The organism is Bifidobacterium sp. ESL0732 (genome assembly GCF_029395535.1).
GTDB lineage: Bacteria > Actinomycetota > Actinomycetes > Actinomycetales > Bifidobacteriaceae > Bifidobacterium.
This window is the reverse complement of the sequence record NZ_CP113920.1, coordinates 2,306,860-2,364,530: the sequence shown is the minus strand read 5'-3', so window position 1 is coordinate 2,364,530 and position 57,671 is coordinate 2,306,860. Positions and strand designations below refer to the sequence as shown.

Genomic DNA, 57,671 nt, shown 5'->3' with positions numbered 1-57,671 from the left:
AATTTCGAAGCAATGGCCTGCATGGGATCGCCTGTGGAATTGGACCCGTCTATGGGGATGGAGGAATCGAAGCCGAACTTCTTGGCTGTGTCAGAGATGGCCTGGGCGCCGACCGCGCCGCCAAGCTGGGCGAATGCGGTATTGGAAGAATATGCGAAGGCGTCTTCCAGCGACAGCTTGCCTTCTGCGCCGCCGTTTCCCGAAATCGTGGCGTTGGTCAGCTGTGTATTGGTATTGGGCAATGTATAGCTTGCGCCCGCCGGAATCTCGGAATTCGTTTGGTATTTGCCGCTTTCCAACGCTGCGGTGGCAACGACCGTCTTGAAGCTGGATCCCGGTGGGTAGAGTTCGGAAATCGCGCGGTTGAGCATCGGATTCGAATCGTCGCTGGTGAGACGCGCATAATCCTGGTTGACTTTCGTCGTGTCGTGGCTGGCGAGCACATTCGGGTCGTAACTCGGCGTTGAAACCATCGCCAGAATGCGGTTGGTCTTGGGGTCAAGTGCTACCGCGGACCCGCTTTTGCCGTCCAGTTGCTCATAGGCGGTGGTCTGGAGTTTGGGATCGATGGAGGTCTCGATGGAGGCGCCCTTGTTGGCCGAGCCGGTGAAGAGCGACTTGAATTGCTGCCAGAAAAGCTGGTTGGATTCGCCGGTCAGGAGCCTGTTGCGGGAATCCTCGATGCCGCGGTCGGCACGCTGGCTGATGGAGAAATAGCCGGTCACGGGCGCGTAGAGTGGACCGTTGGAATACGAGCGTTGGTAGTCGAACGGATCGTTGACCGGGTCGGATTTGGCCATGACGGTGCCATCAGAAGCGAGTATCGATCCTCGGGGAGCATTGAATTCGTGGTAGAGTCCGCGCTGGTTACGCGGATCGTTGTTGAGCTTGTTGGCGCGGACGGCCGTGATCATGGTGCTCGAAAGCCCCAAAATCGTGAAGAGGACGACGACGGCGGTGAAAAGCTGGCGAAGGTATTTGTTCATCGTTTGCCTCCTGCCTGGGGATCCGATGCGGCGGAACGCGGTGAGGATGACGGGGACATTGCCACGGGGAAGCTCGAAGTCGAGGGTTCGTCTTCGTCCGAACGCGAGCGTGAATGTGAATGTCTGGCTTCGTTGCGTTTTTTCTGTGCGCTGCGCTCGTTGAGCGCCTCCATCGCCTCGTACTGCATGGTGTTGGAAAGTTCGCTCTCGGGTTCCGGCTTGTTGGCCTCGTTGGAAATCACGATGAGAAGAGCCGCAAGAATATAGTTCGCAACCAGTGACGAACCGCCGGCAGCCATATATGGCAGCGTCAGACCCGTCATCGGAATGACCAGCGTGAGGCCGCCGACCACGGTGAATACCTGGAAAGCCATGGTGAAAACGAGTCCGGAAGCGAGAAGCTTGCCGAAACCGTCCTTGATTTTCATGGCCGTGAGCAGGCCGGAGGTGATGATGATCAGATAGAGCATCAGAATCGCCATCAAACCGGTCAGGCCAAGTTCCTCACCGAGAGAAGAATAAATGAAATCGGAATTGCCGAGCGGGGTGAGTCCGGGGTGCCCTTGTCCGATACCAGTGCCGAGGAGACCTCCAGAGGCAAGGCCGAAGATGCCCGTGACCAACTGGTAGGAGCTGCCGTACTTGCGGTTGTAAACCGCGGTGTCGAAGGGATGCAACCAGCCGTCGACACGATAGCCGACGTGTGCGAAGAACTTGACCGAAAACACAGCCGCGACGACGAACGCGATGCCGCCGATGATAAGCCAGCTGCCGCGTCCGGTTGCCACGTAAAGCATCGAGACGAACATGGCGAAGAACATCAGCGAGGTACCGAGATCGTGCTGGACCACCAACACCCCGATGGAGGCGAACCACACCAGAATCAGCGGGCCCATGTCACGCATGCGGGGAAGCTGCAGGCCGACCACTTTCTTACCGCCGACGGCCAACTGGTCGCGATGGTTGAAAAGATAGGCTGCGAAGAAGAAAGCGAGGAAAAGCTTCGCGAACTCGCCAGGTTGCAAGGTGTGCGAGCCGAAGCCGATCCAGATGCGAGCGCCGCCGATTTCCTTGCCGAGACCCGGAATCATAGGGGAGAGCAACAATACCAGGCCAACGATCATGCTCACATATGAAAAGCGACGTAATACGCGGTAATCGCGCAGCGCGATAATGAAAATGCATGTCAGCACCAGTGCGACGCACACCCAGATCAGCTGGCGGTAGGCCACGGTGGTGTTTTTCGTGTAATCGATGCGGGCGATCATCATCGTGCCGATAGCCGTCAGTAGCAGCACGCACGGCAGGATTTGCTGGCTTGCGTAGGGCTGGAATTTCAGCAGCAGCGCCCAAAGTACGATGAACAGCACCGTGACTGCTACAAGGGCAGTGACCAGGTTGGCAGGGAAACCGTTATAGACGCGTGCGAAGAGCTGGAAAAAGGCGATGCCGCTGATCGCGATGGCGAACAGCAGCAGGCCGATTTGACGGAAGCGGGTGGCGATCATGCGCTCGCCGCCTCTGCGCTGGCGGTTGTAGGTATCGCCGCTAACGAAGCGCCATCTACGGTTGTGGAGACATCTACCGGTTGCACGGCTTCGGTGTCGGCATCATCCGGCTTGTCGCTATTGGGGCGAACCATGACTGGGGCTACGGGTTCCCATGGCAACGGTGGGTTCTTTTTCTTCGAGGTCTGGAGAGTTTTGGCCTCTTTCCTGATCATGGTGACGTGGCTTTTCGCCTCTTCAAGCGAGTCAACGGCGATGCCTTCATTCAACGCGTCGTTCCATGATTGAGGCAGGTTCGCCAGTTCGATATCGGTGGATTCGACTTTGTGCGAAAGGGGCAGGCTGAACAGATTGGTGTTGACGCCTTGGTAAATGGCGACTGTGTCGTCGCTTGTTCCTACGTAATACTTACTCTGGCTCCAGCGGTATGCGCCGAATCCTACGCCGAGCAAAGCACACAGTGCGATCACGAACGCGAGAATGATTGCCGTACGGGCCCTATTGTGCTTGCGGCGTTCTTCCTTGCGGCGGCGCTGGTGTTCGCGACGGATGGCACGGGCGACCTCTGGGTCGTTGGGATCGGCGGAAACGCGACCGTCCTTTTTCTTGACCACGGGGATTTCGCCGGTGTCCATATTGGCTTTGTCGTCGTTCTCGTCACGCACTGCCGAGGGCTGGGCGACGTGGATGATATTGCCGGTATCGCCATCGTCTTCGGTGTCTGCTTGCGCGGCGTTGTCGGGATGCCCGATCCTGTGATGATGATTTTTCTGGCCGCCTGTGGCGGAAGCTTCGTCGCCATTAGCCTCGTTTGTATCGGGAGAAACAGGATTTTCGGCATCGGGAGGATACTGGCCTCCGTCGTTTTCGTCGTCGTCCTCGCCATACCCTCCGTGAGTGAGGGCCGCGGCACGTTGCGCGGGGGATTGCTTGCCCAATCGCAACATAGGCGAAGACGCGACCGGCTCCTTGATGATGTCGGCGATGGCTTCGAGATTCGAGCTCGCAGCGCCACCAATCAGTGGGGTCTGGTGGGGCAAGTCGAAGGAATCGGCATCGAGCGCAAGCGTAGCGTCGGCGATGACTGCCGTCACGTTGTCGGTGCTGCCGGCTTTCAGCGCCATGGCGACCAACTGCTGGGCGCATTCCTCTTCATCGGAAACTGTGACCAGCATTTGCTCAAGTGTGTCATCTTCCAGTACGCCGGAAAGACCGTCGGAGCACAGCAGCCAGCGGTCGCCTGGCAAGGCTCGAAATACCGCGATATCAGGGTGTGGATCGATGTCGAAATCGCCGAGCACGCGCATCACCACATTGCGTTGTGGGTGGTTGCGGGCTTCGGCCTCTGTAATACGTCCGGTGTCAATCAAATGTTGAACGTAGCTATGGTCTTGCGTCATGCGGCGGATTTTGCCGTCGCGCAGGAGGTAGGCGCGCGAATCGCCGATGTGGGTGATGACCCAGTGGCCAGAAACGAGGGCGACCGCGGTGACCGTGGTACCCATACCGGCCAACCCGCGCTCGCGCTTGGCTTTACCGACGATGGCGTCGTGCGCGGCCATCACGCTGGTTTCCATCATCGAGGCGATGGAGGCCACGTCGCTTTTAGCGTTGCTTTGCTCGATATGGGCCAAGGAACGAATGGCGATGGTGGAGGCGGTGTCGCCGCCTGCGTGCCCGCCCATGCCGTCGCAGATGGCGATAAGGCGTTCGCCGGCGAACGACGAATCCTGGTTGTTGCTACGTACGGTGCCCACGTCGGAAACCGTGGTGGAATAAAGGAAAAGCTGATGGCTGTTGGATGCGCCAGCATGGCCGTGGGCGGCCCGTGCGACTGGGGCCATCTTGCCTGTATTACCTTCGGTGTCGATGGCGATGCGTTGTGTATTCGGTACGGCTTCGGCATTACCGGTGCTTTTGGCGGCACCGTCGCTTTCGTTGGTTCCCTTGGGCTCGTCGCTTTCGCCCGCGAGGGTCACGGGAATCGAAGGCGGCATTGTGGGATCAGAATTATCCTTATTGATTGAAGAATCCTCGGCTGAAGGATGTTCTATTGAGTGTTGCTGTACCGAGGAATTAGAAGGCTTTGAGGTATCTGGCATAAGGCGGTCACCTCAATTCGAACGTTGTGGCGCCGATGCGCACGGGAACGCGCGCCGGCAGGATCACTGGCGAAGTGATGCGGCGGTGATTGACGATGGTGCCGTTCGTGCTGCCGAGGTCTTCAATGGCCCACGAGCCGGAGGCAGGGTCAGCGTATACGCGGGCGTGCTGGGAGGAAACGAACTCATCATCCAAGACTACGGTGTTGGAGCTGGAACGGCCAAGGGTGATGGTGCCGTTGCTCAACGGAACGGACGAACCGGCAAGCGGCCCGTCGATAATGGTCAGAAGCGTGGGCTTGGCATTGACGCCAGACCTGCCTGCATTGCCCATCTGCATGCCAGGGTTTCCGCGGTGCGACGTGGCCACAGGGGCATTGGCCATAGCCGGCATGGGGTTGGATTCGGCTGCCTTGCGCGCGCGGCGGGCACTTTTGCGGTGCGACCACGATTTGTGCGGACTCAGCGTCTCGACGTCGCGTTTCAGCGAACGGACTGCAAGCCATACGAAAACCCAAAGCAGGGCGAGGAAGCCATACTTGAGAATCGCAAAGGTAAGTTCTGTGATCATAGAGGATGTACCTGGGGTCTGGCCGTTATTCCTGATCCTGCTGAGAAGCCCAATAGAGGATACGGGTGTGGCCGATGGTGATGGTGTTGCCGTCGAGCAAGGTTGCGGCCGGCACCTGGTGCCCTTCCACGTAGGTTCCGTTGGTGGAACCCAAATCGCGGGCGATGGTGCCGTTCGGGGTGATGTCGATCTCGAGGTGGTTGCGCGAGATTCCCGGATCGTCGATGACGATGTCGCAGCCCGAGCCGCGGCCGACGATGGTCTTCTCTTTGGTCAGCAGGTATTGGTTGCCGTTGATCTCGAGCATCGGGCTGTCTTGCGACTGGTTCTCGGTGGTCACCGGAACGGCGTTGCCCTGCACGGACTCCGAAGTGAGCTTGAAGTTGCCCTTGCTCAGATCGAGGTCTTCTTCAAAAATAACGACGACAGGGCCGACAAAAGCGTAGTGCTGGCTTTTGGCGTATTGCGTGAGATTGTCGGCAAGCTCGTTGGCAAGCGTCTCGCTGCCCCACTGTTCGATGCGGTCGAAATCGGGTGTGCTCAGCTTGAAGCGGTATTCGTTCGGGGCGACGGTGCGGTCGCGCCCGACTGGCATGGCCTCGGCGTCGATCTCGCGTTCGAGAGCGCTGGAGAGGTCAACCGGCTGAAGGTCTTTCGAGCCGAACTTCGAGAAGACACCGTTCACGGCTCCCTCAACGCTTTTCTCAAAACGATCAAAAACGCTCATCGTAGCCCCTTTCTTATCAGCCACTATCTTACGCGAGGCCGCAAACGAGTTGTTATTTTCGTCTTAATCCGTGCAATTTCTTCATTGTGGAGCGGCGAAAACGTAAGAAGCAAAGTGTGCATGTTTCTTACGTCAGCGTCAGAATAGTGCGTTTTGAAAGTGGCAAAGTGCACTTTTGTGACGGTGCCGTCAGAATAGTACGCTTTGGGTGAGTTAGCTTGCATGTTTTTGACGCTGCTGTCAAAAACATGCACCTTAGTCGATGATTTGCTGCAGATCGTGCAGGGAAAGCAACCGGCCCCATTTAGTGTTGAATGATTGGTTGCCCCCGTAGACCACGATGCGGTGATCCTTGTCGACGCCGAGGTCGTCCGCGAGCTTGGTGATGTTGGCGAACGCGTGTGAATCATAAGTGGCGGAGGCTTTGATTTCTATGGCGTATTCGACTTTTCCGCCCTTTTCGATGATGAGGTCTATTTCGGTGCGCGAATAGTCCCGCCAGTAATAGAGCATCGGCGTGCGGCCGATTGCGTAGTAGCGTTTGAGAATTTCGCTGACCACGGCGTTTTCGAAGAGGACTCCCCGCCGTTGGCTCAGCAGCAATGCACTAGGGCTGTCGATATTGAGTAGATAAGCGGCCAACCCGCTGTCGTAGAAGTAGAGTTTAGGCGTCTTGACGAGCCGCTTGCCGTGATTTTTATAATACGGATACAGGCGGAAGGCGATGAAGCTCGATTCCAGAATCGAAAGCCAGTCCTGCGTGGTTTTGTAGTCAATCCCTGAGTCCGTGGCAAGCGAATTGACGCTCAGCATCTTACCGGCTCGTGAGGCGCACTGTGTCAGGAACCTGCGGAACGCGGAGAGTTTGCGTACCCCGAGTTCGTCGCGCACGTCGCGTTCGACATAGGTGTCGATATAGCTGGGGAAGTAGTCGGGCGGTTCGATATTTTTATCGTAAAGGCGTGGGTATCCGCCCTGCCATGTCCATGCGTCCATGGTTTGGGGGGTGTCCCCGGCGGCAGCGAGTTCGGCGTAGGAGAGAGGGAGCAGGTAAAGCACTGCGACGCGGCCGGCCAGCGATTGCGAGATGCTGTTGAGCAGGAGAAAATTCTGCGATCCGGAGAGAATAAATTGTCCGGGGCGCTGCCGTCTGTCGTCCACGATGCCCTGCAGGTATGAGAACAGTTCCGGGGTGCGCTGGGCTTCGTCGAAAATGACGTGGTCGTCGTAAACGTCCAGGAACCCGCGCATGTCTTGCTTGGCCAGACGGTTGACGTCCGGGTCCTCCATGGAGACGTAACGGAAGTCGGGGAACAGCTCACGCAGCAGTGTTGTTTTTCCGCTTTGCCTCGTTCCGGTCAGTGAGATAATTGGGAATTTGGTGGCCATGTCTCGGATTTTGTCGCCGATTGTCCGTGGTATCATCGTTTGCCTCGTATTCTGGGGTTTTCCGTATGTTACTCCATAGATTTTGATATCTCTACTCCAAAATTTTAACAGTACCTACTACCGAACTTTAGCAAAATCTACTCGATAAATTTAGGGATATCTACTCCAGAACTTTCGCATGTCTTACTCCCGAGATTTGGCAGACGCTACTCCAGAAATTTCACGATGTTGGTTATCAAAGAGTTGCTTAAAGGCATCAACATTCTGGTAACGCTGATTTGGCTCTATATTGATGTGTCCAAGAATTCACTGCTATTGACTTTGTGCGTTTTTAGGATTCTTGCCGGTCTTGAACGTGAGCAACGTTTGCCCGTCCTGCGCCAGTCCGGCAAAGCGGAGCGCAGAACGGGCTTGAGCTGATGACTTATTTCTTTACTATTGCCCAATAGAGCGGCAGACTGCTGAAATCAGGCTGGAGATTGGATATGCTCTTCGTCGTCACCGCGGTTGCATTGCCGTACCAGAGCGGGATTGTGGGAAGGTCCTGGAAGAGGATCTCCTCACCCTGCTGGTAGAAGCTGTTGGCTTTCTCAAGTGAGGAAGAGGCCGCGGCCTGATCCATGAGCTTGTCAAAGTCGGGATTCTTGTAGTTGCCGGTGTTTGAGCCTTTGCCGTCCGCCGAACTTGAGGCGTAGAGCGTGACCAGGAAGTTCTGTGCCGATGGCCAATCGGCTCCCCAGCTGGTGTAGAAGGCGAAGGTCGGCGTCTTGGAATCCAACGTGTCATAGAACTCGGCGGCCGTCGGGAAGGCCTTGCCTTCCGCATTGATGCCCAAAGCGTTCTTGAGCTGGTTGCAGACGGCATCGATCCAAGGCTTATGGTCCGAATCCGAATTGTATGCGATTTCGAACGTGCCCGAGTAGGGAGAAATGGTGTCCGCTTCCTTCCAAAGCTGCTTAGCCTTTGCGGTGTTTTGGCGCAGGACTTCGTTGCCTTTGAGGGTCTTGGAATAGCCCGAGACGGGCGGCGCGAGAAAATCGGTGGCGGGGGTGCGTGTGCCCTGGAATATTTTAGTGGTGATGAGTTTGCGGTTGATGGCAAGGGACATGGCTTGACGGCGAAGACGACCTTCTTTGTCCATCTTGAAATGCTCCAGCTCACTGGGAATGGTGAACCCTCCGAACGATGCGCCCGGGACGTTGATATGGTTCATCGAAGCGTCAGACTGGAAGCTTTTCAACGCAGAGGATGGCAGCTTGTCGAGCACATCGAGATTTCCTGCTTGAACGTCTGAATAGGCGGCATCTGCTTTCGTGTAAATCTGGAATTTGATGCCGTTGTTTTTAGGCTTTCGTGGCCCCTGATAATCGGGGTTTTTCGACAATGTAATGCTTTTATTGTGAGCCCAGGACGTGAGCTTGTATGGCCCGTTGGTAACCGGAGCGTTGCCGAATGCCTTCATATCCTTGAAAGCGCTTTCTGGTAGCGGAGCGAAGGCGATGTAACCGAGCTGGGTCGGGAAGACTGCATCCGGCTCGTTCATATCGACGGTGAAAGTGTGCGGATCAACCACCTTGAGCCCGGAAAGCTGGGCGTCGGACGGTGTGTTTTTGTCTTGCACGTCGTCGTAACCCTTGATTGCTGAGAAACACCATGCATTCTTCATGCCGTTTGAGCCCACGGCCGCATAACTCCAAGCCTTCGTGAAGGATTGGGCGGTGACGGGTGTGCCGTTGCTGAATTTCCAGCCGTCCTTGATAGTAATCGTGAATTGCGTCGAATCGGCGTTTGGCTTGATGCTGCTGGCCATTTCGTTTTTGATTGCCCCGGATTTGTTGTATGTCACCAATCCCGAATAAATCTCGTCGGCGACGCGGATTCCGCCGGACTCGCCGGATGCGCCGGGTGAGAGCGGATTCTGCGGTTCGTTGTCATAGGCGGTGACGATTGCATTGTTTGAAGGACCGTTTGAGTCCGACCCGGCGCTCTTACTCTGCGACCCGCATCCGGCCAGTGTAAAAGCCGCCGCGCACAACGTGGCGATGGCGGGTACCAGTGTTCGTTTTTGCATGATTCCTTCTTTGGTTTCTCTTGGGTATCGCTTCGCTAAAAGCGATGGGTTTGTGATTAACGGCTTTGTGGGTGGTCAGTTAGCTGAAACGACCGTTGCCACGGTGTGATGTAGATCGGGTTCACGTTTCTCCTTTGAAAACGAAAGTCTCATCGTACGGTTTTATCTCGGTATTCCGTGGGAGTCTTGCCTGTCTCTTTGTGGAACAAGCGCGAGAAATACATGGGATTGCCGTAACCGACAAGCAGGGCTATCTCCTTAATGGAGAAGTCGGTGCCCTCCAGCAGAGCCTTCGCCTGTTTGATACGTAGCGAAGTAATGTATTGCAAAGGTGAAACGCCGATATAGTCCTTGAAATTCTGGATGAACCATGTCTCGCTGACGTTGTTCTCCTTTGCGTAACGTTTGATACTGATGGATTCGGGATAATGCTCATTGAAATAGAGAATCGCTTTGGCGATATATTGCGGCATCGCCTTGTTGGTTTCGCTGCATTGCTCGGTGAGGTACCGGTGAACTTGGGCCAGCAATAGTTCGAAAGTCAGCGTCGTGATTTTGGCGAAACCGGGGCGTTGCAATTGCAATTCCTTGATCATTTTCTCGAAAAGGACGAGATATTCTGGGTCGACACCGACCTGTGTGAATCTCCTTTCGTCCTTGAGCAATCCCGCTTCTTCGATCATCGAACGGGCTTGGGTGCCCGAAAAATGAACCCAGCAGACCGCCGCATGTTCCTCCGCCGTGTAATAGTATTCCTGTGTTTCCAACGGTTCGTAGACGACCATCGTTCCGGCGTGGGCCGCGTATTCGTGGCCATTCTTCTTGAAGTGGGCGCAACCGTCGTTGACGTATAGCAGCTGGAAATCTTTCCGTCCCCGCCAGATTGAATTGAGACGGGGTTTCGTAATAAGCCGGTAGGATCCGCAGCTGCCGATGGTCAGGGGATTGACGGTATCGATGATCTGGTTATGTTCGAATTTGAGGTACGCATTATTGGCATAAATGGGTGGCATCTTGCTCCGGCACCTCCTTTGGCGAACATATTTGCTCTATAAAAATCGTATCAGCGTGGAAACGAAGGATAACACTAAATTACATTTTGTCTATAAATCACGAAATTTTGAACATGGCGAACTATTGCCGCGCCTGTCATGATTGGTGTTGCTTGATCGAGCACTGGAAGAGTTACATCGGCAAAGGAGCGAAGATGGTTCAACCATCATCGGACGAGGTGCAACCGGAAACGGAAGCCTCGGAGCAAAATACCCAAATAATCGAGAAAATCCACGGCGATCACAAGTTTCTCGGACACCCGCGCGGAACCGGATCGGCCTGCGCGTTACAATTCGGAACGTCGGTCGGCAATACGGCCATCAGTTCCATCCTGATTTATTACATGTACGCGAAAACGCCTACCGGCTTGGGAATGTCGCAGACGGACGCAGCACAGATCATGTCGCTCTACGGAACGACTTTGGTGCTGTGCGGCGTGGTGGGCGGGTTTGTGGCCGACCGCATTCTGGGGCCCCGCACGTCGGTGCGGCTCGCACGCCTGCTTCAGGTGATCGCCTACAGCCTCCTGGCATTCCCGTTCTTGGGAATCCCGGGTTGCATGGCCAGCCTGGTGCTGCTGAGCATCGCCCCGATGTTTGTCGGGCGCAGCCTGGATGCCCTTATCGGCATGCAATATGCCGAAGGCGACAACCGCCGCAGCGCGGCCTACACGATGACCTATGTTTTCACCAACATCGCCGGCATTTTCACCCCGACCATCGTCGGTACGATGGCCCAGAAAATCGGCTACTGGTCCGCGTTCGCTTTCGGTGCCCTAATCGCCCTTTTGGCGTGGATTTTCTACGTGGTCACCGAAAAGAAGTTCTTTGGCCCTCTCGGCGTGAAGCCGGCCGACCCGATGAAGCCGGCCGTGCGCAAGAAGGCTCTCGGCATCATGTTGCTCATCCTCGTTGCCGCCGTGGCAATTATGGCGGCGCTGTTCATCACCAAGACGGTCACGATTTCCGGCTTCAGCAATGCGGTGAGTACCGTGGCGATTTTCATTCCGATTGTGTACTTCATTTATATCGTTAGAAGTCACAAGGTGACCAAGGACGAGAGCAGGCATGTGATGTATATCCTGCCGTTGGCCCTGTGCAACATCGTCGCAGGCTGGGTATGGAACCAGAGCATCACCATCATCTCGATCTACACTGAGCAATCCGTCAACCGCAACATCTTCGGCTTCGAGATTACGCCGGCGGCGTTCTACACCTGGGGAAGCATCTGCGCGGTGCTGTTCGGCACGCTGTTCGCCTCGTTGTGGACGAAGCTGGGCACCCACCAGCCGAGTACCGCAGCGAAAATGGGCATTGGCGCTGTGGCATGGGGCCTTGGCCCACTGCTGATGATTCTGCCGTTCCTGCTCTACCCGGCCGGCACCAAGGTGAGCCCCTTCTGGGTTATCGCCTTCTGGATTCTGGTCATGATTGGCGAGGCCAACACCCAGCCTGCTGGCTATACCGCAGCGGCCGACGTTGCGCCCAAGGCCTTCCAGGCGCAGATGATGACGGTCTGGAATCTTTCTGCCGGTATCGGCGCCGCACTTAACACCATTTCGATCAATTTCTATCACAAAGGCGGAGAGGCGCAATACTTCCTGCTCATCGGCGGAGTCACGCTGGTCATCGGCCTGATTACTGTGATATTCTCCAAGAAGTTCGCCAAGGGTATGGGCGTGCTCGATGCCAAGTGATTTTGAAGCGCGACGGAGTGCTGCACAAATGAAAAGGCAGGATGAAAAGTGCAAAGTATGAAAATGACGACTGGAGCAACCGGAACGACTGGGACGAGTGCGGTTTTTGACCGTTTCTATTACGGCGGCGATTGGAACCCCGAGCAATGGGATGAAGACACATGGCACAAGGACATCGCGATGCTGGAGGATGCCGGCATCAACGAGGCGACGATCAACGTCTTCTCGTGGGCGCAGCTTCAACCCGACGAGAACACGTACGATTTCTCGACGCTTGACAAGATCGTCCAGCTGCTGGTCAACCACCATTTCGGCATTGTGATGGCCACCTCCACGGCTGCCATCCCGTCTTGGATGGCCAAACGGCACCCCGACGTGATGCGTACCGATTTCGAAGGCCGTCACCACGTCTTCGGCGACCGGCACAACCCATGCCCCAATTCACCGACGTTCAAGGAATACGCGCCGAAGCTGGCCGGCAAACTGGCCGAACGGTACGCCGATACTCCGGGGCTTGTGGCTTGGCACGTCTCCAACGAATACGGCGAATACTGCTACTGCGATACCTGCGCGAAGCTATGGCGGCAATGGCTCAAAGCCAAATACGGAACCACCGAAAATCTCAACAAGGCATGGAACGGCCATTTCTGGCAGCACATGTTCTACGACTGGGACGATATCGTAGTGCCCAACGCCTTGGGACCAGAAATCGCGCCCGGTATCACCGCTTTGTCGAAGATGTCGATGGACTACCGGCGCTTCATGAGCCAGTCGATCACCAGATGCTTCACCGACGAGAAGCAGGCAATCCGGCAATTTGACAAGACCACCCCGATAACCACCAATATGATGGGCCTGTTTATGGATATCGACTATTTCGAGATGGGCAAGCAGGTCGATGTCGTCAGCTGGGACAACTACCCGCGTTACGACGCGAAGCCATCCCGCGCGGCGATGTGCAACGATCTGTACCGTGGGGTCGGCGGCGGCAAGCCGTTTATGCTCATGGAGCAGACGCCGAGCCAGCAGAACTGGCAGCCTTACAACGTGCAGAAGCGGCCTGGGCAGATGCGTTCCATGAGCTATCAGTCCATCGCCCACGGTGCCGACACCATCCAGTTCTTCCAACTACGACAGAGCGTCAGTGGTTGCGAGCGATTCCATGGTGCGGTGATCAGCCATGCCGATAGGGAGGATACCCGCGTTTTTCGCGAAGTCAGTGAGCTGGGCAAGGAACTAGGCGAGCACGGCAAGGAGTTTCTTGGCGGGCACACTAAGGCTCAAGTAGCCATCATGTTCGACTGGAATAGCTATTGGTCTATGTATTACTCCTCTGGGCCATCCCGACTTTTGGAATATACCGATCAGGTGCATCGCTATTATGCCGCGCTCTGGAGGCGCAACATCCAGGTCGACATCATTCCCTCCGATACGTCGGCGGATCAGCTTGCCAAGTATCGCGCGGTGCTGGCACCTGCCATGGTGGTCACGCCGAAGAGCGTCTCTCAAGCCGTAACCGATTACGTCCGGCAGGGCGGACGTTTCGTGGCGACCAGCATGTCCGGTGTGGCGGACGAAAACGATAAGGTCATTCTTGGTGGCTATCCGGGCGCATTCCGCGATTTGGTCGGCGCCTGGGGAGAAGAAATCGACGCGCTGACACCTGGCCATGATGTCGAAGTCGTTTTGCAGGGCAATAGCCTTGGGCAGGCCGGTTCAAGCGTGGGCAAAGACGGCAAGTCTGAACTCGACGCTGCAGGGAATGCGGTAGGTTCCGATGCCGGACGTGTGAGCGCTTCGATCATCGCCGAAATCGTGCATCCCGTGACGGCTTCAGTGCTTGCTTCATATGGAAGTGAGTATTACAAAGGTGAGGCCGCGGTCACGGTCAATTCGTTCGGTGAAGGCAATGCCTATTACGTCGGCACCGTACTTGACGACGAAGGTTTTGACTGGTTTGTCGGCCTGCTTGCCGACGATGCCGGAATCCGCGCCATCGACTCGCCGAAGGATGTTGAAATTTGCCAACGCTTCTACGGCGGTGACGATAGTGGGGCTTCCGACTCGCAAAATGCAACCGGTTACGCGCTGACGTTCGTCATCAACGACGGTCCGGATTCCTCGCAACTTATCTTGCCTGGGGATTTGTGCGGAACCAATGTGCTGACGGGCGAAGAGATCAAAGGCCAGATGGCGATTGGTCCCTACGGTGTTTATGTCATTCGTCGTCAATTGCAGCAGTAATAAGCTGGTATTCCACAGTTAGAATAATTCGGTCACGATACGCCTCGCGGTTTTTGTACTCAAAAAGCTGCGGGGCGTTTTCGGCCCTCAGACTTTCCTAAAGTCCGAAAGCATCCGCTGCTTTTCAACGATACTCTTCGTCATTTTTTGATTTTGTACGCAGTTTTCGGCTGCGTGCCGATGCGTTTCGGGATATATCTTGTGGATGGGCCCTTGCCTATGCGTTTTAGGGTTCCATTCTCGACAAGCGAGCGAAGCAGGCGAGAGGCTGTTGGCTTGGAAAGCCCTGTCAATTCAGCTGTTTCGGTTCTATTGATAGAAGCGTGAGTTTGCAGGTAAGTGAATATGAGGTTGCTTTGTTCGGAAGAGTCATCTTCAGGTATGGTTACTTTTCCGGCGGTTTCTCGGTCCAAATGTTCGCCGGTTTCGGCCTCATCTCCCTCATATCGCTGAGAAGGCAGAATCAGTTTGAAACTGTGGCTGGCTATGGAGATGATTGGCTGACGTTCAAATCCTTCGTACATTTCGAAGATTTTCGGTATTCCCATTCCATATGCTTCGACAAAATGGAGCCGATAGAAAATATTCGCTAATTTTGGATTTCTTTTTGAGGAAAGTCCGTTAATAATGTCGTCCTTTCCCACGCCTTTGCGTAGGCCTCCAAAATTAATAAATTCAATGCGGTCATCGTAAACGCTGATAAGTGCGGAATCGTGATATGTGTAATCGCGATGGATTAATAGGTTTAACACGGCCTCGCGTAAGGTAGCTGGTGGATAATCATAGAAATCTTCGCGGTATATCGGCCCGATTGTTGAGCTGACACGGTTGTAAGGGCCCAGGAATTGGAGTATCTGTTCAAGCTGGGTAAATAGTGATCCGGTGAATTCGTAACGATTGCTTATTGTCGTTTTACGGGTTCCTTTGAATTTGGCCGCTTTTACGGAAGCTATGCATTCGTCGGAAAGCAGCCAGGCAAGATTGGTATATTGGTTGTCGGCATTGATGAGGCCAAGCGTTCGATAGCTATTATCGCTAAGAGGAACGTCGTGCCTTTTGAACATATTCTGCAATGCGTTAAAGGAAAGGTGCTGTTCCAGGCTGACTGCATCTTCGAATGAATTACCTGCGGTTTCCCGGATCATGTCGAGTATTGCTGTCTCGCTCGCGGGAATCGACGCAGCGCCCGAACGAACGTAGACGCCTGCCGGTCTGAGGCCTTTGTCGGCAAGATAATATGGGCGATCGGTGCCGCGGCTGACCTGGACTTTGACGATTTGTTGTTCGTCGAAGGTTTCGGTAGTGACTGATATGAAACTGATGATATCGGGACGTATGGCGTTGGCTGCGGTCTGGGTGGCCTGCCTCATCGCTTCGTCGGGATTGGAGAGACCGGTTACGTGCCCGTTGTCTTCTATGCCGATGTAGATGGTTCCGCCATCGGTGTTTGCGAAAGCTGCCAAGGTCTTTTTCGCGCTGTCTGACCATTCGCGTTTGAATTCCACGTTGAGGCCTTCGCGCAATGGTTCGTTTGCTTGTTTAGCCATAATTAAAATCTTATCATATCTTATCGTATCTTATCAAAATAATGCGATAAAATATAATTTATTGATAAGATAGAGTATATTTTAGAAAAGGTTAAGGCTTGAATTTCGTTGGTATATCAACGATTTAAGCTATTTTATATGTTATACTTCTTATCTTATCAAACGATACGATAAGAAGTATAAGATACTTTGGCGGTTTACGAAGGCGGTGGAAAATCCGTTTGCTGTCCCCGCCATGTTTTTTTATTCCTGCAAATAGTAGACGGAGCTGTCGGTGGGGGATGGGTTCATGTGGTAACCAAGCGGGTAGAGGTACGGCCGGGTTGTCGAAGCAGGTTTGCTTCTGGTGAGGGCGTCCTGTGTATTATAAGCGTCCCACAATGGCGAATGACCGTCGTCTTGCCTGGTATACCAAGTAGAGGTATCGGCGTTTTTGAAGACATAGATCATGTCGGTTGGCCAGATGATATCGCTTAAAGGTATATGGTCCTTGCAGACCGCGCCGGTTGCTGTGCCGCACGAGTACTCGCTATCGGAACCGAGCAAGTTCAAGTATTGCGAGGCCGGATCGACGTTATGGGCTGTGTCGGCCCACATCTCACCTTTTGCTCCAAGGTGTAGCTGACTGGATGCATGCTGTTTTCCGCCGGTCAGCATTCCGGTTTTGCTCAGGTCGATGCAGTCGTTGCCAATAGTGCAATATTTGCCGGCTATCAGTGAGAAATCGCCCTTTTCGGCGGCTGTGGTGATCTGGTCCGGAGTCGCGTTTTTCGTGGTGGGCTTCGGATCGGCCTTGCTGCCGTCCTTCGAGATGGTGAACTCAGGCAGGGAGGCCCAATCCAGCTGGGGGGCGTCGATCAAATAGTAAGCGGTTTCGTCGCTGGGTGCGGGCTTGGTGGGGACGGGTTTGCTGCCTTTGCTGTGCTCGTCGCCGTTTTCCGGGACGAACGGGTTCAGGGTTTTGAGGCTCGGCACGTCGACCTTGGTGGTCTTGTAAAGGGTCTTGTCGCGGCGGATGAAGAACGGGCGCGAGGTGTCGACGGCCTTCTGCGTCTTGGCTTTGTCGACGTAGGCCTTGTCGAAGTAACCGGAATCGACCACGCCCTTGACGTCTGAGCCGACGGGGAAGTAGACGTAGTGGGTACGCATTTCGTAGGATGCGCCGGACAGCTTCGGGTTATCGTCGGAGTAACTTCGGTCGGCCAACTGCCCGTTGACGCAAACGTCTATAGGATCCCAACGGCCGATTGCGCTGTCGCCGCAGGTTATCTGGCTGATGCTCGAGTCCATCAGCTCGAAAGCGCCGTAGTTTTGGTAATACAGTTCGTTGCGCGTGCCGTAATCGTCTTTGTGCGCTCGCGATGCGCAGCCGGGATCGCCGCCGGTGTGGCAGAAGAGCAGTTCGTGGCCGAGCCCGGTGGCGTCGCTGGAACCGTTGTCTGTGTCCTCGGAGCTTTTCACCTGGCTCGCGGTCGAGAACCAAGGGGCATAATCTTCGGAGCTGGAGGAGGATGGCGGTTCGACCTTCTCGTCCAGATTGATGCACTTGCCGGACTTGGTGCAATACGTTCCGCCTACGGGGGCGGCCGGCGCATAGACGGAATAATTGTCGTTGTCGCCTTGCACCGCCTTGTCCATGCCGCTGGCATCGATGCCGTAGAAGAGGATGAGGTTGCCGCCGGTAGCCTGGCTGCCGGGCTTGGGCTGGGAATCCACGATTTTGCCGAGCATCTTCTTGGAAGAGAAGCGCGGCGCCATCCAGACATGGAAACCTTTGTCCGTGTACTGCTGTTCCGCGTCGTCCTTATTCGTGCCGATGACGTCATAGCCGATGCCGTCTACGCCCGTTTCGGCCACGGCCACGTCGATGCCCTGCTTTGTGTCGGTGACAGCGCTGCCCTCGGCCGGTGAAGTGGCGACGACGGTGCCTTCCTTAATCTTGCCGTTGGCCGAGACGGCGACTTTGTGATAATGCACGGGAACGCTCATGGATTTGAGACTGTCAGTGACGTTCTGCGCAGGCTTGCCACTCGTACCAACGGGGACGCCGGGGCCGCTCGAGGCGACGATGGTGACGGGCTGGCTGCTGGTGCTGTAACGTTTGCTTGACTCGATACCGCTGTATTTGAGGAAGCTGCCTCGGGGTTTCGCCGAGAACGTTTGCTTGGTGACGGTTTTGAAACCGCGCTTGTGCAATGATTTCTCAATGTCGGTGGCACTGAATTCGTCCGTTTTATCGGATTTGACTACCCCGAGATCGGAGGGCGTGGGCACGGTTTTGCCGCCCCAGAGTTGGGCTTTGTAGGTACAGAAGCCGACGATCGAGGCGACGAGTGCAATGACGACGATGGCGGCGATCACGATAATCAGGGTTTTCTTCGTACGGGTCTGGGTTGCTGTGGATGCCGCTGTTGCTGTAGTTCCGGCGGCAGGATTTGAAGGAATGAAAGCTGGTGCCGAAGTGGTTGGCGCAGTGTTTTGTGTCGAGCTGCCTGATGCCGAGCTGTTTGGCATTGGTATCGAGGAATTAACACTCGGAGATTGCTTCGGTGCAGCCGCGGGTGCTGGTGCCCCGCAGCTCGTGCAAAATTGTGCGTCGTCGTCCATCCGTTTGCCGCAGTTGTTGCAGAATCTCATGCTTGCTCCATATATGATTTGATCTATTTTTATGATACGACCAAATTGTCTTGCGAAACTCGGGGGAGCCACGACTTGCGAGTTTCGCGCCGGTGGTTGGTCATTCTTTGAGGTAGTAGACGCCGTCTGGGTGAGGCGGAGCCATCATCGTGCTGCTGTGACTGTTCATGATGGTGATGTATGGCCTGTCGGTAGGAGCTTGGGTCGGGTCGTCGGCGCCTTCGACGTATAGGAACCCGGGATTCTTGATTGATTGATCATTTTCTTTGTACCAGGCCGAGGTGTCCGCGCCTTTGAAAACGTAGAGGAGCTTGGTCGGGGTCGTCTTCATTTGGTTGATCAGCACGTTCGGGCATTGGTCCAGCCCGACGCCGCCATCGCAAGTGTATTCGCTGTCCGGCCCTGTCAGGAAGAAGAAAGGTTTATTCGGCGAGTAAGTGGTATCTGGGGATCCGTTACTGCCATTACTCAGCGAAAGATGGCTGCCTTCGTGCGCGATCATGTCATACTGTTTGTTGACTCCGGTCAGAACGCCTTCCTTGCTCAATTGCATGCATTCTCCGCTGTTCAGGCAATAGCTGCCGGCGATTGGCGTGAAATCGCCTTTCGCCAGTGCGGTCAAAATCTGATCAGGTGTGGCGTCTTTGGCGGCAGGTTGCGCGGTCTTGCCCTTATCGTCGCTCTTCGCCGCGTCTTTGTCGCCGCCGATGACATACTCCGGCAACGAACTCCAGTCAAGCTGCGGGTCCTCGACCAGATAGTACGCGGTCTCGTCGCTGGGTGCGGGCTTGAGCGGTTCCATTGGTTGCTTGCCGACTGAGCCGAATGGTTCAAAGGGGTTACGGGTCTGTAATGAGGTAAAGTCCAAACTGGTCTTGTCGTATAACGTCTTATCGCGCCTGATAAAGAACGGGCGTGAAGTGTCGACGGCCTTCTGCTTTGCGGATTTGGAGACCTCGTCTTTGTCGAAGTATCCTGAATCGGTGACTTTCTGGACATTGGCTCCTACGGGGAAATATGCATATAACGGTCCCATTTCATAGCGGGCACCCGAGAGATTATTGCTGGAAACGCCTGGCTCGCCGGCCTGATCCAAATAGACGTGCTTCCCCCCGATGCAGAAGCCAGTGCCGTCCAGCATCAGATCATTGCCGCAAGTGAACCCGAATGCGGAATCATAAGGTGTTAATTCGAATGCGCCGGAATCCTTCGTATATAACGCGTATGGGTCGGTTTGGGGACTACAAAACGCCTGCTGCATGGACCCGCAGAACACCAATTGATGATGAAAGTCGTATGTTCCGTTCGAAGAACGCGGTGTTTCCGGGGCTTCTGAGCTGAAAAGCCGCGGCTGCTCGTTGCCTCTGGTATCCGGGCTATTCGTTAAATCGATGCATTTGCCGGATTTATTGCAATATTTGCCTTCCACTGGTGCGGCGGCGCCCACCAAATCGTCGCCGGAAAATGACTGCGCCGATTTGTCTTGTGCAAATACATTTTTGCTGCTCACCGCGTCCTTGAAGCCGCTGGCGTCGATGCCGTAGTAGAGGGTGAGGTTGCCGCCGTTGGCTTCGGTGCCGGGTTTCGGGTTGGAGTCGACGATCTTGCCGACGCGAGCCTTCGAGGAGAAGCGGGGTTTGAGTGTGACGTTGAAGCCGGCGCTCGCATACTGCTGCTGGGCCTGGTTCTTGTCTTGGCCCACGATGTCGTAGCCCACGCCGTTGCCTTGTGCGGCCACGCCGATGTTGATGCCGGTTTTAGTGTCGGTGACGGGCTGGCCGTCGGCGGGATAGGAGGCGACGACGGTGTCTGCCGGCGTCTTCTTGTCGGTGACGATCACTTTGTAATAATGGACCGAGACGTTCATGCCGTCAATGGTTTTCTGGATCTTGCGCACGGGCTGACCGCTGGTGCCCTTCGGCACGCCGGGGCCGAGCGAGGCGGCGAGGGTGATCTGGTTGCTGGCGCTGTAGCGCTTGTTCGCCTGGATGTTTCTGTATCCGAGGAAGCTGCCTTTTGGCTTGGCTGAGAAGGTCTGCTTGGTAACGGTTTTGAACCCGCGTTTGTGCAGTGATTTTTCGACGTCGGCGGCGGTGAATTCGTGGGTTTTGCCGGATTTGGCGATACCGAGGTCGGCCGGGGCCGGCACGGTTTTGCCGCCCCAGAGCTGGGCCTTATAGGTGCCGAAACCTGCGCCTACCGCTACGAGTGCGACAGCGACAATGGCCGCGATGATAATAATGAGGTGCTTCTTGCTGGTTGTCTTGACTGCTGTGGTCGCCGATACCGGAGCCATTGTTGCTGTTGCAGCTTCGGCTGTAGCCGGGTTTGGAAAGGTGCCTTGTGGGCTGCTTTGAGGCAGAGGTACGGATGGTGCAGGTGCCTGATTCTGTTGATCTGCAGGAAGGCTGTTGTTACTTGCTGGAGGTGTACTGCCATCGGCAGCCGGTGCGGGTACGTTGCCGCCTGCGCTCGCGGATGGCGCGGGTGCTCCGCATTTGGTGCAGAATTTCTGATCGTCATCAAGTTTGTGTCCGCATTTGTTGCAAAACTTCATCGTTTTCTCTTTTTCGTCTTCTCACAAAATCACTCTTTATATATATGGTACGTCACCCTGTACCAAACTGTCTGATTGCGACTCAGCAACTTTCACAAACCCATAGTTACCAACTAAATACCGTACGAATTTGAAGCAGTTACTTCTGGGGTTATATGGCTGATAGTGGCCGCAGTTTCCGGACTCATCAATAAAAATACTGAGCGCTGCCATGCGTACTCCGCAGAAAAAATGGCGGGGATCCCAGCCAATTTGTTAGACCTGTAAGCCCGATCTCAGATTAACAGATTCCGTACAAAGCAGCTAACGAGTATGTGTAAAAGGCTTATCTTATTTCTGCTTTATTAATTCGGGCCAGTGGCTGTGCTGACTTTTTAGTGTTGAAAGGGACTGTCCAGATTGCGGGAAGGCGGCTTGGTTTTCACACTCCTGCGGTTTTGTGCGATTCATATCAAGGGGTATTTAATTTTCTGTGAGATAATAAATCATAGTTTTAAAGGTTAATACAGTGTCTAGCTAGGAGAGGCTATGAGCGAGAGATACCAATACATTGAGGAAGAAACTGGTTTATTGCCTGATCTGGCTCAGTTGAAAAAGCAGATGCAGGATGAAGCTGCAGGCTTCCGATTCGGTCATTACCGGTTAAACGATACCGTTCTTGATGATTTAGAACGCCTAAATAAGGACAAGGTTGTTTTTAAATGCCAAGAATTTATTGTTTTCAGAGGGAAAGGTAATAATAGTAGCCAAACAGAGTCGATTACTAGCGCCGACTTTCTTCAAGCGACATACGCAGTTCGTTATTATCAAGCTTTTGCGCGCTATGAAGCTTTACTCTCTGTAAATAATGTAAAACATGCGGTTATTGCTTCAACAGGTAAAGCCGATGTCGAAAAAGCAACACAATATCTACGTGATTCACCTGCTTATTCGCTGGGCGGGTTATCGAGTAGTGTCGAAGCGCCGATTGCTGAAGAGGTGAAAACAGAACTTCGTAATGATGGTGCTGCGGATAATACATTAGATGAGAACGTCGAATTATTTCTTTCTTTTCTTGTCGATAACGATGGTAGGGCAGTAGGGCGAAAGCAAGATGCTGCAGATTCGCGAGTATTGCCAAGTCTGAATCTTGTCGCAGTGTCGTCAGGCACGGTAATGCGTGTTGTCGATGATATGTCGAAGGATAACAAGTTATATCTTGATGCGAAAGAAAATCTAAGGGAACAAGCGCCACTGTTTGAGGCGAACCGCGAGACAATGTCAGATACGAACCGTGATCATGGGACTAACAGGATTATTTCAGGCGCTCCTGGGACAGGTAAAAGCTGGAGGCTGCAACAAGATATTGGTCAAGGCAACAGGGAGAATGAAATCCGCGTGGTATTCCACCCTGAGTATTCGTATTATGATTTTGTCGGTTCGTACAAGCCTGTGCCAATCTATAGGCCTGATACCGGCGATGGCCAAAACGAAGAAAAATTGGTTACGGTATCCGGCGAGGTTGCCGACGTTCCAGGGTCTCCGACGATTGATTATCAATTCGTTCCGGGCCCGTTCACCAATGCCTTGGTCAAGGCGTCATCCGATTCGGACCAGTATTATCTGGTGATTGAAGAGATCAACCGAGCTGATGCCGCAGCGGTATTCGGCGACATTTTCCAGCTTCTTGATCGCGATGAGAAGGGTGTAAGCGTTTACGGAATCGAACCTTCCAAGGAGCTGGGAGAGTATCTGCGTGCGAACCATGTTCTTTCTGAGGGTGAGGAACTGAGAATCCCAAAGAATCTTTCAATCTGGGCCACTATGAACAGTGCCGATCAGGGGGTGACACTGTTGGATTCGGCGTTCAAGCGCCGGTGGAATCTCGAATATCTGCCGGTTAATTTGAGCGAGAACACGAAACTGAAGAGCACAGAAATTATGTATGCCGGCGCCAAGCGTTCGCTGTTCGATCTTCTGACGGCCATTAACGAGCATCTTCGTGCTTTGCGGGTACCGGAAGACCGGCTGATTGGCCAGTACTTTATCAATAAGGATTCCCTGACTGAATCTAGCGATGCCGACAAGGCTTTCAAAAAGGTTTTGATGTACTTGTGGGACGACGTGGTGCGCAACAAGCGCGATCAGTTCTTTGATACCGATGCTGTTCCCACGCTTGCCATGGTGCTTGATCAATACGGCAAAAAGGAAGTCCTGAAAGAACTCAATTTGCCTGACAGGAATGGCGTCAACGCCACAAGTAGTACTACTAATAGTGCAGACAATACCACCGGCGGCAATGCTGCCCTTGACGATGCCAACAGTGACGGTGTTGCTGGTAACAATGCCAGTAATGCGGATGATAGCAGCAACGCAACCAGTGGGAATCTCGACGATCTCGGTGCAGGACAACGGCAAGACGAATCGCAGGCCGATGCTGGGAGCGGGGATAATCCAGTAAGTTCGGAAGGTGCAGTTTCGAATGTTTTTGTTGACAATGACTCTGACGATGGCGAAGACCAATGAGGCCAATGCTTTTCTTTGTTTGTTGGAAAGGCGTGTTGATTGCTGGTGTTTCGTGTGACGGCAGTTCCGTCGATGTCGATCGGTGAGAGGTGTGGAGTCATGAAGGCAAATTTTTGGGTGCTTGAAGACGGCATGCACTATAAAAAAGTCTCTGAAAAGGATCCAGCGAAAGAAGCTGAAGAGGAGGCCAAAAAATTCGGAATCATTCAGACACTGCTGAGTGTCTCCGATAGTGATTATTCCAGAATCGTGAATGTAAATGGCAGCAAGGGTGAGGCGTCTCTAGACTACTGTGGCATCATTGTTCTGGAACACGATTTTATCGTGGTGTTGCCCAAGCGCAGCCTGCAGGGCTGCAATTCGGATTCCGATTGCGAAAAGGCGGCGATCAAATCGTTGCCACTGTTGGTGCAGGTGCTGTTGCGTTTTTACCGCGAGGATTCCAATAGGGCGAAGTATGCGGTCGATGATTTCTTATTCGCGGAAGATGATGAAAGTAATCCTAATGGGCTGGGCGCGGCTATCCATTTGCTGGAGGATTTTGAGCGGGACGGATTACTGCGGCGGCGCAAAAAGGTAAGAAAACGGAACAGCAATGGAAGGATCGATTGGCCCCGAACGATCCAGCGCACCCCAGCGATATTCGCGCAGTCGGGTCCCTTTTATCCGTCGCCCATATTGGTGGCGTCTTCGAGCGACGCCTTTGACCCGCTGATCATGATTCATCGAGCCTGCATTGAAGATTGCTACCGGCGCTGGGGCTGGCTTTTCCATCCCTCGCAGGTTTCTCCCAAGGCCTTGGGTGAAATATTCAGCAAGGACGCCGATTGGCTCCCATTCGACCAGGACGAGGCGCTGAGGATATTGAAACGCGAGCTTTCCTCGTCTTTTTCCGATCGCGAGATGAGCGTTATCCGCTATATGCAGGCGTACATTCAGGCGAAGATCAATCCGAAGAATCAGAATATGTTCGGAGTGACCAAATACCATCGCGTTTGGGAGCGTATCTGTAAGCATGTCTTCAAGGATGACAGCAGGTTTTATGAACCGGATTTTCTCCCGCAACCGAAGTGGGAGATGCGGGCGAAACAGAAAGAGCTTGCGGAAGCGGAAGATGAAGATGAGAGCAGTTTTGACGAGGAATACAAGAAGCAGATTCCGGATGTATTGCTGAAAAGGAACGAAACCTTCTTCATTCTGGACGCGAAGTATTATGATTTCGAATACTCGCTGCCTGGCGGCCCGGACATCATCAAACAGTATTACTATGAGGACACCATCAGGGCGCATCTACTTCAGAAAGGTGTTGGCGCTCAAGGGATCAAAGAAACATGCAACGCCTTCATCATGCCAGACTATTCGGGCAGTGGTATCAGGTTTCGCGGCACGGCTAAGATCGGTCTCTTGGATTGGCGGCCTTTGCCGGTCTTCACTATCGATGCCAAGAAGGCTATGGAATCATACGCAAGCCATAAGTATGTGCCAAGCGACGATTGGCTTGATGTGATTCGGGAAAAGCTTCACACTCCTCTGACGGCCGATCGCTAAAGTGCAGGTCTAAAGGGCTTAAGAACGGCTTCCATGGGAAAGCCAGCGAAAGCGACCGCTGAAGCGCGGGGTCGCTGAAGGCTAGGTGTTGAGATTTCTGAGAGCTAGGTGAGAGAACTGCTGAGAGTCAATCGTCGAAGCACAGGGACTAGGCGAGAAAGACCTTTGCCATCTGCTGGGCCACCGCCCTGATCACAGGTACCGCGACACTATTGCCGAATTGCTTGTAGGCCTGCGTGTCGGAGACAGGAATAATGAAATTACCGGGGAAACCTTGCAATCTTGCGCATTCTTTGGGAGTGAGTTTGCGCGGATTCTTCTTGTCGCCTTGGGAGACAAGAATCTCGGAACCGTCTTTGTAATATCTTGCGGAAAGTGTGCCCGTATATTCGCTGTCGGCGGTTACCAGAGAATAGCCGAATCCTTTGCCGGCTTTGCGGTTTGCGGCTTTTCGGCGCTGGTGACCTGTCCAGAGTTTGTCGCTGATCGTATATTTTTCATCGACTTTGTCTTCTAGAATGTCCCCGACTCTGGTCGGTGTGCAGGGAGGCTCTGGGAAAGTGAAACCCGTATCTTCACTAAAGCGCTTGCGGTCGAAGCCGACGATATAAATGCGTTCACGATTCTGGGGTACTCCGAAATCGGCGGCGCGCAGTACCTTATAGTCCACGGAATAATCGAGTTTATCGAGGTGTTCGAGGATGACCTTGAATGTGTTGCCGTGGTCGTGACCCTTAAGCTGTTTGACGTTTTCGAGTAAGAATGCCTTCGGTCTTTTGTCCTCGAGAATGCGTTCGATTTCGAAGAACAACGTTCCACGTGTGTCGCTGAAACCTTTGTGAAGGCCGGCTTGAGAGAACGGCTGGCAGGGAAAGCCGGCCAGTAGGACATCAAAATCTGGTATATCGGAGCTTTTGATTGCCGTGATGTCGCCTTTGGGAGTTTCGCCGTAATTGATACGATAGGTCTTTTGCGAAAAACTGTTCCATTCGCTCGAAAAGACGCATCTGCCGCCCAATTGCGAAAAGGGGATGCGGATGCCGCCAATGCCGGCGAACAAGTCGATGAAAGTGAACTTTGCTGATTCCGCAGAGATGTTGGGGAACGGGATATTCTGCGCAAAATTCATGATGGCATTTGCTTCGATTTGTGAAGGCTTGCTTTCACCGTTTTCCCAACGGCGCAGGGTGCGGTCACCGTTGCGGCCAAGGCCTAGGGCATCGGCGAAATCCTTTTGGGTAAGACCCAATTTTTCCCGTTTTCCCTTCAACTGTTTTGGGTTCATGGCCCCTTCTTTATGTGTTGTTCGTAGGACAATATGTCCTTATATTAACACATAAAAGTAAAAATAGCTTAACGGAGTTTCGAGTCCGTTGTGTTTAGCGGGCTAAGTTAGTTGAAGTTGCTGGACTTGTTGGAATCACTGAAGTTGTGGAAGGTTTCCAAGTTATTTTGGGTGGCTCCGTACTGGTATGGGTGCAGTTTCTATACTGGAAACATGACTTTAGATAAGACCGAAAATGATGCAGATTTGGATTCGCAGGCGAAGATGATTGCGGAGTTTCCGGTGCGGAAGGCGCGTTCGCTGCGGTTTACGGGCGGGGTGCCGCGGGCTGCGTCGGTGATTGGTGACGGGTCGAAGGCGCTGTTTCTGCGTTCGGACGGGGCTGAGGACCTGGTCACCTCACTGTGGATCAGCGTGATTGGCGGTGACGGCTCGCATCGTGAGGTGCTGCTGGCCGATCCGCGCGAACTGCTGGCCGACGCCGACAACGAGGATGTGCCGGCCGAGGAGAAAGCGCGGCGTGAACGTGCGCGCGAAGGTGGGCAGGGCATCGTCTCGTATTCCGTTGATAGTGTGGGGCGTCGCGTTGCTTTCACCATCAATGGGCAGCTGTTCGTCAGCGAGATCGACGAGGACGGCGATGGCGCTTGCACGCGGCAAATTGCGATTGGCGGCGGGGATGCCGATGATGGTGTCGATGGGCGCTCCAATGGGCAGGAGAATGTTGCGGATTACAGCGATTTTGGTATCTGCGGCGGCGATAACGATGGTGCGGCTGTGGACGATTCGAAGGATTCGTCGAATAGTAGCAAGTGGCTGCCGGTGCTAAACCCGCGAATTTCGCCGGACGGAAGGCATATCGCCTACACGACTGGCACGCGGCTGGTGATGGTGGATATCGCCGATTGGGGCGATGCCGGGATTGATAGTGTCGACAGTGCTGACGGTAATGGGAATGGTGCTGCTCGTCATGTTTATACTTCGCATCCGCACACCTGCGCGGCCGAGGTGCAAGAGGCCCGCGCTGCCGGCGATGTCAACGAAACCAACGCTTCCGGCGACAGATTCAGCACGGTGTGGAGTGTCGGCAACGACCCGAGCGGAACGCTGAAAATCGGGTTGGCCGAATTCGTGGCCGGCGAGGAAATGGACCGTTACGACGGCTTCTGGTGGGCACCTGATTCTCGTGGCCTGCTCTTCGAAATGTATGACAGTTCTCCGGAACCGATGTGGTATATCAGTGACCCGGCCCATCCCGACAAGCCTGCGGCCGGCCGGCGTTACGCGCGTGCGCTCACCAAGAACGCCATCACGCGGCTGATGCTGGCTCACCTCGAGTTCGATGATGAGCGTGATGGACGTTACGCGGGCAGTGACGTGCAGAATGTTTCGTGGGACCGCGAGGGTTACGAATACGTGGCGGCGGTGAGTTGGAAGGCGGGTCACGAGCCGTTAGTGCTGGTGCAGAACCGTCGACAGACGCGCGACCAGGTGCTGGAAGTTCAGCCGGACGGACGCACCCGCGTTCTGGAAGAGCATGCCAACGACCAGTGGATCGATCTCGTGCTCGGAACTCCGGCCTTCACGCCCAATGGCCGCTTGGTCTGTGCGCTGAACGACATGGACGCCGATACCAACCGGCTGACCGTCGACGGCAAGCCGTTCACGCCCGTCGACTGGCAGGTGCGCGAAGTGCTGGACGTCAGCGACGAGAACGTGCTCGCGGTGGTGCAGCGCACGCCGCACGAGGTTGAAGACGCGGTAAATACGAGTGCGTCTGCTTCATTGAGCAAGGCTGGGAGCGGATCGCTGGAAGCTGGTAGTGGCGCTGATTCCAGCGTCTCTACGAACGTATCCGCGTCCAACGGAACGGATTCGGGCATCGACAGCGACGCCATGGAGATCGCTTCGGAACGCGGCTCGCTTCCTGCTGTCCCCGCGGCTTGGCAGGGCGACGAGGCGCTGCACGACGCCCGCAGCTATGATGTGGTCACCATCGATTTTGACGGCACCATCACGCCCATCACTGCTGCGCCGGGTGTGTGGACGGCCAGTCGTTCCGGCGATGGCATCGTCGTGTCCGGTCACGATATGGTGCGCCCCGGTTCGGTGATGGTGCATGCGTTGCAAGTTTCGGTTGCAGCGGCTCCTACGGCTGAGAATGGCGAAGCCAATATGGTTCATGCTGACGGTTCTACGGTCGCTGACGGGTTGGGGAGCAAGCTCGCTAGAAATGAATCTGTCAATCAAACCAAGAAAATTGGTACTGACAACGTACTGACAAACGACTCCGGATACATGGCGGAAGCCCCGATTGCTAGCCACGCCGAAACCCCCGGTTTCACGCCGAACACCGAGTTTGTGCGCATCGGCGGGCATAGTATGTTCACCGCCATCACCCGTCCGAGTGCCTCCAGCAAATTCGCCGCCGCCGCCAAGTTGCCGGTGCTGATGAAACCATACGGCGGCCCCGGATTCCAGCAGGTCACCTTCTCGCAGGCCAACTATTGGGAGGCCCAGTGGTGGGCCGATCAGGGCTTCATCGTGGTCACCGCCGACAACCGCGGCACCACCGGCCGCGGCCCGAAGTGGGATCGCGAGATGTTCGAGGACATGAAGTACGTGTCGCTCGACGACCAGGTGGAAGCCGTGCATGCGCTGCCGCAGGTCGCGCCCGAAGCCGATCTCGACCGCGTGACGATGATCGGCTGGTCGTTCGGCGGATTCCTCTCGGCACTCGCCGTGCTCGATGCTCCCGACGTCTTCCGTGCGGCCTGCGCCGGTGCGCCGCCGACGGAATGGACGCTGTACGATACGCATTACACCGAACGTTACCTCGGCCTCGATCCGGCGGTCTACGAGCGTAACTCCATCGTCGCCGACGCCCCCAAGCTGCGTCGTCCGCTGATGCTCATCCACGGTTTCGCCGACGACAACGTCAGCATCGCCAACTCGCTGCGGCTCTCGAAGGCGCTGATGGAGGCCGGCCGCCCCCACACTTACCTGCCGCTTACCGGCATCACCCACATGACCAACGACCCCAAAGTCGCCGAAAACCTGCTCACCCTCCAGCGCGACTTCCTCTACGATGCGCTGGGAATTAAAGGCTGAGCGAGGTTTTGACGAGACAGCATCGTTTCGCTGCTTTCGCCTCGCGTTTGAATTGATATATGATTGAGCGCGAAATCTACGTGAAACGTGCCAGCGGGTGCGGATAGACTTGGCCGTATGCATATGCCGTTGATTGACGAGAACCGTTACGCCGACGTGATGCGCGATACCGTACTCCCGGCGCTCGCGCAATGTCGTGAGGAAGGGTGGATGTCGCCTGCCGGGGTATCTGACATCGATTCGGATAACTTCACGGCACAAAGTGGTGCGTCTCAAAGCATTTCGGGCGATATCGGTAATTCCGATACTGCCGATGGTGGTAACGAGGCCGATGCCAATTCTCAAACCGCAAATTCGGCTTCCTCTAATACTGCGAATACTGCAAACGACGCTAACGGCACCACCCATATCGGCATGGGTGACGCGGGAATTGGCATTAGCGGAGCCGGCATTGATACCGGGCCTGACGAGGAAGAAGAGCAACGAATCATGCACAGCAAGCTCTTCGGCATTTCATCGCTGACCGCGCCGCCGACGCCCGGCAAATTGCACTACGTTTGCTTTGACGCGCACAAGTTCGACGCCCTCAATATCGACGGTGCCAGCGCCAAGTTCCGTGGGGCCATCGTCTTTTCGTTCGGCTTCACGGAATTCGCGGCCAAGCACGCCGAGATGGCGTGGTATTTCCTGCTTGCCGGCTATTCCGTCTGCATTCTGGAACATCGCGGTCATGGCTATTCGGTGCGCGACGTCTCAAACCCCTCATTGGTCTGGATCGACGATTGGCGCCGATATGTAGCGGATTTGGCCAAGTTCTCGCAGACCGTCGGACGGCAGTACGCAGGCGACCAGCCGATGCACCTCTATTCGCATTCGATGGGCGGCGGCATAGGGGCGGCGACGCTCGAAAGTTTCCCCATGCTCTTTAATCGTGCCGTGCTTTCCTCGCCGATGATCGAACCGGTGACGGGCCTGCCCAATTCGATTGCCGGCCCCGCCACCGCGTTCGCCAGCGCTGTGGGTCTTTCGCGGCATCGCGCACCTGGGCAGACGGAATTCTCGCCGACCATGAAACTCAAGGGTTATGAAGGCGCCGAGCAATCGCGTGTGCAATGGTATTTTGATTGGCGCAAGAATGACCGGCATTACCAGACCAACGCGGCCACCTTCGGTTGGGTCAATCAGGCGCTGAAGATGTCGCACGCGATTCTTTCGCGTGAGGCTTGTTCGCGCATCGAGACGCCGATTCTTCTTTTCCAGGCTGGACGCGATACGTGGGTGCATAACGCGGCGCAAAACCGCTTTGTTCAGCGTGTTCGCGTGGAAAGCGGCGACGTCGTATTGGAGCGCGTGGAGCCCGCCGTCCACGAGATTTTCAGTATGCCCAACGCCATCCTCGGCCCCTACGTTGACCGTATCATCGACTTCTATGGCGAATCCGTGGAGGATATGGTTGCCGAGGAGGAGTAGCTCAGAACCGAACGACCGCTGCTGGCGGACGGCGGATGCCCCCGCTTGTGCTTGTCCGCCACGTCCCTTGTCTGCTAGCTCGCTGCTGCCTCTATGCCCGTTCGGTTTGTGTCATAAATAAGCTGTTTGCTGGTATCCAGTGGGTTATTAGTGGCGGGTTTGTGCTTATCCCCTCCATAAAAGAGCCGCTGGCTGTCGATTAGCGGCTTATTAATGGTGATTCTTTATTTTCGCGCCGTTTTTGGGCCGTTGAGCTGCTCTTAGTGGCTTGTCTGTGGCGGATTTAGTTTGTTTGTTGTATGGAATGTGCTCGTGTGTCACGGATTTTTGAGTTTACGATAGGAATGTTAATCGTTATGCGAATGGAGAATGATTATGAAGTACGATTTCACGTCGATTATGGACAGGCACGGCAAGGATGCCGTCGCGGTTGATGGGTTAGGCAAGGAGCCTGGGTTCGCGCCCGCAGCGCCGAAAGATGGATTCGACATCATTCCGATGTGGATCGCCGATATGAATTTTGCCACCGTTCCTACGATTCAGGATGCGATTATCGAGCGTGCCAAGCACCCCGCGTTCGGCTACTTCCGTCCGACTGACGAGTACTTTAATTCGATTATCGACTGGCAGAGGACGCGCAACGGTGTTACCGGACTGAAGCCGGAAGATATCGGTTACGAAAACGGCGTTTTGGGCGGGGTCGTCTCCACCGTAACCGCTTTCGCCGCGCCCGGTGATTCCGTTCTGCTGCATAGCCCGACCTACGTCGGCTTCACCAACGCCATCGAATCCAACGGCTATCACATTGTCCATTCGCCGCTCAAGCGCGACGAAAACGGCATCTGGCGTATGGACTTCGACGACATGGACAAGAAGCTCAAGGAAAACAACATCCACGTCGCCGTCTTCTGCAGCCCGCACAATCCTTGCGGTCGCGTTTGGGAACGCTGGGAGATCGAAAAGGCGATGGAGGTCTATCGCGAAAACGATTGCGTGGTCATTTCCGATGAGATTTGGTCCGATATCATCCTCGGCGACCACAAGCACATTCCGACCCAATCGGTGAGCGAGGACGCGCGCAACCGCGTCGCCGCGATGTATGCACCGAGCAAGACTTTCAATCTGGCCGGTCTCGTGGGTTCGTACCACATTATCTACAACAAGTATCTGCGTGACCGTGTTACATCGAAGGGTATGAAACCCGAGTACAACGCCATGAATGTGCTCTCGATGCACGCGCTGATCGGCGCCTACAAGCCCGAAGGCCAAGAGTGGGTCGACGAGCTGAGGCAAGTGCTCACCGGCAATATCGATTACGTATGCGATTACTTCACCGAGCATTTCCCGGAGGTCACGTTCGGTCACCCCGAGGGCACCTACATGCTCTTCCTCGACTGCTCCGCTTGGTGCAAGGACCACAACGTCACGCTCGACGAGCTCTTAAAGCGTGCATGGAACGTCGGCGTCGCCGTGCAGGACGGCCGCCAGTTCAAGGCCCCGTGCGCCATCCGCATGAACGTCGCCCTCCCGCTTTCCCGCGTCAAGGAAGCGATGGAGCGGCTGTCGAAGTACGTTTTCGTGGACTGAATGCTTAGGGGCTGAATGGTTTTTGAGCGCCTACTAGTGTTCTAAACTGTTCATCCTTGGCCTATTTTGATATCGATAATCCGCCAATTTCAGACCGATTTTGGCGGACTATTTGTGCACTCTGCTCTGATGAGGCAAAGTTTGAGCCGCCTTGTGTTATCGCAAAAGACTTATCACAGTTGGTGAATGGGTGATGATTGAAAACGATAGCTGCAGAGTTCTTTTAATCCTTGCTGGCAGAAGGGTTTGTGGGATTTTAAGTCATTGATGATTTTGCTGTATCTCAACTGTTTTGGCAACTTCATCACAGAAAGTGAGAGGGCTGAATTTTCGATTACGATAGCATGGAACGTATGGAATTGCTGAAACATATCCTTATCGTGCTCGATATCGTGATGAGTCTGGCCATCCTTTCGGTGCACGCTTACTGGGCTTGCGGCGGGACGAAACTGACCGAATACGTGCTGCCTGCATACAAGCACAACTACAAGCCGCATCTGATGCACGTCAAGGCAGGGGATCAGCCGCCGGCTTGGGCCGCGTGGGGTGTGGTCTTCTGCTTCGTGGTGCAGATAACGCTGCTTATTTGGGACTGGGTGAGCCCGAACATCGTCGTGCGCGTGCTGCTTGGCGTGGCAACGCTCGTGTTCTTTGTCCGTTTCATCGGCGAAACCAATGTGGTCGGCATCTTCAAGCGCGAACGTGACACGGTTTTCGCTTACTGGGATACGCGGCTATATACCCCGGTTTGCTTCGTTTTCGCGCTGAGCCTCGGCGCTTTGGTCTTCATCGGCTAGGAGACTGCGTCTTTAGAGTATAAAAGTTAGCTATGTCGTTTGTCATACAGATATAAAAACGCGTTGAAAGCGACGTTTTGAGAATCTCAATCGTCGCTTTCAACGTGCTAACGAGTTTGGTCAGCCTTAAATAGCTGATTCCCTGTTATCGAAACTGGTTACTTTGTGGCTGTGGCTTCTTCGGCTTCCTTCTTGTGGATTTGGAAGGCGAGTTCGGCGACGTGGACTCCGTGGGTCAGGAATTCCTGGACGCGGCAGGGGCAGTCGTTTTCGCGGCCGACGCGAGCAATGTAGCCGTTAATGTAGTCGACCTCGGTCTTGCGGCCCTTCGACATGTCTTGGTACATAGACGGGTAATGCAACGGGTTGGCGACGCGGCTGACGTAATCGATCTCTTCGATGGCTTCGGCGCCTGTCTGGATGGGCTGGAATCCGGAACGTTCGAGCGCGTCGTAGGCCTCGTTGATCAGCTGCGTGGCCATTTCCTTGTAGCCGGGATACGAAACGAACTGGCCCATGGTGATCTGGTACATCGTGCACAGCGAGTTGATGACCGAATTGAAGATGACCTTGGCCATGCAGGTACCGCGGAAGTTCTGGGTGATCTGCGGGTTGAAACCGGTCTTGTCGAGGTCGGCAACGAATTCCTTTTCCACCGGGGTGACCTCTTCGGTCATCGCGCAGATGTGCATCGTGCCGGCGCCCGGCTTGCCGATGAAATCGACGTCGCCTGGGCCGTTGAAGGCGCTCGCGACCATTGCAGTGCCCCCGTAGATGCGCTCTTTGGGGAAGTATTTGCGGATTTTTTCGAAGTGGCCCCAGCCGTTCATCGCGCTGAAGACGACTTGGTGGTCCTTGAAAAGGCCGGCGTCGGCGCAACGGGTGAGGTAGTTTTGCAAATCCATCTGCTTGACCATGATGATCCAGAGGTCGGGATTGCCGCCCTTGGCTGCGTACTCCTCGGGCGAATAGATATTGGCTTTGACGAGGTGACGGTTTTCGTGGTCGCGCGAGACGTAGACGCCGCCTTGTTCCTTGACCTTCTTGAGATTCGGCTCCCAGATCTCGACGTAATCCACCGGCTGATGCGCCAGCTCTTGCAGCAGCACGCCATACCTGAATCCCATGGCTCCAGCACCGATGATGCCGTATTTCATCATTTTGTCCCTTCTCGTTTACCCCTTGTGGGTTTCGCGGCGTGCGCCGCAAAATCTTGTGGACAACATCATGCGGCAATGCCGTTTATTGGCAGTATGCGTGACGGGAGAAAGGTTTATCGGCTTCGTTTCGTATCGTGGACGATTTTTGAGGCGGTTTTGAGACGATAGGTATATAAAGCGGTCGAAGCATTTTGATGGGAAGATTACTGGATTATTCGCTGTGTTATATGTACAGGACGTTCAATAGACATCAGCGGTAAGTATTATTAAGACGTGAATGGCTGCAATGTGGGGCATGACAACGCTCATAAAGCATGTTTTGGCGGTCAATGAAGGTAAGGATAAAGGAGAACGGGATGAAGATCACGGTGTATTGCGGCGCGGCTAGTGGCAACGATCCGAAGTATGCGGCTGCGGCTGCGCGGCTCGGCAAGTGGATCGCCGGGCTAAACGACGGCGAGCTGGTCTACGGCGGTGGCGGCGTCGGGCTGATGGGCACGGTCGCGCAGGCGGTGCTCGACGGTGGCGGCAAGGTCCACGGCATCATGCCGCAGATGCTCATCGACCGCAACGCCGGCGCCACGGGTCTGACGACGATGGAGGTCGTCGACGACATGGACGTGCGCAAGCGCCGCATGATGGAGCTGGGCGATGTGTTGATCGCTTTTCCGGGCGGCCCCGGCACGCTCGAGGAGATTGCGGAGGCGTTTTCGTCGTCGCGAATTGGTCTGAATAACAAGCCCTGCGTGCTCTTTGACCTCGACGGCTACTGGCAGCCGCTTGCGCAGATGTTCGACAGCATGGTCTCGGCCGGTTTCCTCACCGCGGCTGACCGCGCGAAGCTGCTGGTCACCGATTCGGTCGACGAGATCACCCGTTTCGCCGCCACCTACCAGCCCCCGCAAATCCGCACGTTCCCCGAGCGGAAGTGAATTTTACTTCCAGCTCAGCTCTGTCGTAGGTGGCACAGATATAGTGTTTGGCAAATCGCAGAGTTCATCTGGAAGATTTGCAAACCGTCGAAGTGTACGTTGTCTGGAAAAATAGCTTGGGAGGTCCATGTCTCACGCTTTAAGAGGTGTTCAAAGGGCATGACGCCGAACGCTGATTCATTTGCGCAGGAACGCACATAGGTGTATACATGTTTACATGACTTCGAACGTATTGAGTGTGAGGCTCCCTGCGGCCCTCAAGCAGCGCATTGACCGGCTTTCGTCATCGACGGGCCGGCCCGCGAGCTACTACGTGCGCGAATCGGTGGAGGACAACATCGACCGGCTTGAGTACGAGTACGCCATCGCCGACGAGGCGGAGCGTGCGCGCAACGGAGCACTGCCGACCTACGGCCTTGACGAGACGCTGGGCTACCTAGGGCTGGAACGTAAGGACATCGGCGCGTGAACCCGTGGGAGCTGAGGGCTACCAGAAGATTTCTCAAATCGCTGAAGAAACTCGACAAAACGGTCGCCGCGCAGGTGCTGCGCGATTTGAACAGGCTCGCGTCCCTGGACGATCCCACCAAGCCGTGCAAAGCGCTTTCCGGCCCGTTGAAGGGGCTGTGGCGCTACAGGGTTGGCGATTGGCGCGTGATTCTCGACATCAGGCGCGGCGAGCTGGTCATCCTCGCGCTGGACGTGCAGCACCGCAGCCAGGTCTACAAGGAATGGAACCGTCAATAGCAAGGTAGTCTAAGCTGTGGTTTACGACGGCAGGATACCCAGTGGGAGAGTGCGAGCTCTGTGTGCGGCCTTTGAATATATGTCGTATGGTGCTGAACTGCTTTTGGCCACGTAAGCATGACGGGGCATCATCGGTAAGGCGATGTTGGCGAAATTAATTATTTCAGCCTATAACCCAAATGTGGTTTTCATGGCAATGCAAGAAACGTGCATTCCCGATGAGGGAGGCCATTAAGTCGCCGCAGCAAACGAAAATCAGCGCGGCGCCTGTGCTGATTTCCGCAGGATCACGTTTCCGCGTAATTCGAGTTTGAGAGGTTCCGCTGTCTTGCTTTTCGCCCCACCGGTAATGAGTTCATGCAATGATGTGATGGCTCGCTTACCGGCGTCGGCGAAGCGCATGTGATAGGTGGTCAGCTGAGGAACAATGACTTGGGCAAGAGGATGATCGTCGAATCCTACGACACTGACGTCTTCCGGAATCTTCTTGCCGGCGTCCTGCAATCCTCCGATGACGCCGATGGCGATTTCATCATTGCCGACGAAAATGGCCGTTGCGTCGTCGATTGCGGCTAACTGCTTGCCAATGTGATACCCCGTGGTGGGGCTCCATGTAGCCTTAATCGGCGCTGGAGCAATGAGATGGTGCTCTTGCATGGCCAAAAGCCACCCGGCCTGACGGCTTCGTCCACCCTGATTCGTAGGAACCGAGACGTGATAGACGGTACGATGTCCGAGTTTAAGAAGATAGGTGGTAAGCGAATATCCGCCATAAAATGCGGCTAGCGAAATCTGATTGAGAGTCGTATCCGTTAAGTCGGGTGTAATGGCAATTGATGGAATATTGCTTGGCAGATATGGCAAAGCGGCAGTACCGATTTGGTCGAAGGCTATCAGTATCAAGCCTTCGGGGCTGATTAACTCGATTTGGTGCATGGTATCCAGCATCGTTGCCGGATGGTCCGATTCCAGCAAAGTGATATTGAGGGCATAGCCCAAGAGCTTCGCCTGTTCCATGATGCTGCCGAGAACGCTGGAGAACCCTAGAAGTGTCGTGTTGTCGGTCAATACGCAGATGCAGTGATTCGAGCCTGTTGAAAATGCGCGCGCAATGAGATTGGGCTGATAATTCAACTGATTAATTGCGGTTTCGAGCCTTGAGCGGGTATGCTCGCTAACTTTTTCTGGGCTATTGAAATAACGTGAGACCGTCGCCGTTGAAACGCCGGCAAGTCGAGCCACGTCCTTCATCGAAGGTAACCCATTGAAGCCTTGAGGCATATATATAATCCTTCTCCTGGAATGCATCTTCCCTGAGAAGGATTATATATGCACTCCTCCACCCGTGCGGCGGAGTCCGTTACTTAGTAGCGCACGGCAAATAGTGCGGCGAACGGACCCGTGGCCTGTGTGGGCGTGATAGTGAGACGTTGTTGCTTTGCATCCCAAGTACTGGTCGCCTTGCCGCCGAAGATTTCCTCAACGGAGCTGAAGTTCGCGTTTGCTCCCTGCAGTTGCAAGGAGAAGGCTTGGGAATCGTGGTTCTTGTTCCATACCGCGAGCAGTCCTGATCCATCAGCGGCTTTGAGTCCGAATGTGACGATGTTGTCTCGCCACTGCGGCACATCGGTCGGCCAGAACGGAACTGACGTACTGATGGTCTTGCGAATGCTCTTGTAGACATCGAGTCCCTTGGACACCAGAGCGAACTGATCTACAGGCATTTTCGTCAGATAGCCGGAGAGATACAACCGCCCGACCATGCCGCACAGCATCGTATATTCAGTTTCTGCGAGCGTCATCGTCTCATTCGGGTATGCCCAATTGCCGCATTGCTCGGGAAGCATCATGAGCGGGGCGGCGGCAGCGATATTCGCATATTGCAGATAATCCTGCTGGTCGCTCGTCGATTGCAACTGGCTGTGCGAAAGTGTGGCCCAATCGGATCGCATTGCTCCGGACGAGCAGGTTTCGATGGTCAGTTCCGGGTAACGGTCAAGCAGGGAATCAACCCATTTCAGATACGCTTTCGACGTCTCTAGTTGGCCCTCGCCTCTGCTCGGCGCGTCATAGCTGGTGCCGGCACCGGTATTCACGTTATAGTCGAATTTGAAGAACCTGATGCCGAGTGTCCCCACCAGACGGTCGACCACTGCATTCAGATGATCCACGGCGGCATCGTTGCGCAGGTCGAGCATGTACCTCATATGGGTTTTCAACCGTTGCCCGTTTCTTTGCAGGAATGCGGCTTCCGGCAGCTTTTGCGCCATGGGGCTATTGACTCCGATGGCTTCCGGTTCAAGCCAGATGCCAGGTTTCATGCCCTTATCTCGAATGTGGTCCAGCAACTCGACCAGGCCGTTCGGGAAGCGGGTTTTCGATTCGTTCCACTCGCCGACCGACGGCCACCAGTCACCGCTGTCGTCGTACCAGCCGCAATCGATGCAATAATATTCGGCTCCCGCCTTTGCGGCGGAGTCGATCAGCGGAATCTCGCGTTCGGTTGTCGGGTCTCCCATGAGGGTGTTCATGTAATCGTTGAAAATCACCGGCAGATGCTCGTGGTCGGGGTGCTTGCGTACGGAGAAGCGACGGAATTGCGTCATTTCGTCGACAGCACCGTCAAAGCCCTGCGCCGAAACCGCTATCGTGCCAGTCACCGTGCTCCAGCTGTCGCCGGGGTTGAGGTCAACGCTCCAGTGGTGCTCGATATCGGTGGGGCCGTAAAGGTCGAGATACACTCCGTCGACGCGCTCGCCAACCTGGTAGAGCCAGGGGCCGTTGTTTTCGATTTGCCAGAACACGGCGTCGTTTGTTTCGCGATCAACGAGGCCGCCGGCAGGTTCGATGCTTCCTGTGGACCTACTGGTGCTCGAAGATCTCGTCATGGTCGCGCCGGCAGGTGTGATTGTGGCTGAGAGTGTGCCCTGCGTCAGCGATGACGAATCGACGTTCAGCAGCTTGACCAGCTCGTAGTCGCGGATGTTTTCGTGCCGCCACCGATTTTCTGCCGTCCAGTCGGAAACCGCTGTGTATAGTTCCCACGAATCGGGATTGTTCTTTCCGAGATTCACGTAGGCGGACCACGTGCTTACCGCCGTCAGCGTGTGGGCTTCATCGCCGGCGTTCTTCACGGTCACCGACGCCTGGATCGCCGCAGCTTGGCTGGGAGCCGTGAACGTGGCTGTTACTTCAAGTCCGTAATGTTCGCTGCGCATGTGCACATTGAGCGTTGACTTGTCGTGGTCGGTTACGATTTCGTGACTGGCATATCGCAGATCGTTGCCCACGTAGGTTTCGGAGTAACGCGATCCGAAATTCTCCTGCATCAGCCCATCCATTTCGAGCTGAACAATCGATTGAGGATTCTGGAATGTTGTGATGTCTGAATATGTTCCGTCTGCATGACGCAGATATTCGATATACGGCGGGATATCGGGGGCGTGCGCGATGGACAACGTCACCTTGTCGTTGCCGAATTTGATATGTTCCAATGACGTCAAGATAGACTCCTTCGTTGGTATCTATTTATTAGTATGTAATCAGTTACATTTCTAGAATAGTACATTTATTTCGATAGAAACACAAAATATCGGCGATTTGACATATTCTTTGCTTACTGCTTTACTGTGAATGTAATCAGTTACATATTGTAATTTGTTGCTTACTCAAAGGAGATTCGCATGGATACAACTTCGGAACTGGTTCAGTCTGAGGAGAAAGAAAGTGTTTACAATCCGCAAAGTCCAGGCTTATGGACGTATATCGCGTTCGTCCTTGCCAATTTGGGACTGTGCATTGTCTATGGAGGGGTGCTCCAGGTGTTGCTTGCCACCCAGGCCAATAACATCGCCGGCGCAAACAACCGCGTGGGCCAGCTTGCCATCGTGACAAGCGTTGGCGCGCTGTCGTCGATGATTGCCCAGCCTGTTGCCGGATGGATCGCCGACAAGACGAATCCCAAGTTCGGCAAGCGTAAGTTGTGGATATTGCTTGGCGGCATTCTATCATTCGTGTTCCTGCTACCTGTGGCATGGAGTTCGTCAATCTGGATGTTGACACTGACGTGGGCTGTCTGCATGTGGCCGCTCAATACGATTCAGGTGAATTTGAGCGCATTCATTCCGGAACGCACCCCGCTGAATCGTCGTGGACTCATGTCCGGCATCATGGGGGTTGCTCGCTATGGAGGCATGACGGTAGGCGTTATCATCGTCGGCAAGGTGAATTCCGTAACGATTTCCTATATTGTCATCGGCGTCATTTGCGCATTGGCGGCTGTTCTTTATGCTTTCACTACAAAGGACTTGACCGCCGAACAGCGCCAGGAATGGTCGAGCGCTTCGGATGCGCAACAGCCCAAGGCTGCCGAAAAGAGCAGCGGGAAATCCCGTGACGTGCTCTTCACGTCCGCAGCCCATGATTTCTGGCTGGCTTTCGCTTCTCGATTCTGCGTTATCGGCTCGTACTTCCTCGTCACCGGATACATGCTGTATATGCTTCAGGACTACATCCATTACGGCAATGGCACGCTAAAGGCCGCGACGGCGGGCATGGCGGTGGTGACCACGGTTATCACGATCGGCAACTTGGTGTGCTCTGTATTGGGCGGTCTCATGTCAGACAGCCTCGGCAAGCTGAAGATGTTCGTCATTGCTGCTGCCTTGTTGTTCGTGATCCCGGCTCTTGTAATGTTCTTTGTCCATTCCTGGCCGGCGCTGCTTGTTTCGTGCGCCTTTATCGGGATTGGATTTGGTACGTACAACGCCGTTGATCAGGCTTTGGTGGCTCGCGTGCTTCCTTCCAAGGACACGGCGGCCAGGGATTTGGGCATCATCAATTTCGCCGACGCCGGCCCGCAGACGGTTGCACCGACAATCGCGGCCGCAATCGTATCGCTAACTCATAATTACGGGGTCATTTTCCTAGCAATGGGCGTTTTCTGCGCGATTGGAGCTATCATCGCCACTCGGATTCGTTCCGTATCCTGACTTCGGGCGATAGCGCCTACAAGACCTGCATTGCAATGAATCTTTCGTGCGTGTATGCGTCGCAGATATATGAGGCGGCGGATTTGATACGTCGCCTCATCTCGCGATGATTCCGTCAAAGTTTTGGACTTGATGGCCTAGATGCGTTGCCGGATTGACAGCGAGACAGTGCGGGTTATTGTGCGACAACCATATTCACGCCGACCACCAGTAGTTTCTGCTGATGGCCGGCTTTTCCGTTGGTCGGGATTAGCGACAATGATATTGGAGACGTGAACGTAATTTAATAAACTGGTTTGTCATATGCAGATACTTTCGGTTTATTAATTAGGCTTTAATTTTAGCATAATTATGCTAAAATTTTGATGAGGAGGTGCCCTATGGCGACACAACAGATTCGGCCGGTTTCAGACCTGCGTAATCATTTCGCAGATATTTCCCGTAGCGTTCACCAGAGCGAAGAGCCCGTGTTTCTGACCAAAAACGGATTCGGGGACATGGTAGTCATGAGCATGGAGGCGTATGAGAACCGGCAATATGACAGCCAAGTCTATTCGGCGCTGCTGGAAGCCGAGCGCGAAGAAGGGATGACCGATCAACGTTTTTCGCCGAAGGAGGCGTTGCGAGCCATGCGATCTGCGATTGACCGTGCGTCTGAAGGTGATGAAACTGCTGCGAAGGTTTGACAATGAAGGCTAAGAATCGGAGTGGATCCTATAAAGTCGAAATTCTTCCATCGGCATTGCGTGACGTTGAGCAAATCGTCACTTATATCGCCAAAAGCCTTGAAAATCGTTCTGCTGCATTGCGTTACGCCGATAATTTCTATACGACCTTTGAGGACTTGGCGCAGTTGCCATATTCAAGGCCGTTATATGGAGCTCCGGGAACATTGATACACGAATATCGGCGTGAGTCTGTCGGTAACTATGAGATTTTCTACTGGATCGAGGAAGCTCCCAGGCAAGTGACGGTTGCACGGGTAATTTATGCGCGTAGGGACATATCAAAGCAACTGAAGTAAAGAATAGATAAACTCCGGTCGGCAATTTGTGGGTAAACCGCTTGTTTCCGAAAATCAAAAATCCTCGGAAACATTGATAATCTAACGCTTCCGAGGTTCTTTTATTCGTGCGAGTAGGGGGAGTTGAACCCCCACGAGCATACGCTCACTGCCACCTGAAGACAGCGCGTCTACCATTCCGCCATACTCGCAGACAAATAATAAGGTTACTGCTCAGCCCCGACGAGCGCAAGAGGTTTGTTGCGTTGCGTGTTGTGAACGTGGCTAGAGGGGGAGGCGGACTAATTGCCGCCGCCGTCGTGTTCGGCTCGTTGCCTCCACTGTTGTAGATGCGAGGAAAATCAAGAAAATGGCGTAAAAAGGCTGATTTTCATCGCATGTTCGATTGAGCATGCGAGTAAACTCAGTAAATTCGGCTCATTAGGCTGATTTTCATCGCAGCAGCTGAAGGGTGTGGTGTACAGGTGACGTGAGCGGCTGCGTTCAAAAGCAGCTAAAACGTCACTTTGCCCAGGTGAAATTGCTGCTGCCGGCGCCGATTTCGAAGTTGCGTTTGGCACAGCCCAAGCCGACGTGTGCGAAGAGGCCGGGGGTGACACGGGCGCTGACGGTAGGTAAGAGGTTTCCGCTGGATGCCATCGAGTTGACTGCTGCAGCCGAGTGGGAATCGTTCGCCGCATTTTGATCAGGTATGCCTTTGGCTTGTGCGGCTGGATCTGAAGTGCTCAGACTTTTGCTGTTTACCGTAGAATCAGCCTCCTCAAGCGTGAAATGGAACGGCTGCTGGCTCAACGAGGTCGGCGCGAGGGAGGCCGCAGCGACACCGCGCTGGAACCATTCGGGTGCGTCGGCAAGAGTCGGCACCTCGCCGTTTCCGCCGAGACTGGCAGGCAGCGAGCACAGCGAATCCAGCGGTTTGCTGTGGTGTTTGGCACCTGGCCGTGCGGGGTGGCCGAAGGCGAGAACCCACACCACACGCTCGCCGGGTTCAAGCTCCCACCAGCCGGTTGCAGCGTCGTCGAGCACGGCCCAGGAAGTCGCAAGCCCGAGCTGGACGAGTTTTAGTGCGAGTTGCTCGCCGTAATAACCCACCTTTTCTTCGATTTCGGCCTCTTCAGGCGGAATCGGGTCGTTGGGTTGTGTAGCTGAATTGTCGGCCTGACCTGCATGATTGACTGAACTGTTCACATGCAAATCCGCAGACATCGCGGTATGAGATTGTGCAACATTTGAAGTCGGATTGGTTTTAGCCGCCGGAGCCTTCTTTGCCGGGTGCAGATCGTAGGGGACGTCGATTTTCGTGACCAAAGCAATCGCGTTGTGAACGCCGCTAAAGCGACCGTAATGGGTTTTGTAACCGCAGAAGGCATCTTCAAGACCGGATGCCATCTGGAAATGCAGGCCGGACGAGGCGTTGCAGCGCTCGACTTCGGCGGCGACGTCATCGAGCAGGGCCTTGCTTACCGGCTCGTCACTATACATACGTACGGAATGCCGCTCCGTCATCGCCTCGTTCAGATCCATTTTGCCCCTCTGCCTGTCGTCGGTGAACGTTTCCATCATACCGATTGGCCGGTGATTGCGCGGTTGCGCGCGTTCTGTTCGTCTCGAAAAGTGATGAAGAGCACACTTGTGTTGAATCGTGAGCAACGATACCGTCAGGCCGCAGCGTCTAGCGGCTGGTTTCTTGCATAACGTTATGAAAATGCTAGAAATCGGTCGCTCAGTTGTTCTAAATGACCGCTTTCTTGCATTTATTTCTAGTTATGCGAGAAAACGGCCGTTTAGCGCTCGTCAGTGACCGTTTTCTAGCATCAGCGTGAAATTATGCGAGAAAACGGTCGCTGATCAGGGCAGAAGAAATGGCATAGAGTGGTCGGTAGTTGTCGCCTCTTGAATCTGCGGACATAACCGGACGCTGATGAGCATCGCGGCAATGGCGCTCAGCCCTTGGAACCGTGGGCGTAGTAGCGGGCCAGCGTCGCGTCGCGGAACTCGTCGAAGTAGCCGCCGTCGATGGAGTCGCGGATGTCGTCGAGAAGGCGGATGAAGAAGCGCTCGTTGTGGATGGTGGCGAGCGTTGCTCCGTTGATCTCGTGGGCGCGCAGCAGGTGGTCGACGTAGGCACGTGAATAGTGCGTGCACGTATAGCAGTCGCAGCCCTCCTCAAGCGGGCCGAAGTCGCGCTTGTTGGCGGCGCGCTTGATGTTGTACCGGCCGTCGCGCGTGTAAATCGCGCCGTTGCGGGCGCAGCGTGCGGGGGCCACGCAGTCGAAGGTGTCGCCGCCGTTCTCCACGCACGCGAAGATGTCGTCGACTGCGGCAATCCCTAGAACGTGGCGAGGCCGAGATTCAGGCATCTCGTCGCAGATCCACGCGCAGGTGTCGCCGATGACGCGTTTCTCGATGGCCCCGCCGATACCTACGCCGTCGAAGTCGAGCGAGGCGATCTCGGATGCCGCGCGCCGTCGCAGATCCTCATAATTCGCGCCCTGTACTACGCCATAGAGTGCCTGATAAGGCTTACCGACACGAGCCTCCGTGAGCCGCTGATGTTCGGCGACGCAACGGCGAGCCCAACGGAAGGTGCGTTCGACGGAGCGCTCCTGGTAGCCGCGCGTGTTCATCAGCGTCGTGAGCTCATCGAAGGCGAACATGATGTCAGCACCGATCTTGTGCTGGATTCCCATCGAGATCTCGGCGCTGAACCGATGGCGAGACCCATCGAGCGGCGACTTGAACGTGACGCCGTCCTCGTCGACGAAGGCCTTGCGCTCGCGGCCAGGCGCGATGACGTCGTCCGATTTCATGCCGGTAACGTCCATCGCGAGCGTTTTCTTGAACCCGGCGCCCAGTGAAAGCACCTGGAAGCCGCCGGAATCGGTGAAGGTCGGCCCGTCCCAGTTTTCGAAGCGCGCCAGCCCGCCGGCTTCGTCAAGCACATCTTCACCAGGGCGCTCAAAAAGATGAAACGCGTTGGAAAGCAGGCATTGTGCGCCGAGTGACTTCATGGTTTCCGGTAGTACGCCTTTCATGGTGGCCTGCGTGGCGACCGGCACGAATGATGGGGTACGGATATCGCCGTGCGGTGTATGAATGACTCCGGTTCGTCCGTAACGAGCCCCACCGCGGCCCAAGCCGCGCGCTGAATCCGAAAGACGCGTATGCTGCTCGAAATAGAACTTGCTGCGGTCGCCGGGCTTGCCGGGCTCGGCTCCGAGCGGGTGTTCCAAAAGGCCAGAAGCGCTCACCGCAAGCTGCGAAACCGTTGTCGCAGAGCGGGTCTGTGCGTAAGCCGTGGCTTCCGAAGCGACATCCTTGCGTCCGGGGACATGGTTCTGTGCGTTTTTGCCGTCAGTCCGGTCTGATGCTCCAGCCGTGCCGTCTGCCGTGCTCGTTGCCATGTCTGTTGATTGATTCGCTGATTTATCCATAGCCGTTTCCATTATCGCCATTCCGTAGTGTCCGCTTCCTCGTGCCGCCCGCGCGGTGATATGCGACGAAAGCTTGTCATGTCTCCGATTTTAAAGGGAACCCTAGCTTTATGGGAAAGCCAAAGCCGGGGAGGAAAGGAGAAGGGGGAAAGGGAAAAGGAAAGCCTTGGGAAACGAGAAGCTCCGGGAAACGAGAAGCTCCAAGAAACGAGACGCAAGAGTAAGGCAAGCAAGAGGGAATTGAACAGAAATATCAAGAAGATAGTGGGAAACGGCGACTGGCCTATTGAGGCGGTGGTCAGAAAAGGCGGTCGCTGGCTTGTATGACATCCTACTTCCGACAATGCGATTTGTTGACGTTTTTATAAGAACGTTTGTATAATCTTTTTCATTTAGACTATTTAATACTATTTGTTGAAATAAAGCATTTTACTTTAGAACTCCGTTTCCGCTAGTTTCCATAGTTTGCGGGAGATTCGTGTATTGCGGTTATGGCGATAAGAAAAGTTCTGAATAATAATGTCAAAAGATAAAACTGCGGGCAAAAAGTGGCATGTTTCATACGTTATTAAGCCAGTAGAGGAATTTGAAAACTTTTTTAACCCGTTTCGAGAGTTTATTTCCTTTCGTGAAATCGCTGATTTTCCCGTCGAAAAAGGTCGATTTTGTGTGACATTTAGCGAAAATTATCATTTCCGAAAGTTTGTATTGGGCTGTCATGTCGGGCATTTTCGTTGCAATTACACGAGAAAAAGCCTCAAAATGTATCTCAATTTTCCGCTAGACTAATAAGTATTGTGTTTTACAACACATAAATGGCGATTCGCTGTTGGGTTTGAAAGCGACTGTCGTTTCGCGCACGTTCGAAAGAAGGTGTGCGAGTCGTATGTGACTGGAATCACTCATGTACGGTAGATAAGCGGCTGGAGACGAGACCGCAACGCCGACGAGAGAGGTTTGACGCCGGAGCTGGTGGTCGTCCCTGGTTGGGACACGTTCCCTGCTGGATTCGTGTGGTTGCGCAATCCGCAGGTGAAAGGAGAGAATAGATTATGGAAGTACGAACTTCTTTACGCAAGGCACTGGGGGTTGCTATATCGGCAGCCACTCTGCTTGCGCTGATGCCGCTTGGTGCGTCGATGGCCAATGCGGCGACCGTTTCGGACGGTACTGATTTGCAGCTGTCGACTGCCGACAAGGCTACGTTGACGGTCAAAGCGGAAAAGAACAGCTACATCAAGGGTCACAAGTTCGCAGCTTTGCGAATTGGTACTTATGATTATGCTGCCAAGACAACAGCTACCACCGGTGATGATGCCCACAAGCTGACCGGTCTGAGCGTAGGAACCGTAAAGGACGACACTATCAAGCAGGCCGTCACAGATGCCTATACCAGCTTGAAGGATGGCGCGGGACAGAATTATAAGTTGGAAGCTGCGTATACCGACAACCCGGTAGGTCAAGTCGCTGCCTCGTTACTTGGCTTCAAAACCACTGATTCGTTGACCAACAACAAGGATGAGTCTTCTTCCAAGGCGCCTTATACTGGCCAGCTGCGTGACTTGGTGACAGCGTTGCAAAAGAACAGCGCTATTGATGCCAAATTCGCTGCTGCTCCGACGGCCACCGCAGCAGAAAATGAAACTGCGACCACTGCTACATTCGAAGGCCTCCCTCAGGGTCTGTACCTGATTAAGGATATAGCTGATGCGTCCCAGATTCCTGCGGGTTCGCAGCTGTCGATTCCTATGATGGTGGGCACCGGTGTCTATGAAGCCGGCAGCGACGACAATCCTTATGTCAAGTTTGTCGCTGATGAAAGCGGTACGCAACTGGGCACAGTCAATGTCAAGGATGATGAGCTTACGTTTACCAAGACGCTCGATCCCAATAGCACTTCTCTGGGTAAGAACGATTGGGGCAAGTTCCATCTGACGACGAAGGTTCCGTTGACCACTGGATTCGCTCACTATGAGTTCAAGATGGTTGATACCCCGAGCAAGGGCTTCACTCTTCCGAATCCGCTCGATGATCAGACGCACGGTGTTAAGGTTTACGTAAAGGCGAAGGCTTCCGACGCCAACACCGATGCCAACAAGATTTCGGCTGATCTTTACACACTGGGGACTCAGACCAACTCCTCAAATGGTCTGAAGGAACTTGTGATTGACTTCAGCAATACGCTTGCCAACCATACCGATACCTTCAAGTATGGCTATACCATCGATGTCGCTTATGACATGATGATGAACGGTTTGGAAAGTCAACCGTCCAACGGTGCTTCGTTAAGCCATTCCACTGATCCCAAGTGCGATCCGTCTGTGCCGAATACTACTTGCCCGGTAGACGTTATCAATGTTCCTGTAGTGAAGGTACACACCTTTGCCATCAAGCTGAAGAACGTCCTGCGTAGCAACGATGCGGCTCTGACTGGCTCTCAGTTCACGATTACCAAGGATGGTGCGACCGATCCAATCGAGTTTGTCAAGCATTCTCCCACCGACCCTAACAATGGTGTATATACCACGACAGATCCGACTGGAACTGCGCAGAAGACCTCTACGCTCGACGTTTCGAGTCTTGCTGATGACACCAAGGGCACGATTACGCTCAACGATATGCCAACGGGTACTTATGTGATTCAGCAGACTCATGCCGCAACTAGCCCCACTCTTCGTGGAGTGATGCTTCCTAAGTTCAAGATTACCGTGACGAAGGGTGACGGGAGTTTGACCGATGAGAACGTCACTTCCTCGGTATCCGTTATTCAGGATGCTTGGGGATTGGTCAATTCGACCGCACCCGCTGGACTTGTTACAGTTACCAACGTGCCGTCTGTCGTCCAGCTGCCTCTCACTGGTGGTGCAGGCATCATCCTCGCTGTGATTGTGATTCTCGCAATCGCCGCGCTGTTCGGTGGCACTGTAGTGCTCAAGCGTCGTCACGAAGCGACTCGTCGCCGCGTCTGATGATGTAAAGGTTGGGCTTGTCGGGAAAGAACGAAAGGGCTGATTGATCGGTCTTTCCCGCTGGGTCCAGCTTCCCGAGGTTTCCGTTGCGGCATTTGTCAATGCAACGGAAACCTCAAGCAGTCTTGAAAAGTATGTTCCAGATGTGTGAAACATAAAGGAATCAGGGCTTTGCCTTCTGATGTTGTGTGGTGCAGCATTGCAGAGTGCACTAGGAGAGTAGGGGCATGAAAAAGACGGATAAGTTGGGCGTTGTCAATCTTGACGCTAGCTTTGAGTCTTTCTTTCGTTACGATCCTTCTGCCCGCAAGCACGACTGGTATAGTGTGGCAATTCATGTCATGCATGATTTGCTGGCTATCCTGTTGGTGATAGCGATACTGTGGATTCCTGCGCTGCAGAGTTACAACGCTCGGCAGGAAGAAGCCGCTACTGATGCGGTGGAGGCTTCGGTTGGCGCATGGCCGGTGGCAAGGATTCGCTCCGAGATCAATGCAGCTCGACAGTACAATGTGGCGATTGCACAATCAGGTCAAGGCGATCTGGGCGAATTCAGTGACCCGTTCGGATCGAGTAGTGGTAGCTCGGATGCTGCGAAAAGCGACACAAATGCTGATGCAGCCGATAACCAGGAAGAATTGATTCCGCCGATACTACGCAATTCAACCTATCAACGGTTGCTGAACGTCAGTGATGGCATCATGGGAGATATCAAGATTCCGAAGATTTCAGTGAATCTGCCTATTTACCACGGTACGTCTAAGGATGCTCTGGCCAAAGGAATTGGTCATTTGCGCGGCACAAGCCTTCCAGTCGGAGGACCGTCGACGAATGTGGTACTCTCTGGGCATCGTGGGCTTCCCTCGGCATTGCTGTTTACGAGGCTTGATCGCATGCGCAAAGGGGATGTCTTCTTTCTGAATGTGTTACGTCAGAAGATGGCATACAGGATTATCGGTATCCATGTTATCGATCCGTCCGACACCCATTTGTACACGGTGGTTCCGGGCAAGGAACTGGTGACGTTGATGACCTGCACGCCCTACGGCATCAATACCAGCCGTCTGATATTGACTGCGGAACGTACGACGCTGACTCCGAGTGAAATGCGACAGCACGATCCGCTGTTTCCCTCGATATTGACGTTGGTTGCAGTGCTGTTACTTGGGTTGGGAGCCCTGCAAGTCAGGTATTACCACCATCGTATCTATCCGTGGCCGTTGCATACGGATGGAATATTCCGTCGACGCGGTGGCGCTCGGCACGGGAATTGAAGTTTTGTAAAGTTTGTAGCAAGTAAATGATTGAGGATGAGGACATGAACAAGTCAAACCAATCAGAACCGTCTCGGCATAACGTCCGTCGGTTATCTGCGGTGGTGGGGATCTTGGTGTCTGCAGCTCTGATGGCCGGTCCTCTGATGTCTTTTGCCGATGACTCGGCAAGCCAAAACTCTCAGACGCAAGACTCACAGACAACTGCCCAGACCGGTGAGCAGTCGGCAGATGGCCAAGCGAACTCCAACGGCGGAGTCACTGCGGCCAAGCCGGGTATCAACAACACACAGGCGCCTAAATCGCAGGCGAAGGTTGACCAATCAGCAGGTGACGACAAGGCCAAGACGAATGTTTCCCAGGGAGCCGAGGACGGAAATTCAACCAAGGAAGGCGCACAGGCCGGAAGTGCAACCCCGAACGCTCAGGACCAGGGGACTGATGTAAAGCCTCAGCTTGCCGCCATGCTCGCCTATAACAAGCGTGCCAACACTGGCGATGATCAGTTGCGCATGGATTTTGTTCTTCGTGTGAAGCATGATTCTGTCAATCCATATGCGCAAGGTGTGGGGCAATGGAGTTTCGACGGCAAGAAGACCAATCTTCAGCTCTTTTATTCCGATGGCAACTCGAGTGCGAGGAAGCAAAACAAGCTTCGCAGGATGATATATCTGCAGACGATAACTAACAACCCTGAGGAAGCTGACAAGGCAAAGCTTGCTGCCGCTCAGTGGAGTCGCAACAAAGCTGATTTCTTTACCATTCACAGCATCAAACAAGGCGAAGATGGCTATGATTATCTTTCGATTTCCGCACAAGGCAGGGTGTGGTACCCGAAAGACAACACTTCCAAGGTTCTTGGCGGTGGCAAATATGACCGTCAGGTATATGCAGTGGTCGGAAAGAATATCAATGTAAATTCTTGCGGCACTTCAAACGGTGACTGCGAGGTAGACGGTCAACAGATTACCGGTGACGAGCAACATGCAACCAATCTTACAGACAAGTATCCGATCTATCTTTATAACACCGATTGCAAGGGCGATGATTGTGCTGGACCGTTGGCTTACGCCGGTAATGGCGGCGACACTAGCCTATTCAGTGGCGGCCAGGCCAACTGGGGTCTACACGTTGACAACGGAATTTCAGAAGCAGACCAGAGCAAGGCCGACAAGACGATTACCGATCCTGGTGTAGCTCCTGCAAAGTCGTTCTTCACCTTCTGGACCAATCCTGGCGGTGATACGGGAAGTCAGCATCAGAATGTAACCACTTGTGGCAACACCACGAGTTTCTATTACGAATGGTTTGGTCTCAAGGGCGGCAATTGGGTTCCGGTCACAGAGCTCAATACAAAAGCTTTGTCTTCCAATGGGCAGACGCCTGCAAAGTTTGATTCCTCTCCTATCGGCAGTAATACATTTTTCTCGTACAATGCCAAGGATGATACGAATCCGGCGCGTACGCTCATTGCCGATACCAGTGGCAATAACGAGTACAAGAAGAGTGTGCAGAACGCTGATGGTTCCATTAATTTTGCGCAGGCCAAGGCCGATCAGGGCTTTGACGGCTACTTCAAGATGGTCGCATGGCCTACCAGCACCGATGCTTCTGGAAAGATTTCAAAGGCATGCGTGGCCACCGATGCACAAGGTGCCAACAAGGCGACTATGAAGGATATTTACAATCCTCTTTACAGTGGTAATGAAGAGGGCATCTCCAAAGAAATGGCCGAGAAGCATCCTGAACAGGCTCAATATCTGATGAATCTTGGGTTCGATGTCAACACCGTCTTCGATGGATATGGTTATCAAGGTGTCAATGTTTCCGATAATCAGCAAGCCCCAAAGACGACCGACAATAACAAGAACTCCACGAAGCCGCTGTCGCCGGATGATCCCATCCATACGCCGGTAATGGCTCAGATGCTTGGTTACAACGATAAGATTGACACAGAGGGCGACGAAATACGAGCGGACTTTGTGGTGAAAGTCGCCAGAGATGATGTGAATCCGAGCTGCATCGGTCTCGGTGCCAATGATCAGCGGGGCATATTCTGGAACTATATGGGTGATGATAAAGATCAGGCTCACGGTATTGATGTGAACAGTGCGTGTGGCATGAAGATGACGTATTGGTACGGGAAAACGGCTGGTAAAAACAAGAATACTGAAAGTACCAGAATTCGAGAAGCCAAGTATTTCAATACCTGGAGCAGTGATAACAAAGCCGAAAACACGGACGCCAACAAATCCAACGCCAATTATTGGTGGGCCAGAAACGTCGGTGCGAATAATTATGACTTCTTCACTATTCGCGACGTCCAGTATCAAGGTCCCCTTGCCTATCTGACGATTACGTTGACAGGCGATGTCGATTATGAAGATATCGGTGATACTTTGGGCGGCACGCAGCAGCCTTTGCAAATTGATTTGGAAACAGGAATCGGCACAGGGAAGACTTATAAGAACAGGATTTCACAAGGATATATGCAACAGGTTTACCGTGGTAAATCATGCAGCAGTAAGGATTCTGCGAACTGTGGTGGCCCTATATCGTCATTAGCCTATGACGAAACGCACCCAACATTCTGGAGTGGTGGCGAAGCGAACTGGGGACTGACACTTGATCAAGGGTTTGATACTGCTGCTCCGCCTGTACGCGGTCAGGGGGCTCGTACTGCCCCGGGGATTGCGCCAAGTAACACATTCTTCACGCGTTGGTATAATCCTGACGTCAATAATAATCAGCCAAATCTTTGCAACAAAGTGAACAACTATTATTTCCAGTGGTTTGCATTGAAGAATGGAGATGAGTGGGAGCCGGTTAAGGAGTTGACGCCGACAGCTCAGAAAATGGATCAGCCCGGTGATGCCGGTACCAGCGGCGGTGACACGCAGAGGGGTTCGCGAGTGAATGAGCCGCGTGACTATAGGAACCCTTATGGATGGCAGGAAAATGATCACGGCGGCCTTCTTGCCAGCGGCGATGCGCAAAAACCCGATGGCAGCATTGATTTTGGTGTGATCAAGGGCAAACATCCCGATTACAACGGTTACTTCAAGATGTTGACGTGGCCGATTTCGACCAATAGCGATGGCGATAACAGCTCGTGTGTCGCTGGGCCAGGGGTGTCGCAGGCTGTTCAGGATGTATACAATCCGCTGTACAACGCCAAGGACAAAGACAATCCAAAAGGCGCCACAGAGAAAATGAGCCAGGGTAACATCAAGGCTATTATGGCGAAGGGTTGGACTGTCAACACGGTATTTGACGACTACTCATACAGCTCTGCGTTCCGTAACGATTCCAAGGTCAAGATTACGAGTGTGGATATGCCGCATACCGTCAAGGCGACCGGTGACATCGCTGAGGGCGAGCGTAAGCTGGTGATTAGCGGAACAGATACTCATCGACCGTTCTCGAATTCGAATGTTGATTTGTATGCAGTGTACATGGGTGACAAAACTGTATCGGACCCTTCGGCTGAGGTGAGTCAAGATGATCTAAAGAATTTGATCAAGAGTGGCACGAAATTAGGTAGCGTAGACATTGGCAAGCCAGGCGATGCTGATTGGAGTGTGACTGTCACTGGTCAAGATTTTGAGAATTTCTTAAGTCATGTCAAAGACAGTCAGAGCTACCGCTTTATTGCTTATGATGCCTGTTATGATAAGGTTTCTGAATATACCTATCTCGATCAGCAGATGGATATGACGCCTCCGGAGATAAAGGCCCCGAAGATCAACTATTGGAAGCTCCAAGGGAAGCTGACCGAGTCTGACGTTTACAATGGATTTGACAAAGTAAAGGTCGACGTCACGTGGGGCCCCAATGAGTCAGACGTTGTAGAAACCACGGTTGACAGTAGCGGTGTCTGGAAAGTCACGCTTCCTCAGGACTTCAAGTTGGGGCACAACGTGAAGATTGATGTGACCGATCCTTCCGGCAACCAGTCCAAGACCTATACCTGCTTCGTTCCTAAGCCAGTTAAAAACCTGCCGTATACAGGTTCATGGCTCTTGTGGCTCTTGCTGCTGCTGTTCGTGCTGGCTACGGCAGAAGTCATCTATCGTCGATATAAGCACAATAAAGAGCAAGCCGGCATGGTGACCGAACGCGGAGGGGTTATTGCCCAACGCGCAGTCTCGGATGTTGCACGTAGCAAGGGGCCACGTCATGTGGCTCATACAAAGAGACGAAGGCGCTGACTCTTTACTGTCGTCACGATTTTGAATGAGTCGTTCGCTGTGTAAAGAGGGTCTAAGATGCGGTGAAAACGTTGATAGCGTTTCACCGCATCTTTTTAAAGAAGATATTGGGATATTGGTCGGAGTGTGTGCCTGATAGCTGCCTGGTGAGTTGTAGTCGGCTGTGTCCGGGTATCGGGCGACGGCTTGGGCGTCGGCGTATAACTTGTTCAGGTAGAGGCTGATGCCGCACCAGATCTATTCAATGGTGGGGCCGTCATGACTTCGAACGGAGTGTCATCATACCTGTGTTGGTTGCGCCATGTCGCACTCGCCTCGACAGCAAGATATGGGCAGGATTTGTGGAGCTTGCATGAGCCGGTATGGTGACGCGACGTGTGCGACGATGCTGGAGAGGTTCCCGTGCCGCGTAGCTATGGAAAACTGTATCAGGAACTTTACCTCTTAATCTACTTTACAAAAGAAGCTCCTGGTTCCGTGGCTGGGTTTCAACGCCTTGGGTGTATATAATCTCGCCTGAAGTTGGGTCTTTTTACGCTGATGCTGGTTTCCGCTCTTTTCTATTCCGTACCGGTCACATGGGGTCTATGGTTCCCTTTGGACAGTCGGTATTTGATGGAGTTTTCTCCAAGCACCCGCTGCACCTCGGGCTGGTTTCGCTCAGACGCATGTTGGCAGGCGCTGAGGATCCCGCAGCCACACGCGTTGACAATCCTCCTGCCTCAAGCAGATATGGTCTCAGAGGCCAGAACTGATATGCGTCTATGCCTTCTACACGCAGTGCAGGAGGCATAGGAACAGAGCGAGACGTGGCCGGTTGTTTATCCGGACTACCGCTGCATATAAAAATGTTCCGGGAACCTATATTGAGTGGATTCCCGGAACATTCCTTAATAAATCAGTTTTTAGTTATAATGATAGATTTCAGGCGACTTGTGCTGGCCAATGTCAGGCAGACGGTCGTGGTTCATCAAGAACGGGATGAGCAGCAGAAGCAGGAGCAAGAGCAGCCACATCCAGTTCAAGTGTCCTCGCGTCTGAGCGTGGACCGTTGCCGGTTCGGCGCTTACGCACTGCGGGTCGAAATCTGCAATTTGGCGAACGCTGCCCACGGTCCCAGTTTCATCTTGTGGTATCGAGGGATTGATGCTGCGTACGTTGTTGGTCTTGCAGATCTTCTTACGACCTTGTGTTTGCGGAGCTTGTGGCGTCTGTGGCGCCTGCTGTTGCGGTGTGTTGTTCCCGCCGGTGGCATTGCGGAGCATATTGGCATTACCGCCGTTTGGCGCCGCGAAGTTGTTGGTCGTGTTGAAGTTCTGGATAGTCACATAGCGGTTGATGATTTGGCTAGATGGACTAGGTGAGGGTGTGTTATTCGCTCCATTAAACGTCCAATGTGCGTAGACTATGGTATCCACGGTAATTGCCTTGTTGAAGTCGAATTCATTTCCGCCTTCGGCGCTGTCATACCAGCCGGCGAATGTGTAACCATCTCTGCTGGGGTCTGTCGTCGGCTTGGTGGCCTGTCCGCCTTGCACCACACGCTGCTTGAGGGCATCGAAACCATGCTGCTTATCAAAGTGGCCAGGATGCGGATCGAAGAAGACGGTGAAGGTCACCGGTGCGGGCTTCGCGACTTCCCAATGTGCATAAAGATTGATGTCATCATTAAGTTCATGACCGAAGGAGTATTGATCACCGCCCCAAGGTTGGGTGAACCACCCCAGGAACTTATGCGAGTCAAAGCTTGGTTTGTTCGCCGGCTCTTTCAGGTTGTCGCCGGGATTGACTGTTTCCATCCAAGAAGTTTTGCCGTTGTTCGGGTTGAACGTTGCGGTGTGTGCGTCATCGCTCTTCCAATGGGCGTAGATGGTGGTGTCGTCGATGATTGCATCTTCAGCAGGTTTGAAATCTTTGGCGCTGATGAACGAGCAGGAAGCGGCGTTCGGGTTCGTGGTTCCGGTGACGCAGGCCTTCCAACCCTCGAACGTGTCTTTCTTCCCGTTTGCATCGATACGTTCCGGGGTGCCGGGATCTGCCATCTTATCGCCGGAAAGGACTTGCCTGATTCCTGGATTGCCGTCGTTGTTGAGGGTACCGCCGCGCAGATCGATGACAACTTGTGGCACACCTATTGTGGGTGCCAGCAACCCGTCGAAATCGCCTATCGACGTGTGCGTAGCAGGATTGGTGATTGGCGCAGCGAACTGGAGGAAGATTCTGCCGTTGCGCAGCTTGCCGCCGATGAGTTGATTGACCATATCTTCTGGCAAATCGCCTGGAGTGGTTGCCGCGTGCGGGTCTTTGATTACCACAGATCCGCTGCTGATTTGAATGCTGGCCGAGTCGATGTCGGCTTTTTCCGGATATCCCGAGCTATTCGTGTAGCGATAGTAAGCGTTTCTTTGGAAGGTTACCGGCTGCGAGTCCGTGGTGTTGGTCAGTTCAGTTGCGGGAATCGTCACATCGGGATTCGCCGTGTAACGATTTGATGCCAAAATTTGATTGCTCACGTCCAGATTGGTCAGCTGGGTCAGATTGGAAAGAGGGGAGATGTCCTGGATGGCATTCCAGCTCAAATCAAGGGTCTGAAGGCTGGTCAGCCCGCCGAGTAGGGACACATCGCTGATTTGATTGTCGTGGAGAAGCAGCGTATGCAATTGGTTCAGATAAGCGACAGCCGGGGGAATCTCGCCGTCGATGCCGATTCCTATGCCGCTTGCATCCAACGTGGTAAGATGACGCAAATTGGAGAGGACGTCGAAGTCCGTGTCTGCGTGCAGGGATTCGCAGTGTGCGACATTAAGTTCCTGAAGGTTCGGATATGCCGCGTCAAAGCCGGCGAATGCCTGACGATTGTCATTGGAGCTTTGGTCAGTGCCGGATGCGGCGAAATCGCTGCGGTCGAGGCTGAGGTAAATCAGTTTCGATAGCTTCGGCAGTTGCGAGGGGTCGCGTAAACCGGAATTCGCAAAGGTGATCGAACGCAATGCGGGCATTCCATCAGAATTCCATGTGGTCAGATTGGCATGGTTGAGGTCGCCATTGGCCGTGGTTCCAACCCATTGGAAATCCACCGAAATCAGCTTCTCAAGATGGGCCATTGGAGAATAGTCGCTGACCGGGCCGAAACCGTTGACGTTCGCGCCGCTTGCGGTGAAGCGTTCAAGTTCTGTAAACAGCTGAATGCCTTGGATATTGTGGACTCCGCTTTGCAGAGGGATGCCGAATGTACCGAATCCGCTGCCGTCAATGGCCTGGACGCTGCCGGCCCATCCGGCGGTGACTACGGTGTCATCGAATTTGTTACCTGGATTTGAGCTGTTTGACGTACTGCCGTCAAGTGGGTACTTTCTGGCCAGATATGTGCGGAAAACCGCGTCGGGGAAGCATTCTTTGAACGTGCTTGTGCCCTCGGTGCAGGCGTACGAAGAATCGCCTTGTGTGCTCGGTTCCTTCGCCTGTTGTATGGCAGGCTGCTGGGACTGAGACTGCGACGTGGCTGCCGGCGCTTTAGGTGCAGACGTGTCTGGGGTGT

General features: G+C 54.1%; 38 protein-coding genes and 1 tRNA gene (2 of these 39 only partly in view). 20 read left to right on the top strand and 19 right to left on the bottom strand.

Features of this window, described 5'->3' with window-relative positions:
* The 6 genes from OZX70_RS08895 to OZX70_RS08870 all read right to left on the bottom strand — a co-directional run.
* Positions 1–986 carry the 5' portion of a penicillin-binding protein 2 gene (locus OZX70_RS08895; RefSeq protein WP_277180880.1) on the bottom strand. It extends 484 nt beyond the left edge of the window, so 986 of the gene's 1,470 nt are visible here — the first part of the coding sequence; the start codon lies at positions 984–986; its stop codon lies beyond the left edge, outside the window.
* Entirely contained in the window at positions 983–2,494 is a 1,512-nt protein-coding gene (locus tag OZX70_RS08890; protein ID WP_277180878.1) for an FtsW/RodA/SpoVE family cell cycle protein, read from the bottom strand. The genes OZX70_RS08895 and OZX70_RS08890 overlap by 4 nt, the downstream gene beginning before the upstream one ends.
* Complete coding sequence (locus tag OZX70_RS08885) at positions 2,491–4,338, bottom strand: PP2C family serine/threonine-protein phosphatase (RefSeq protein ID WP_277182198.1); 1,848 nt, start codon at positions 4,336–4,338, stop codon at positions 2,491–2,493. The genes OZX70_RS08890 and OZX70_RS08885 overlap by 4 nt, the downstream gene beginning before the upstream one ends.
* Before the next feature lie 265 nt (positions 4,339–4,603).
* A complete protein-coding gene (locus tag OZX70_RS08880; protein ID WP_277180876.1) occupies positions 4,604–5,167 on the bottom strand; it encodes an FHA domain-containing protein in 564 nt (187 codons plus the stop codon).
* 25 nt (positions 5,168–5,192) lie between these two features.
* Entirely contained in the window at positions 5,193–5,894 is a 702-nt protein-coding gene (locus OZX70_RS08875; RefSeq protein WP_277145993.1) for a DUF3662 and FHA domain-containing protein, read from the bottom strand.
* Positions 5,895–6,149: 255 nt separating this feature from the next.
* The gene (locus OZX70_RS08870) at positions 6,150–7,319 is read right to left on the bottom strand and encodes an ATP-binding protein (protein WP_277180874.1); all 1,170 of its coding nucleotides are present in this window, start codon (positions 7,317–7,319) and stop codon (positions 6,150–6,152) included.
* A gap of 189 nt (positions 7,320–7,508) precedes the next feature.
* Here OZX70_RS08870 and OZX70_RS08865 point away from each other — a divergent pair, with 189 nt between their 5' ends.
* Positions 7,509–7,703: a hypothetical protein gene (locus OZX70_RS08865; RefSeq protein ID WP_277180872.1), complete on the top strand. Its 195-nt coding sequence runs from the start codon at positions 7,509–7,511 to the stop codon at positions 7,701–7,703.
* Positions 7,704–7,707: 4 nt separating this feature from the next.
* Here OZX70_RS08865 and OZX70_RS08860 read toward each other — a convergent pair whose 3' ends face one another.
* Entirely contained in the window at positions 7,708–9,354 is a 1,647-nt protein-coding gene (locus tag OZX70_RS08860; RefSeq protein ID WP_277180870.1) for an ABC transporter substrate-binding protein, read from the bottom strand.
* A gap of 149 nt (positions 9,355–9,503) precedes the next feature.
* Positions 9,504–10,367 (bottom strand): AraC family transcriptional regulator, encoded by an 864-nt coding sequence (locus OZX70_RS08855; protein WP_277180868.1) that lies wholly within the window; start codon positions 10,365–10,367, stop codon positions 9,504–9,506.
* Positions 10,368–10,561: 194 nt separating this feature from the next.
* Here OZX70_RS08855 and OZX70_RS08850 point away from each other — a divergent pair, with 194 nt between their 5' ends.
* Entirely contained in the window at positions 10,562–12,103 is a 1,542-nt protein-coding gene (locus tag OZX70_RS08850; protein ID WP_277180866.1) for an oligopeptide:H+ symporter, read from the top strand.
* 57 nt (positions 12,104–12,160) lie between these two features.
* The gene (locus tag OZX70_RS08845; RefSeq protein WP_277180864.1) at positions 12,161–14,347 is read left to right on the top strand and encodes a beta-galactosidase; all 2,187 of its coding nucleotides are present in this window, start codon (positions 12,161–12,163) and stop codon (positions 14,345–14,347) included.
* A 140-nt stretch (positions 14,348–14,487) separates the two neighbouring features.
* Here OZX70_RS08845 and OZX70_RS08840 read toward each other — a convergent pair whose 3' ends face one another.
* Positions 14,488–15,894, bottom strand: coding sequence for an RNA-binding domain-containing protein (locus OZX70_RS08840; RefSeq protein ID WP_277180862.1), 1,407 nt, complete (start codon positions 15,892–15,894; stop codon positions 14,488–14,490).
* Between the two features lie 243 nt (positions 15,895–16,137).
* The gene (locus tag OZX70_RS08835) at positions 16,138–18,255 is read right to left on the bottom strand and encodes a hypothetical protein (RefSeq protein WP_277180860.1); all 2,118 of its coding nucleotides are present in this window, start codon (positions 18,253–18,255) and stop codon (positions 16,138–16,140) included.
* Between OZX70_RS08835 and OZX70_RS08830 the strand changes: the two genes are divergently transcribed.
* A complete protein-coding gene (locus OZX70_RS08830; RefSeq protein WP_277180858.1) occupies positions 18,233–18,553 on the top strand; it encodes a hypothetical protein in 321 nt (106 codons plus the stop codon). The genes OZX70_RS08835 and OZX70_RS08830 overlap by 23 nt on opposite strands.
* Before the next feature lie 78 nt (positions 18,554–18,631).
* Here OZX70_RS08830 and OZX70_RS08825 read toward each other — a convergent pair whose 3' ends face one another.
* Entirely contained in the window at positions 18,632–21,088 is a 2,457-nt protein-coding gene (locus OZX70_RS08825; protein WP_277180856.1) for a PASTA domain-containing protein, read from the bottom strand.
* Positions 21,089–21,616: 528 nt separating this feature from the next.
* Here OZX70_RS08825 and OZX70_RS08820 point away from each other — a divergent pair.
* The gene (locus OZX70_RS08820) at positions 21,617–23,593 is read left to right on the top strand and encodes an AAA family ATPase (protein WP_277180854.1); all 1,977 of its coding nucleotides are present in this window, start codon (positions 21,617–21,619) and stop codon (positions 23,591–23,593) included.
* 45 nt (positions 23,594–23,638) lie between these two features.
* Entirely contained in the window at positions 23,639–25,141 is a 1,503-nt protein-coding gene (locus OZX70_RS08815) for an LlaJI family restriction endonuclease (RefSeq protein ID WP_277182197.1), read from the top strand.
* A 148-nt stretch (positions 25,142–25,289) separates the two neighbouring features.
* Here the strand turns inward: OZX70_RS08815 and dcm are convergent, their stop codons facing one another.
* Positions 25,290–26,426, bottom strand: a complete 1,137-nt coding sequence (gene dcm, locus OZX70_RS08810) for a DNA (cytosine-5-)-methyltransferase (protein ID WP_277180852.1) — start codon at positions 26,424–26,426, stop codon at positions 25,290–25,292.
* A 264-nt stretch (positions 26,427–26,690) separates the two neighbouring features.
* On the opposite strand from dcm, the gene OZX70_RS08805 reads away from it, so the two are divergent.
* From OZX70_RS08805 to OZX70_RS08790, 4 genes are all read left to right on the top strand, one after another.
* The gene (locus OZX70_RS08805) at positions 26,691–29,537 is read left to right on the top strand and encodes an alpha/beta fold hydrolase (RefSeq protein ID WP_277182195.1); all 2,847 of its coding nucleotides are present in this window, start codon (positions 26,691–26,693) and stop codon (positions 29,535–29,537) included.
* 117 nt (positions 29,538–29,654) lie between these two features.
* Entirely contained in the window at positions 29,655–31,007 is a 1,353-nt protein-coding gene (locus tag OZX70_RS08800; RefSeq protein ID WP_277180850.1) for an alpha/beta hydrolase, read from the top strand.
* Positions 31,008–31,382: 375 nt separating this feature from the next.
* On the top strand, positions 31,383–32,594 hold the full coding sequence (locus OZX70_RS08795) for an aminotransferase class I/II-fold pyridoxal phosphate-dependent enzyme (RefSeq protein ID WP_277180848.1): 1,212 nt from the start codon (positions 31,383–31,385) through the stop codon (positions 32,592–32,594).
* A 353-nt stretch (positions 32,595–32,947) separates the two neighbouring features.
* Positions 32,948–33,391 (top strand): DUF3995 domain-containing protein, encoded by a 444-nt coding sequence (locus OZX70_RS08790; protein ID WP_277180847.1) that lies wholly within the window; start codon positions 32,948–32,950, stop codon positions 33,389–33,391.
* Between the two features lie 158 nt (positions 33,392–33,549).
* On the opposite strand, the gene OZX70_RS08785 is transcribed toward OZX70_RS08790, so the two are convergent.
* Positions 33,550–34,548, bottom strand: coding sequence for a ketopantoate reductase family protein (locus tag OZX70_RS08785; RefSeq protein WP_277182194.1), 999 nt, complete (start codon positions 34,546–34,548; stop codon positions 33,550–33,552).
* Positions 34,549–34,907: 359 nt separating this feature from the next.
* Between OZX70_RS08785 and OZX70_RS08780 the strand changes: the two genes are divergently transcribed.
* The 3 genes from OZX70_RS08780 (at position 34,908) to OZX70_RS08770 (ending at position 36,230) form a co-directional block, all read left to right on the top strand.
* Positions 34,908–35,483, top strand: coding sequence for a TIGR00730 family Rossman fold protein (locus OZX70_RS08780; protein ID WP_277180845.1), 576 nt, complete (start codon positions 34,908–34,910; stop codon positions 35,481–35,483).
* A gap of 217 nt (positions 35,484–35,700) precedes the next feature.
* A complete protein-coding gene (locus OZX70_RS08775) occupies positions 35,701–35,952 on the top strand; it encodes an antitoxin (RefSeq protein ID WP_277180843.1) in 252 nt (83 codons plus the stop codon).
* Positions 35,949–36,230 carry a type II toxin-antitoxin system RelE/ParE family toxin gene (locus OZX70_RS08770; protein ID WP_277180841.1) on the top strand — a complete coding sequence of 94 codons (282 nt, stop codon included), beginning with the start codon at positions 35,949–35,951 and terminating at the stop codon, positions 36,228–36,230. The genes OZX70_RS08775 and OZX70_RS08770 overlap by 4 nt, the downstream gene beginning before the upstream one ends.
* 255 nt (positions 36,231–36,485) lie before the next feature.
* On the opposite strand, the gene OZX70_RS08765 is transcribed toward OZX70_RS08770, so the two are convergent.
* Together OZX70_RS08765 and OZX70_RS08760 are read right to left on the bottom strand one after the other, a co-directional pair.
* A complete protein-coding gene (locus OZX70_RS08765) occupies positions 36,486–37,481 on the bottom strand; it encodes a LacI family DNA-binding transcriptional regulator (protein WP_277180840.1) in 996 nt (331 codons plus the stop codon).
* 113 nt (positions 37,482–37,594) lie between these two features.
* The gene (locus OZX70_RS08760) at positions 37,595–39,733 is read right to left on the bottom strand and encodes an alpha-galactosidase (protein ID WP_277180838.1); all 2,139 of its coding nucleotides are present in this window, start codon (positions 39,731–39,733) and stop codon (positions 37,595–37,597) included.
* Positions 39,734–39,913: 180 nt separating this feature from the next.
* On the opposite strand from OZX70_RS08760, the gene OZX70_RS08755 reads away from it, so the two are divergent.
* The 3 genes from OZX70_RS08755 (at position 39,914) to OZX70_RS08745 (ending at position 42,245) form a co-directional block, all read left to right on the top strand.
* Complete coding sequence (locus tag OZX70_RS08755) at positions 39,914–41,221, top strand: MFS transporter (protein ID WP_277180835.1); 1,308 nt, start codon at positions 39,914–39,916, stop codon at positions 41,219–41,221.
* 380 nt (positions 41,222–41,601) lie between these two features.
* Positions 41,602–41,907 carry a type II toxin-antitoxin system Phd/YefM family antitoxin gene (locus tag OZX70_RS08750; protein WP_277180833.1) on the top strand — a complete coding sequence of 102 codons (306 nt, stop codon included), beginning with the start codon at positions 41,602–41,604 and terminating at the stop codon, positions 41,905–41,907.
* Positions 41,908–41,909: 2 nt separating this feature from the next.
* Positions 41,910–42,245, top strand: a complete 336-nt coding sequence (locus OZX70_RS08745) for a type II toxin-antitoxin system RelE/ParE family toxin (protein ID WP_277180831.1) — start codon at positions 41,910–41,912, stop codon at positions 42,243–42,245.
* A gap of 108 nt (positions 42,246–42,353) precedes the next feature.
* Here the strand turns inward: OZX70_RS08745 and OZX70_RS08740 are convergent.
* The 3 genes from OZX70_RS08740 to tgt all read right to left on the bottom strand — a co-directional run bounded on the left by OZX70_RS08740 (position 42,354) and on the right by tgt (position 45,679).
* Positions 42,354–42,436 (bottom strand) — tRNA-Leu (locus tag OZX70_RS08740).
* 310 nt (positions 42,437–42,746) lie between these two features.
* The gene (locus OZX70_RS08735; RefSeq protein WP_277180829.1) at positions 42,747–43,769 is read right to left on the bottom strand and encodes a nitroreductase family protein; all 1,023 of its coding nucleotides are present in this window, start codon (positions 43,767–43,769) and stop codon (positions 42,747–42,749) included.
* A gap of 419 nt (positions 43,770–44,188) precedes the next feature.
* Positions 44,189–45,679, bottom strand: coding sequence for a tRNA guanosine(34) transglycosylase Tgt (gene tgt / locus OZX70_RS08730; protein ID WP_277180827.1), 1,491 nt, complete (start codon positions 45,677–45,679; stop codon positions 44,189–44,191).
* A 78-nt stretch (positions 45,680–45,757) separates the two neighbouring features.
* Between tgt and OZX70_RS08725 the strand changes: the two genes are divergently transcribed.
* From OZX70_RS08725 to OZX70_RS08710, 4 genes are all read left to right on the top strand, one after another.
* Positions 45,758–46,006: a hypothetical protein gene (locus tag OZX70_RS08725; RefSeq protein WP_277180825.1), complete on the top strand. Its 249-nt coding sequence runs from the start codon at positions 45,758–45,760 to the stop codon at positions 46,004–46,006.
* Positions 46,007–46,731: 725 nt separating this feature from the next.
* Positions 46,732–48,648, top strand: coding sequence for an LPXTG cell wall anchor domain-containing protein (locus OZX70_RS08720; protein ID WP_277180823.1), 1,917 nt, complete (start codon positions 46,732–46,734; stop codon positions 48,646–48,648).
* A gap of 227 nt (positions 48,649–48,875) precedes the next feature.
* On the top strand, positions 48,876–49,922 hold the full coding sequence (locus tag OZX70_RS08715; protein WP_277180821.1) for a class C sortase: 1,047 nt from the start codon (positions 48,876–48,878) through the stop codon (positions 49,920–49,922).
* A gap of 26 nt (positions 49,923–49,948) precedes the next feature.
* A complete protein-coding gene (locus OZX70_RS08710; protein ID WP_277180819.1) occupies positions 49,949–54,133 on the top strand; it encodes a hypothetical protein in 4,185 nt (1,394 codons plus the stop codon).
* A 905-nt stretch (positions 54,134–55,038) separates the two neighbouring features.
* On the opposite strand, the gene OZX70_RS08705 is transcribed toward OZX70_RS08710, so the two are convergent.
* Positions 55,039–57,671: the 3' portion of an InlB B-repeat-containing protein gene (locus tag OZX70_RS08705; protein ID WP_277180817.1), read on the bottom strand. The gene runs 37 nt beyond the window's last position; only the last 2,633 of its 2,670 coding nucleotides appear in the window; its start codon lies beyond the right edge, outside the window — the gene reads right to left on this strand; its stop codon occupies positions 55,039–55,041.

Excerpts from the sequence above, each read along its gene's own strand:
- OZX70_RS08890 (WP_277180878.1), bottom strand. The coding sequence starts at position 2,494 with ATGATCGCCACCCGCTTCCGTCAAATCGGCCTGCTGCTGTTCGCCATC.
- OZX70_RS08885 (WP_277182198.1), bottom strand. The coding sequence starts at position 4,338 with ATGGCCCCAGTCGCACGGGCCGCCCACGGCCATGCTGGCGCATCCAAC.
- OZX70_RS08880 (WP_277180876.1), bottom strand. The coding sequence starts at position 5,167 with ATGATCACAGAACTTACCTTTGCGATTCTCAAGTATGGCTTCCTCGCC.
- OZX70_RS08875 (WP_277145993.1), bottom strand. The coding sequence starts at position 5,894 with ATGAGCGTTTTTGATCGTTTTGAGAAAAGCGTTGAGGGAGCCGTGAAC.
- OZX70_RS08870 (WP_277180874.1), bottom strand. The coding sequence starts at position 7,319 with ATGATACCACGGACAATCGGCGACAAAATCCGAGACATGGCCACCAAA.
- OZX70_RS08865 (WP_277180872.1), top strand. The coding sequence starts at position 7,509 with ATGTTGGTTATCAAAGAGTTGCTTAAAGGCATCAACATTCTGGTAACG.
- OZX70_RS08860 (WP_277180870.1), bottom strand. The coding sequence starts at position 9,354 with ATGCAAAAACGAACACTGGTACCCGCCATCGCCACGTTGTGCGCGGCG.
- OZX70_RS08855 (WP_277180868.1), bottom strand. The coding sequence starts at position 10,367 with ATGCCACCCATTTATGCCAATAATGCGTACCTCAAATTCGAACATAAC.
- OZX70_RS08850 (WP_277180866.1), top strand. The coding sequence starts at position 10,562 with ATGGTTCAACCATCATCGGACGAGGTGCAACCGGAAACGGAAGCCTCG.
- OZX70_RS08845 (WP_277180864.1), top strand. The coding sequence starts at position 12,161 with ATGAAAATGACGACTGGAGCAACCGGAACGACTGGGACGAGTGCGGTT.
- OZX70_RS08840 (WP_277180862.1), bottom strand. The coding sequence starts at position 15,894 with ATGGCTAAACAAGCAAACGAACCATTGCGCGAAGGCCTCAACGTGGAA.
- OZX70_RS08830 (WP_277180858.1), top strand. The coding sequence starts at position 18,233 with ATGACGACGATGGCGGCGATCACGATAATCAGGGTTTTCTTCGTACGG.
- OZX70_RS08825 (WP_277180856.1), bottom strand. The coding sequence starts at position 21,088 with ATGAAGTTTTGCAACAAATGCGGACACAAACTTGATGACGATCAGAAA.
- OZX70_RS08820 (WP_277180854.1), top strand. The coding sequence starts at position 21,617 with ATGAGCGAGAGATACCAATACATTGAGGAAGAAACTGGTTTATTGCCT.
- dcm (WP_277180852.1), bottom strand. The coding sequence starts at position 26,426 with ATGAACCCAAAACAGTTGAAGGGAAAACGGGAAAAATTGGGTCTTACC.
- OZX70_RS08805 (WP_277182195.1), top strand. The coding sequence starts at position 26,691 with ATGATTGCGGAGTTTCCGGTGCGGAAGGCGCGTTCGCTGCGGTTTACG.
- OZX70_RS08800 (WP_277180850.1), top strand. The coding sequence starts at position 29,655 with ATGCATATGCCGTTGATTGACGAGAACCGTTACGCCGACGTGATGCGC.
- OZX70_RS08795 (WP_277180848.1), top strand. The coding sequence starts at position 31,383 with ATGAAGTACGATTTCACGTCGATTATGGACAGGCACGGCAAGGATGCC.
- OZX70_RS08790 (WP_277180847.1), top strand. The coding sequence starts at position 32,948 with ATGGAATTGCTGAAACATATCCTTATCGTGCTCGATATCGTGATGAGT.
- OZX70_RS08785 (WP_277182194.1), bottom strand. The coding sequence starts at position 34,548 with ATGAAATACGGCATCATCGGTGCTGGAGCCATGGGATTCAGGTATGGC.
- OZX70_RS08780 (WP_277180845.1), top strand. The coding sequence starts at position 34,908 with ATGAAGATCACGGTGTATTGCGGCGCGGCTAGTGGCAACGATCCGAAG.
- OZX70_RS08775 (WP_277180843.1), top strand. The coding sequence starts at position 35,701 with ATGACTTCGAACGTATTGAGTGTGAGGCTCCCTGCGGCCCTCAAGCAG.
- OZX70_RS08765 (WP_277180840.1), bottom strand. The coding sequence starts at position 37,481 with ATGAAGGACGTGGCTCGACTTGCCGGCGTTTCAACGGCGACGGTCTCA.
- OZX70_RS08755 (WP_277180835.1), top strand. The coding sequence starts at position 39,914 with ATGGATACAACTTCGGAACTGGTTCAGTCTGAGGAGAAAGAAAGTGTT.
- OZX70_RS08750 (WP_277180833.1), top strand. The coding sequence starts at position 41,602 with ATGGCGACACAACAGATTCGGCCGGTTTCAGACCTGCGTAATCATTTC.
- OZX70_RS08745 (WP_277180831.1), top strand. The coding sequence starts at position 41,910 with ATGAAGGCTAAGAATCGGAGTGGATCCTATAAAGTCGAAATTCTTCCA.
- OZX70_RS08735 (WP_277180829.1), bottom strand. The coding sequence starts at position 43,769 with ATGGATCTGAACGAGGCGATGACGGAGCGGCATTCCGTACGTATGTAT.
- tgt (WP_277180827.1), bottom strand. The coding sequence starts at position 45,679 with ATGGATAAATCAGCGAATCAATCAACAGACATGGCAACGAGCACGGCA.
- OZX70_RS08725 (WP_277180825.1), top strand. The coding sequence starts at position 45,758 with ATGTCTCCGATTTTAAAGGGAACCCTAGCTTTATGGGAAAGCCAAAGC.
- OZX70_RS08720 (WP_277180823.1), top strand. The coding sequence starts at position 46,732 with ATGGAAGTACGAACTTCTTTACGCAAGGCACTGGGGGTTGCTATATCG.
- OZX70_RS08715 (WP_277180821.1), top strand. The coding sequence starts at position 48,876 with ATGAAAAAGACGGATAAGTTGGGCGTTGTCAATCTTGACGCTAGCTTT.
- OZX70_RS08710 (WP_277180819.1), top strand. The coding sequence starts at position 49,949 with ATGATTGAGGATGAGGACATGAACAAGTCAAACCAATCAGAACCGTCT.